The following is a 54,871-nucleotide window of genomic DNA, read 5'->3' on the forward strand; positions in this document are numbered from 1 at the left end:
GGTCCCTCGCTGCGCTCGGGATGACAGGATTTTCGTTGAACATGGCTGAGAAACGTCCCGCCAAGAAATCCTTCACGCCCGGCGCGCGCGGCCCTCTGAACGGGGTCCGCGTCGTCGACCTGTCGCGACTCGTCGCCGGCAACGTGCTGACCCTGCAGCTCGCCGACTTCGGCGCCGAGGTCATCAAGATCGAACCGCCGGAAGGCGACACGCTGCGCTCGTGGCGGGTCAAGGGTGTCGAGACGGCGTGGAAGGTCTACAGCCGCAACAAGAAGAGCGTCGCCCTCGACCTGCGCTCAGACGCCGGCCGCACGATCGTGCGCGAACTGACGAAGACCGCCGCCATCCTGGTCGAGAGCTTTCGGCCGGGCGTCATGGAAGACATGGGCCTGTCACCGGCCGAGCTGCATGCGATCAACCCGAAGCTGGTGATCCTGCGCATCTCCGGCTGGGGCCAGGACGGACGCTACCGCCACAAGCCGGGCTTCGGCACGCTGATCGAGGGCTATAGCGGCTTCGCCTCGATGAACGGCTTCGCCGATCGCGAGCCGGTCCTGCCGCCGATGTATCTCGCCGACTGCATGGCCGCCCTGAACGGCTACGGCGCCGTGATGGTGGCGTTGCGCGAGGTCGAGATCAACGGCGGCAAAGGCCAGGTGCTCGACCTGCCGCTGTTCGATCCGCTCTTCTCCATGCTGGGACCGCAGGCCGCCAACCACAGGCTGACCGGCGAGGTGAAAGTGCGCACCGGCAGCCGCTCGACCAATGCAGCGCCCCGCAACGTCTACCAGACGAAGGACGGTAGCTGGGTGTGCCTGTCGGCCTCGACGCAGGGCATGGCGATGCGCGTGCTCGCCAAGATCGGCCGGCCGGAGTTGGCGGACGACCCGCGCTTCTCGACCAACATCGAGCGCGTGCGCAATGGGGTCGAGCTCGACCGGATCATCGGCGAATTCATCGCCGCCCGCGATCTCGACGAGAACCTGCGCTATTTCGACGAGGCCGGCGTCACCATCGGCCCGGTCTACGACATCTCCCAGATCGTGCAGGACGACTATGTGCTGGAGCGCGAATCGCTGATCGAGATCGAGGATACGGACATGGGCGAACTGCCGACCCATCCGGTCGTGCCGCGCATGTCCGGCACGCCAGGCGCACTGAAGAGCGCCGCACCCAGGGTCGGCGAGCACAACGAGGCCCTGCTGAAGCCGATGCTGGGCGCGGAGGAGTACGACAAGCTCTGCGCGTCGGGCGCGATCTCTACGGGAAAGAAGAAGTGAACCGGCCCCTCCCGCCCGTTTGGCGCTCGATCCTCTACGTGCCGGGCAACGTCCCCAAGTTCATCGACAAGGCCCACGAGCGCGGCGCCGATTGCGTGCTGGTCGATCTCGAGGACAGCGTGCAGCCGGCGCAGAAGCCGGAAGCCCGCGCGATGCTGCCGGAGACCATGAAGAAGGTGGCGCGCGGGGGCGCCGACGTGGCGGTGCGCATCAACCGGCCGCTGCGGCTGGCGATCCCCGACATCGAGGCGGCGGTACGGCCCGGCCTCTCGGCCCTGTTCGTCACCAAGACCGAGGGCGTGCAGCATCTGCGCCTGCTCGACGAGGTGGTGAGCGAACTGGAGCGCGAGCGCGGCATGCCGGTGGGCAGCGTCGGCTTCGCCGCCATGATCGAGCATCCGCGCGCGCTCACGGAGTTGAACGACATCGCCGAGCGCGGTCCTCGCGTCATCGCCATGATGCTGGGCGGCGAGGATTTCGCACTGGAAACCGGCTCGGTGCCGGGCGACGAGACGCTCGAACTGCCCAAGCGCATGGTCGCTTTCGCGGCGCAAGCGCATGGCGTGCCGGTGCTCGGCATTCTGGGAACGGTCGCGGACTATTCCGACCCTGCCGCCTACAGGAAGAGCGCCGAACGGGCGCGCCGCTTCGGCTTCTCCGGCGGGACCTGCATCCATCCCGGGCTTGTTGCCAGCCTGAACGAAGCCTTCATGCCGACGGCCGAGGAAGTCGCCTACGCGCGGAAACTGATCGCGGCCGACGAAAAAGCCGCGGCTGAGGGCCGCGGCTCGTTCTCGGTGGATGGCAAGATGATCGACATCCCGGTGATCGTTCGCGCCCGCCGGCTCATCCAGCGGCACGAAGCGATCGAGCGCCGCCTCAAGAGATAACTTGCTGGGGGCGCGCCCCCAGCACTCAGTGCTTGTCGGCCCACACCATGCGCTTCACGGCGTACATCAGGCCCGCGAGAGCGATCAGGAACAGGATGACGCGAACGCCGGTGCGCTTGCGGTCTTCCATGTGCGGCTCGGAAGCCCAGGCCAGGAACTCGGTGACATCGGAGGCTTCCTGGTCGAGCGTGGCCTTGGTGCCGTCGGCATAGGTCACCTTGTCGTCGCTGAGCGGCGGCGCCATGGCGATCTTGTGGCCCGGGAAGTACTTGTTGAAGTTGTCGTCCTTCTTGACGTCGAACTCCTTGATCTGCTCGGGCGTCAGCTTGTCGTACGGCACGTAACCCGTGAGGATTCCGTAGATGTAGTCGGGACCGAACTCGCGCGCCTTGACGATGACGCTGAGGTCGGGCGGAGCCTTGCCGTTGTTGGCGGCGGCCGCGGCGGCCTCGTTGGGGAACGGCTTGCGGAAGCGATCGGACGGGCGGGCCGGCCGGTCGACCACCGCACCCTCGTCGTTGAGATCGGAGACGGAGATGTCCTTGATCAGGCCCTTGACCTGGTTCTCGGTCAGGCCGAGGTCGGTCAGGTTGCGATAGGACATCAGCGACAGCGAATGGCAGGCCGCGCAGACTTCCTGGTAAACCTGGAAGCCCCGCTGGGCCGCAGCGCGATCGTAGGTGCCGAACGGGCCCTGGAAGTGCCAGTGCTTGTGCGGCGGATGCTCGGTCCCGCCGGCCGCGATGGCGACGGTGCCGGTGGCGAAGGCCGCCAGCGCGATGGCGCCGGAGACCAGGAGATTGCGGGCGAAAGGCTTGCGCATGGCTCTTAGACCGCCTTCTTCTTGAGCACCGAGTCGGCGATGCTGGGAGGCAATGGCAACGGCCGTTCGATCTTGCCCAGGATCGGCAGCAGGACGAGGAAGTGCGCGAAGTAGTAGAGGGTCGCGAGCTGCGACAGCGGCACCCAGAAGCCTTCCGGCGGCTTGGAACCGCAGATGCCCAGGACGATCACGTCGACCACCAGGAACATCATGAACCACTTGTAGATCGGCCGGAACGTGCACGACCGGACGCGCGAGGTGTCGAGCCACGGCAGGATGAACAGCACCGCGATGGCGCCGAACATCGCCAGCACGCCGCCCAGCTTGTCGGGAATGGCGCGCAGGATCGCGTAGAACGGCAGGAAGTACCATTCCGGCACGATGTGCGCCGGCGTGACCAGCGGGTTGGCCGGAATGTAGTTGTCCGGGTGGCCCATGTAGTCCGGCGCGAAGAAGACGAACACGGAGAAGACGATCAGGAAGCACACGACGCCGAAGCCGTCCTTCATCGTGTAGTACGGATGGAACGGGACGGTGTCCTGCGGGCCCTTCGGGTCGATGCCGGTCGGGTTGTTCGAGCCATGGATGTGCAGCGCCACGACGTGCAGCGCCACGACAGCCACGATGATGAAGGGCAGCAGGTAGTGCAGCGCGAAGAAGCGGTTGAGCGTCGGATTGTCGACGGCGAAGCCGCCCCACAGCCAGGTGACGATCGATTCGCCGACGATCGGAATGGCCGAGAACAGGTTGGTGATGACGGTGGCGCCCCAGAAGCTCATCTGGCCCCACGGCAGCACGTAGCCCATGAAGGCCGTCGCCATCATCAGCAGGAAGATGACCACGCCCAGGATCCACAGCAGCTCACGCGGCGCCTTGTAGGAGCCGTAGTACATGCCGCGGAAGATATGGACGTAGACGGCGATGAAGAAGAACGACGCGCCGTTCATGTGCAGGTCGCGGATCAGCCAGCCCTGCGGCACGTCACGGTCGATGCGCTCGACGGCGTCGAAGGCCATCAGCACGTGCGGCGTGTAGTTGGTCGCGAGCACGATGCCGGTGGCGATCATGAGGACCAGCATCACCGTGGCGATCGCGCCGAAGTTCCAGAAATAGTTGAAATTCCGTGGCGTCGGGAACGTATGATATTCCTTCTCGATATACGAGAAGATCGGCAGGCGGTGATCGACCCAGGCGATCACCTTGTTATTGAAGACCGGCGGCGTGCCGTGTGACGAGGCCATTCTGGAACTCCAGCGAGATCTGAGGCGGACGACCTGGGTCGATCAGCCGATGCGAACGAGCGAGTCGGAAGTGAACAGGTAGTCCGGAATCACGAGATTCTTCGGCGCCGGTCCTTTGCGGATGCGGCCTGCCGTGTCGTAGCTCGAGCCGTGGCAGGGGCAGAACCAGCCGCCGAACTCGCCCTTGGGGTCGCCCGGCTTGTTGCCGAGCGGCACGCAGCCCAGATGGGTGCAGACGCCGATCATGATCAGCCACTCGGGGCGGACCTTCTTGGCGGTGTCGGTGACACGCGCATTGTCGGTCTGCGGATCGGGCAGCTGCGACATCGGCACCGCCTCCGCTTCCTTGATCTCGGCCTCGGTGCGGTGCCGGATGAATACCGGCTTGCCGCGCCACTTCACGGTCACCGCCTGGCCGACCGCGATCGGCGTGACGTTCACCTCGATGGTCGACAAAGCCAGCGTGTCCGCGGCGGGGTTGAGGTTATTGATGAAGGGCCACGCGACGGCCGCGGCGCCGACGGCGCCAAGAGCGCCCGTCGCAACCATCAGGAAGTCGCGCCGAGTCGGGTCGCCGTGTCCGTGTGCCGATGTGCTTGAAGCAGCCATGATTACTCTCTTCCGTCCCCCCGAGGAGATTGGCGGGTATATAGCCGGGAAAGCCCCTTTTGTTTCAAGGCTCTGTTGGTCGCAGGCGCGATGCGCGGCATTCTGTGACAGCGTGCCGCATAAAGAGCCTTCCGCGACGCGGACCGGAGTAGAAAGTTCATGCGCCTGGCACTGTTTCAGCCCGATATCCCTCAAAATCTTGGGGCTTTCATCCGCCTGTCGGCCGGGCTCGGCGTGCCGCTCGACGTCATCGAGCCCTGCGGTTTTCCGGTGGACGACAAGCGGATTCGCCGGGCGGCCATGGACTACTACGACCTGGCGGCCCTCGTCCGGCACGCTTCCTGGGCCGCTTTCTGCCGTGACCGGCCCCCCGGACGGCTGGTTCTGCTGACCACGGCGGGGGCGGAGCGTCTGCCGGAGGCCACCTTCCGGCCCGACGATATCCTTCTGATGGGCCGGGAGAGCGCCGGCGTGCCGGCGGAGGTCCATGCGGCGGCCGATCTGCGGGTCCGGATCCCGCTCCAGCCTGGGGCAAGGTCGCTCAATGTCGCCCTGGCCGCGGCGATGGTATTGAGCGAGGCCCTCCGCCAGACCTCGGGATTCGAAAAGCTCGCATGACCGCCAAGCCCGCCCGCACCGCCACCGGCCCCAACGGCCCCTCGCCCCTGCCCGACGAGGCGACCATCGCCCGCCGCAAGGAAGAGGCCGCCACTTGGTTCGCGGGTCTCCGCGACCGCATCTGCGCCGCCTTCGAAAGCCTCGAGGACGATCTGCAGGGCACCCACCGCGACCGCGCGCCCGGCCGCTTCGAGCGCAAGGATTGGGAACGCGACAGGGGAGAGAATGGCGAGGACCGCGGCGGCGGCACCATGTCGTTGATGCGCGGCCGCGTGTTCGAGAAGGTCGGGGTCAACATCTCGACCGTGTTCGGCGAGTTCAGCCCCGAGTTCCGCAGCCAGATCCCCGGCGCCCAGCAGGACCCGCGCTTCTTCGCGGCCGGCATCTCGCTGGTCGCGCACATGCAGTCGCCCAAGGTGCCGGCGGTGCACATGAACACGCGCTACATCGTCACGACGCGCAGCTGGTTCGGCGGCGGCGCCGACCTGACGCCGATGGTGCCGCACGAACCCGACACGCGCGACTTCCACGCCGCGTTCCGCGCGACCTGCGACGCGCACGATCCCGCCTACCATCCGAACTTCAAGGCCTGGTGCGACGAGTATTTCTTCCTGCCCCATCGGGGCGAGCCGCGCGGCATCGGCGGCATCTTCTACGACTATCTCGACAGCGGCGATCATGCGCGCGACTTCGCCTTCACGCGCGCCGTCGGCGAGACCTTCCTCGACGTCTACCCGAAACTGGTGCGGCGTCACATGGACGAGCCGTGGACCGAGGCTGAGCGCGCACACCAGCTCGCGCGCCGCGGCCGCTACGTCGAGTTCAACCTGCTGCACGATCGCGGCACCCGCTTCGGCCTGATGACCGGCGGCAATGTCGAGGCGATCCTGATGTCCCTGCCGCCCGAGGTGCGGTGGCCCTGACGGGCCGTCGAATTGGGGAGTCCCGCGAGTAAACGAAATATTCGAAATAAACGAAACAATCGAAGCGAGAGTCGCACCCCTGGATCTGGCCGCGGCGACCCTTGACGGGCCAAGGTTGCTCGCCAGTCCTTTTGAAAAACCTGCTCCGACAGCCTGCCGGAACAACACCGTCGTCTCGCCCGGATTACCGGCTCGGCCAGGTCCACATCGGCCGGTCCTCGTCCAGGGCAACGGTTTCGCCCAGCTCCTTCGCCAGGGTGATCCGTCGCCCGCCGGCCTTGGTGAGCGCGGAGACGAGGCGTTCGGCGTGGGAGACCACGATGATCTGCGATCGCTTGGCCGCATCGGCGATGAGCCGGGCGAGCGGCGCCAGCAGGTCGGGATGGAGACTGGTTTCGGGCTCGTTCAGGATCATGAGCGAGGGCGGCCGCGGCGACAGCAGGGCGGCGACCAGCAGCAGATAGCGCAACGTTCCATCCGACAGTTCGGTGGCCTTCAACGGCCGCAGCAGCCCCTGCTGGACCATCTCCACTTCGAAGTAGCCGTCACTCACTGCGACGTCGACCGAACCGCCGGGAAAGGCGTCGGCAACGGCCGCCTCGAGTTGCCCCTCGATGCCGATCTCCTGGATGGTGGCGATCGCCGCCGCCAGATCCGATCCGTCGCCCGCCAGCACGGGGGTGCGCGTGCCGACCTGGCGGCGGCGGGCCGGCGCGTCGCTGTCGGTGCGGAAGTGGTCGTAGAAGCGCCAGTCGCGCAATTGCTCGCGCATCGACAGCAGCTCGGCGCCATCCTCGGGATTGGCGCAATGGGTCAGCATGCTGTCGAACGGCTGCAGGCGCGTATAGGCCTGCCGGCGCTCGCCGTTGAGATCCCGCAGCGTGACCGACGGGCCATGGCGTTCGGCGAAGGCGTTGGCGCGCTGCAGGACCAGGCCGGTCCAGAGCGTCTCGGTCTTGATCACCGGATCGCGGCCGAACAGGCCGCCCGGGACCGGCAGGCCGAGGTCGATCGCATAGCCGTAGGACTCGGAGGCAAAACCCAGCTTCAGGCTGATCGTCGATTTACGCACCGTGCCCTGAACCGGCTGGTCGCCGCGCTTCATGCCGCGCGAGAACTGCTCGGGCCCCGCCCACAGCACGGAGGAGATACCGCCTTCGAGCGCCAGCGACTGGATGATCCGTCCCTGCGCGACATCGGCCAGCAGCCGCAGGGCGCGATAGAGGCTCGACTTGCCGCTGCCGTTGGCGCCCGTGACGACCGTCAGCGGCTCGATCTCCAGCCGGACGTCGCGCAGCGAGCGGTAACCGGAGATGCACAGCCGCGCGACGATACTCATCCTGGGCTCATCCCGGGCTCATCGATGCCGGGCCAGCGCCCAGCCGACCAGCAGCGGCGACGCGAACAACACGAGCAGCAGAAGCGGATAAGGGGCACCCCACCAGATGCCAAACCGGTCGAGGAAGGCTTCGGCACCCTCCTCATAGGCCAGACGGGCATAGAGGAAGTCGACCAGCGCCGTGGAGGTCGGCCACAGCAGCGCCGCCAGCAGGGCCGCTTCGAACCACTGGCTGCCCATGGTGCGCCGCGCATGGAAGATCGCCATCATCATGACGTAGGGCATCGGTACCAGCGCCTTGTACCATTCGACCGCGCGCACCGAGAGCGTGGCCGCGATCCAGGTGTCGCCCACGAAATCGTTCAGCACGACAAGGATCGCGATCGCCATCCAAAGTGAGAAGGTGACGCCGGGACGGATCATTGAGCCGTCCTCGCCAGCCGCTCGAGTTCGGCCAGGCAGGCGGTGCGATCGGCCGCGAAGTCGCCGTCGATCCACCAGCGTTCGACCGTCTCGATCAACGCACCGACCTTCGGCCCCGGCTTGAGGCCGAGCTTCAGCGCATCGCCGCCGCTCACCGGCAGCTCGGGCGGCGTCCAGGAGCGCGCCATGGCGAGCGCCGCGCGCCAGTCGCCCGGCGCATCGACCGCGAGCAGGAGACGGTCGGCGTAGAGATTGCCGCCCAGCGCATAGATCTGCGCGCGCCACGCCTTCGCGCCGCCGGCCACCTCGATGACGGGATCGGCCGCCAGCATGACCTCGAGCCGCAACGATTCCTGCGTCGAAAGTCTCAGGCGCTTGCCGATCACCATGGCATCGGCGCCCGCGGCGAGGATCGATGCCAGGCGACGTAGCGGGTCAGGCCGGTCTTCGCGTGCGATCAATGCCCGCAGCCGCGCCGTGCCGTCGCATTCGGGCAGCCAGTGATCGAGGATGGCGGCCTCGCGCATGGCGGCCACCGTATCGGCCGGCGCCGGCGCGGCGAGCAGGCGCAGAAGTTCCTTGCGCACCCTCTCGCCCGACAGGCCGCGCAGGCTGCCGGCATTGCGACGGCAGGCCTCGAAGCCGGCCGCATCGAACGGCGCTTTTCCAAACCACGTATGGAAGCGGAAGAAGCGCAGGATGCGCAGCCGATCCTCGGCGATGCGCAGGTCCGGGTCGCCGATGAAGCGCACGCGCGCTTCGGCAAGGTCGGTCCGGCCGTCGAACGGATCGTAGAGCGTACCGTCGAGGTCGGCGTAGAGCGCGTTGAAGGTGAAGTCGCGCCGGCTGGCATCCTCCAGCCAGTCGTCGGTGAAGGCCACGACCGCATGCCGGCCATCGGTCTCGACGTCGCGGCGCAGCGTGGTGAGTTCGTACGGCGCGCCGGCGATCACCGCCGTCACGGTGCCGTGCTTCAATCCGGTCGGCACGACCTTGATCCGGGCCGCCTTGAGGGCGAGCATCACGGTCTCCGGTGGCTTGTCGACCGCGAGATCGGGTTCGTTGGTGAGCGGTTCGCCGCGCACGGCATCGCGCACCCACCCGCCGACGAAGCGCGCGGCGATGCCCGAACCGGCTAGCGCGTCGAACAGCGTACGGACCGCCGTGTCGTCCGACCACGGCACCACGTCGAGACGACCAACGGGCTTCATGATGCGAAGAGGCCGCCGTATCCCTGATCCTGGGTGAAGAACATGACCAGGAAGCCCATGATCGCGCAGGCGAAACCGGCGATGCCGAGCCACGTCATCGGCATGTCCTGCCAGGACGGAAGCGTGCCGGCGATCTTGCGCTCCTCCTTGATCTTGACCGCCCACGCCCAGAGGAAGAACGCGCAGAAGGGCACGAGCACGAGGACGAGGATCAGGAGAACGACACGCATGAAAACTCCCGGTCTGCGTCAAGGGTTGGTGGTCAGGGTGAAGTAGAGGTTCTTCAGCATACCCGCCGTGGCGCCCCAGATGTAACGCTCGCCGTAAGGCATTGCATAGTAACGCCGCTCGCGGCCTTGCCAGACCCTGCTGTCGATACGGTGATTGCGCTCGTCGAGGAAGTGATCGAGCGGCACTTCGAAGACATCGGCGACCTCGCGCGGATCCGCACGCATCGTGAATCCGGGTGTGACGATGCCCACGATCGGCGTGATCTGATAGCCCGTGCCCGTCCTGTAGAGATCGAGCGGTCCCACGACGTCGATGAAGTCGCGGGTCAGGCCGACCTCCTCCTCCGTTTCGCGCAGCGCCGTCGCCGTGGCATCGATGTCCTCGGCCTGACGGCGACCGCCGGGAAAGGCGATCTGGCCCGCATGGCTCGGCATGTCCTCGGTCCGCTGGGTCAGCAGAACCGTGATTCCCGTCTCGCGCCGGATCAGCGGCATGAGCACGGAGGCAGGGCGCCACACTTCGGGCATCGCCCCGACACCGTTCAGTGAGAAGTCGCTGCCGATCGGCGGCGACGCCACGGGCAATCCGGATGCCAAACGCCTGCTGCGCTCCGCCACCCGCCGCACAATTTCGTCAACCCTCATGCCCTTGTTCCGGCCTCAATTCTGGGCTTCCCTCAATCATATTCCCTCGACGACAGGAGCGCCCTGGTGGCCCCCGATACATCGACTGCTACCGACGCCGACGCGCAGGCCGCCCTTGCCGACATCGAAAGGCTGGGCGGGCAACTTCGCGCCGCCCGCACCTCCATCGGCAAGGTCATATATGGCCAGCAGGACGTGATCGATCAAACGCTGGTTGCGCTTCTCTCGGGCGGCCATCTTCTGCTGATCGGCGTTCCGGGTCTCGCCAAGACCAAGCTGGTGGACACGCTGGGTGTCGTGCTTGGCATGGAAGCCAAGCGCATCCAGTTCACGCCCGACCTGATGCCGGCCGACATCCTGGGCTCGGAGATCCTCGAGGAAGGCGAAGGCGGCCGCCGCTCCTTCCGCTTCCTGCAGGGTCCGGTCTTCGCCCAGCTGCTGATGGCCGACGAAATCAACCGCGCCAGCCCGCGCACCCAGTCGGCGCTGCTGCAATCGATGCAGGAGCGGCACGTGACGGTGGCCGGCAAGCGCTACGACCTGCCGACGCCCTTCCATGTGCTGGCGACCCAGAACCCGCTGGAGCAGGAAGGCACCTATCCGCTTCCGGAAGCCCAGCTCGACCGCTTCCTGCTGCAGGTCGATGTCGGTTACCCCGATGAAGAGGCCGAGCGCCAGATCATGATCGGCACCACCGGCGCCGAGCAGGCTGTCGCCACGCAGGCCCTTTCGCCGGGCGACCTGATGGCCGCCCAGGCCCTGGTGCGTCGCCTGCCGATCGGCGAAAGCGTCGTCGATGCCATCCTGAAGCTGGTCCGTGCCGGCCGTCCCGAGCACACCGACCTCGATGTCGTTCGCCAGCGCGTTGCCTGGGGCCCCGGCCCGCGGGCCAGCCAGGCCTTCATGCTGGCCTGCCGTGCCCGCGCGATCATCCAGGGCCGGCTCGCGCCGTCGGTCGACGATGTCGTGGCGCTGGCCGGTCCGATCCTGCGCCACCGCATGGCCGTCAATTTCTCTGCCCGCGCCGAAGGCGTAACCGTCGAGTCCGTCATCGCCCAGATGTGCGCCCGCCTTGGGTAACCGTCTGGCCTAGGCATTGCACTGCGGGTGTTCATGGCTGCGCCTTCAACCCTTCATCGATCGCTCGAACTCGCCGGCACGCTGCCCGCCCTGATGGTGGCCGCCGATCGCGTGGCCGCGACCGTCATCCAGGGCGTGCACGGCCGTCGCCGCGTCGGCCAGGGCGATGCCTTCTGGCAGTACCGGCCCTATCGCGACGGCGACAGCGCGAGCCAGATCGACTGGCGCCAGAGCGCACGCAGCCGCAACCTCTTCGTCCGTGAGACCGAGTGGGAGGCCGCTGCCAGCATCTGGCTGTGGCGCGATGCCTCGCCCTCGATGCAATACGCCTCGCTCAAGAACACCGACACCAAGGCGCTGCGCGCCGAGCTGATCACGCTCGCGGTGGCCAGCCTGCTGGCCGACGCCGGCGAGCGCGTGGCCATCCTGGGCGGCGGCATGCGTCCCGCCTCCGGCCGCGTCGCCGTGCGTCGTGTCGCCGAGACCCTGCTGGACGAGAGCCGCGACAGCAGCCGCACGCCCGCCAGCCTGCCGCCGATGGTGCCGCTCCCGGCCCATGGCACGGTCGTTCTGGTGTCCGACTGGCTCGATCCGCTGGAGAAGATCGAGGAGATCATCCGCTACTATGCCAGCGTCGGCGTGCGCGGCCATCTCGTGCAGATCCTAGATCCCGCCGAGGAAGAGCTGCCGTTCGACGGCCATGTGAAGTTCGAGGGCCTCGAATCCGAGGGCCAGCACACGGTCCGTCGCGTCGAAGCGGTGCGCGCCGCCTATGGCGCCCGGCTCGCCGCCCAGAAGGAAGGCCTGCAGCGCCTGACGCGACCGGCCAACTGGACGGTGCATCTGCATCGCACCGATCGCTCGCCCCAGACCGTCCTCCTTTCGCTCTATCTCGCCATGGCCAATCTCGGCCGGCTGAACGCGGCCTGATGACATGCTGAGTCTCGGCGCGTTCGCCTTCGCTGCCCCCGGCATGCTGGCCCTGCTGGTGGCCCTGCCGGCGATCTATTTTCTGCTGCGGCTGATCCCGCCGCTGCCCAAGCTCGTGCGTTTCCCGGCGATCCGGCTGCTGGTCGGGCTGGAGCCGCCCGAGCAGACGCCGATGAAAATGCCGTGGTGGCTGCTGCTGCTGCGGCTCCTGCTGGCGACGGCGCTGATCCTGGCGGTCGCCCGGCCGCTGCTGAACCCGCAGGCCGATCTGCCGGGTCGCGGGCCGCTTCTGCTGGTGATCGACGATGGCTGGTCGAGCGCCCCGGGCTGGGCGACGCGGACCGCCCACGCCGAGCGCCTGATTCAGCGCGCCGAACGCGCCAATCGCCCGGTCGTGCTGGTCGGCACCGCGCCGGCGCCGCTCGATGCGCCCGCCGTGCGCCGCGGCGCCATGCGTCCCGACGAGGCGCGCACCCTGCTGCGCGCCTTCCGCCCCAAGCCCTGGCCGACCGACCGCGCCGCGGCCGCGACCGCCATCGACCAGATGCAGGTCGACGCCGGCACCTACGCGGTCTGGCTGAGCGACGGACTCGAGGACGAGGGCGCGACGCGCCTCGCGGAGCGCCTGCGCCGCTTCGACGGGCTGCAGGTCCTGCTGCCCGATCAGGCGACGACGCCGCTGCTCCTCCTGCCCCCGGCCGCCGAGGGTCGCGACCTCAAGGTGCGGGCGCTGCGCGCCGAGGCCGACGGGCCGCGCAAGGCCGCGGTCCAGGCTTCCGACGAACAGGGCCGGGTCGTGGCCCGCATCGATCTCGACTTCGCCGCGACCGCCACCCAGGGCGAAGGCATGCTCTCGATCCCGGCCGAGCTGCGCAACCGCATGGCCCGCCTCGACATCGAGGCCCAGGGCGGCGCCGGCAGCACGATCCTGCTCGACGAGCGCCATCGCCGCCGTCCGGTGGCGATCCTCGGCGAGCGCGCCACGGCGGGCAATCAGCCGCTGCTGCAGGAAATCTACTTCCTCGAACGCGCGCTCGATCCCTATGTGAGCCTGAGCATCGGCGATCGCGAATCGGTGCTGACGCGCAACACGGCGGTGCTGTTGATCCCCGATGGTTCCGCGCCGTCGGCCAACGACCGCGAGGAAATCGCCAAGTGGATCGAGCGCGGCGGCATTGCCGTGCGCTTTGCCGGCCCCAATCTCGCCGCCGGCGCCGACAATCTGGTGCCGACGAAGTTGCGCCTGGGCGATCGCGCCCTGGGCGGCATCATGAGCTGGGGCCAGCCCAGCGCACTCGCGGAGTTCCCGCCCAACAGCCCCTTCCTCGGCATCCCGGTTCCGAAGGACGTGCGCATCTCGCAGCAGGTGCTGGCGGAGCCCACGCCCGACCTCGCCGACAAGACCTGGGCGCGCCTGGCCGACGGCACGCCGCTGGTCACCGCCGAGAAGCGCGGCCAGGGCTATCTCGTGCTGATCCACACCACCGCCAACACCGGTTGGAGCAACCTGTCCCTGTCGGGCCTGTTCGTGAACATGCTGCAACGCCTGGTCACGCTCTCGCGCGGCGTCGCGGGCGACGGCGTCAACAAGGCTCTGAAGCCATGGCGCACGCTCGACGGCTTCGGCCGGCTGGGCGCGCCGCCCGCTGGCATCCAGATTCTGCCGGCCGATGCCGCCGAGACGTTCCAGCCCAAACCCTCTTCCCCGCCGGGCCTCTATGGCGACGAGAACGCCCAGGTGGCCTTCAACATCGGCGGCCGCATCGCCGCGCCCAAGCCACTCGTCCTGCCGAGCGGCGTGGCGACCGACCGGCTGTCCGAGGCCGGCGAGACCGACCTGTCCAAATGGTTCCTGCTGGCCGCGCTCGTGCTGCTGCTGGCCGATCTGCTGATCTCGCTGTGGCTGCGCGGCCTGCTGCCGAAGGCGATCCGGTTCGGACGCGCGGCACCTGCGGCGCTGTTCCTCGCCGCTCTCGTCTTCACGGGTTCGCCCGACGCCCAGGCGCAGCAGCCCCCGGCAGCGCCCCAGCGTCCCGGCGCGGTGGCAACGCCGCCGGCCAAGCCCGGCCCGCCGCCGCTCACCGACGAGCAGGCGCTGAAAGGCTCGCTCGACATCCGCCTCGCCTACATCATCACCGGCGACAAGGAAGTCGACGACATCAGCAAGGCCGGCCTGGAGGGTCTGAGCGAGATCCTGCGCAGCCGCACCTCGGTCGAGCCCGCCGATCCGGTCGGCCTCGACCTCGAACGCGACGAGCCGCGCCTCTATCCGCTGATCTACTGGCCCGTGACCTCGACGCAGCCGGCACTATCGCCGCGCGCCCAGGCGGCGCTCGACCGCTACCTGCGCACCGGCGGCATCATCTTCATCGACACGCGCGACCAGCAGATGAGCTTCGATCGTCCGGCCGGCGGCAACCCCGACCTCAAGCGCCTTCTCGCTGGCGTCGAGACGCCGCCGCTGGTCGCCATGCCGCCGAACCACGTGCTCAGCAAGGCGTTCTACCTGCTGTCGGACATGCCGGGCCGCTGGCAGGGCGGAAAGCTCTGGATCGAGTCGGGAAGCGGTCGCGTGAATGACGGCGTGACGACCATACTGATCGGCTCCAATGACTATGCCGGCGCCTGGGCCGCCGACCAGCGCGGTCGCGGCCTGCTGCCGGTGACGCCCGGCGGCGAGACGCAGCGCGAGATGTCCTATCGCTTCGGCGTCAACCTCGTGATGCATGCGCTGACCGGCAACTACAAGGACGACCAGGTTCACCTGCAGGACATCATGCAGAGGTTGAGGCGATGAACATGACATCGGCCGTCTCGGTCGCCTTCGATCCGCTGCTGCCCTGGACGGTGCTGGCCGTGCTGGGCGCAATCGGCCTCGTGCTGGTGCTGCTCGGCCTGCGCGCCGGCGCGCGCGGCACGATCTGGCGGCTGGGTTCGCTCGTCGTCGTGCTGGCGGCGCTGGCCAATCCCTCGCTGATCGAGGAGCAGCGCAAGCCCATCGCCGACGTGGCGCTGGTCGTCGTCGACGACAGCGATTCCATGGCGATCGGCGAACGGCGCCAGCAGGTGCAGACGGCGCGCGAGTCGCTGAAGCGCAAGCTCGGCCAGCAGGACGGGCTGGAAGTGCGCGAGGTGGTACTGCCGCCGTCGCACATCCAGCTCGGCAGCGAACGGCCCGGCGGCACGCGCCTGATCGACGCGATGCGCTCGGCGCTGATCGAGATTCCCCAGGAACGGCTGGCGGGCGTGGTGCTGCTGAGCGACGGCCAGGTCCATGACGTGCCGGCCGGCGTGCCGCCGGAGCTCGGCGGCGCGCCGGTTCATGCGCTGATCGCCGGCAAGAAGAACGAGCGCGACAGGCTGATCGTCCTCGAACAGTCACCGCGCTTCGGCGTGGTCGGCCGCGAGGTGACGACCAAGTTCCGGATCGAGGACCCCGCGGGCGGCACCGCGCCGGTCACGCTGTCGGTCGGCGGCGAGGTCGTGAAGCGTATCGATGTCCCGGTCGGCCGCTCGGTCGAACTTCCGATCACCGTCGGCAATCCCGGCGCCAACGTCGTCGAGCTGGAAGTCGGCCCGGGCCAGAGCGAACTCACCCTCGACAACAACCGTGCGCTCTTCACCATCAACGGCGTGCGCGACCGGCTGCGCGTGCTGCTGGTTTCGGGCGAGCCCTACCAGGGCGAGCGGGCCTGGCGAAACCTGCTGAAGAGCGACCCCGCGGTCGATCTCGTGCACTTCACCATCCTGCGCACGCCGCAGAAGGACGATTTCACGCCGGTGCGCGAACTCTCGCTGATCGTGTTCCCGATGCGCGAGCTGTTCGAACAGAAGCTGAAGGAATTCGACCTGATCATTTTCGACCGCTACGAGTCGGGGAACCTGATCACGCGCGACTATTTCCGCAACATCACCGAATACGTGAAGGGCGGCGGCGCGCTGCTCGTCTCGGTCGGCCCGGTGTTCGCGACCCAGCGCTCGCTCTATCGCACACCGCTCGGCGCCATCCTGCCCGGCGCGCCGACGGGCGACGTGGTCGAGACCGGCTTCAAGCCCAAGGTCACCGAGATCGGCCAGCGTCATCCGGTGACGGCGAACCTGCCGCAGGCCGGCGATCCCAACAAGGAACCGGAATGGGGCCGCTGGTTCCGCCTGGTCACCTCGCGCACCGAGCGCGGCAATGCCGTGCTGGCCGGCGCCGAGGAGAAGCCGCTGGTGATCCTCGACCGGGTCGGCGAGGGTCGCGTCGCACAGCTTCTGTCCGATCACCTGTGGCTGTGGAACCGCGGCATCGACGGTGGCGGTCCGCAGCCCGAGCTGGTCCGCCGGGTCGCGCACTGGCTGATGAAGGAGCCCGACCTCGAGGAAGAGGCGCTGCGCGCCACCGCCGTCGGCGGCCGCATCGAGATCTCGCGCCGCACGCTCGCTACCACGTTCCCGCAGGTCACGATGACCTCTCCGGGCGGCGCCACCCGCACGCTCGACCTGCGCCAGACGGCGCCGGGCCTCGGCGTCGCCGTGGTCGATGTCGACAAGCCCGGACTCTACCGCTTCGACGACGGCACGCTTCGCGCCGTCGCCGCCGTCGGCAGCCCCGATCCGCTGGAATTCTCCGATGTGCGCGCGACCGACGCGAAGCTGAAGCCGCTGGTCGAGGGTACCGGCGGCGGCCTGATGTGGCTCGCCGACCAGTCCGATCCCGAAATCCGCACCGTCCGCCCTGGCCGCGCCGCCGGCGGTTCGGACTGGATCGGACTGCGCCGCAACGAAGGCTACACCGTCGCCGGCATCAACCAGCTGCCGCTGCTACCCGGCATCCTGGTGGCACTGGCCTTCCTGATGGCCATCGCCAGCGCCTGGTGGCGCGAGGGTCGCTGATCAATAAGTCGCCCGGCCGCCCGAAATATCGAACACCGCGCCGGTCGAGAAGGAGCAGGCCGGGGAGGCCAGCCAGAAGGCCAGTTCGGCAACTTCTTCCGGTCGCACCATGCGCGCCATGGGCACGCTGGCCAGCAGCTTGGCGCGCCGCTCGTCGGTGAGTTCGCCGAAGATCGCCGTCTCGGAGGCCGAGGGCGTGATTGCGTTGACCAGCACGCCCGAGGTGGCGAGTTCCTTGCCCATCGACTTGGTGAGGGCGATGACGGCGGCCTTGGAGGCGACATAGGCTGCGACGTTGGGATTGCCGTCCTTGCCCGCGATCGAGGCGATGTTGATGATGCGGCCGCAGCCGCTCGCCACCATATCGGGCACCGCGGCCTGACAGCAGCGGAACGTGCCGTTGAGGTTGATGTCGAGCACCCGATGCCATTGCTCTTCGGGATACGAGGCGATGCCGGCCGAGGGGCCAAGGATGCCGGCGCTGTTGACCAGGATCGACGGCGCGCCGAGCGCTGCCTTCGTGGCCGACCAGGCCGCCCTCACCGCCGCCGTATCGGTGATGTCGACGGCAAAGGGCGTGGCGAGGGCGCCGATCTCACCGGCGGCGCGTTGCGCGCCGGCTAGATCGACGTCCCACAGCGCGACCCGGATGCCATCGCGCGCGAAGCGATGCGCGATGGCACGGCCGAGGCCGCTGGCCGCGCCGGTGACGACGGCGGCCTGCGTGACCGGGCTCATGGCTTGACGTTGGCCTGCTGCGCGATCTTGCGCAGCGTCGCGATGTCCTTGGCCGTCTGCGCCTTGAGATCGTCGGGGCTGATGGTCGAGGCGGTCATGCCGAATTCGGCCCAGCGCGCCTTGATGTCGGGCATCGCCAGGATCTTCAGCAGCTCGGCATGCAGGCGCTGCACGATCGGCTTGGGCGTGTTGATCGGCGCCATCAGGTCGTAGCGCCAGACGAAGTCGAAATCGACGCCCTGCTCGACGAAGCCCGGCACGTCGGGGAAGTTGATCGAGCGTCGCGTGCACGACACGACGACCTTGACCTTCCCTGACTTGACCATCGGCACCGCCGACTGAACGTCGGAGAAGCCGAGCTTGATGTGGCCCGCCGCCACGTCGTTGAGCACGGGCGCCGCGCCCTTGTAGGGCACGTGGGTCATGTTGATGCCAGTGCCGGCCCGGATGATCTCGGCGCAGAGATGCCCCGTGGAGCCGTTGCCCCAGGTCCCGTAGTTCACTTCGCCGGGCTTGGCCTTGGCCAGCGCGATCACGTCACGCAGGTCCTTCACCGGATAGTCAGGAGTGGCGATCATCACGACCGTGGCCGAGCCGATGTCGGCCAGATGCTCGAAATCCTTTACCGGATCGTACGGGAGGTCGGGCATCACCGCGGGATTGACGACGACCGTGCTGGCCGAGCCGAGGACCAGCGTATAGCCATCCGGCGGCGCCTTCTGGGCGGCTTCCATGGCGATGACGCCCGAAGCCCCCGGCTTGTTGTCGACGATCACGGTCTGCCCAAGCGCCGTGCCGAGTTTTTCTGCGAGGGCCCGCGCCACCAGATCGGTACCGCCGCCCGCGGCGAACGGCACGATCAGGCGGATCGGCTTGCTCGGCCACTTGGCGTCGCTGGTCTGCGCAACTGCGGGCGCCGTCACGCCCAGCGCCAAAGCCAGGGCGAACGCCCTCCGGAACATTCTCATTCTTTCCTCCACACAGGTTCTTGATTACGTCGACGTCGGCGGCCCACACGATTCACGCAGCACGAGATCGACCGGCAGCAGCGCGCGCGACTGGCCCTCCCCCGTGCCCCGCAAGCGTTGCAGCAACAGTTCGGCCGCCGCCCGGCCGACATCTTCCAGGCTCCAGCGCAACGCCGTGATCGCCGGCGTATGCACGGCGGCGAGATCGGTGTCGCCGACGGCAATCACCGAGAGGTCGCGGGGCACCGAGAGTCCGAGATCGCGCGCGGCGCGCAGCGCGCCGGCCAGGATGCGGGTGCCGAGCGCGATGATCGCGGTGGGACGCCGGTCGCGGCGCAGCAACTCGAGCGCGTCGCCCTGCGCGAAGTCCATCGACGATTCCTGCAGGCAGACCAGCGCTCCCGCGGGATCGATATCGGCCTCGGCAAACGCCGCCTTGAAGCCCGCGATGCGCTCGCGGCCCGGCCGCATGCGCGCGCCCGGCGTCAGCAGCGCGATGCGGCGATGGCCCAGCCCGATCAGGTAGCGCGTCGCGGTTCGCGCGCCTTCGCGATGGTCGACCAGCACCGCGGGCCAAGGCGCGTCGTCTTCCCCAGGCACGTCGCGGTCGAGGATGACGACTGGCGCGCCGCCGGTGGCGAGGTCGCGCCAGGCGCGGTCGTTCTCGTCGCTACCGGGCGCGACCAGCATGCCGTCGAGACGCCGGCTGCGGAAGGCCGCGACCATGGCCCGTTCGCGCGCCGGATCGTTGGCCGTGTTTCCCACGATCATCAGCAGGCCGGCCTCGCGCAGCCGGGCCTCGGCCGCCTGCACGATGCTGGCATAAAGCGGATTGGCGAGGTCGGAGACCAGGCAGCCGACCATCCCGGTCGTGCGCGTCCGCAGGCTGCGCGCCTGGAAATCCGGCTGGTAGCCGAGCTTCTCCGCCGCGGCGGCGACGTCGCGCGCCACCCTGGCGCTGACGTTCTTGCCGCCGTTCAGCGCCCGCGACACCGACCCGACCGACACGCCGGCCGCCCGGGCCACGTCTCGAATGGTCGTTCTGGAAACGATTTCTGCCATACGAGCGCATATAATTGACATCGATGTCGCTGCTTGCAAGGTTAAATTGGAAACGTTTCCATTGCGTGGAGTTTGCCGATCATGAGTGCGTCCGTCGTGGAGCGCGTGAATACGAACGAGACCGACGTCGAGTGCGATGTCGTCGTGGTGGGCGCCGGCTTCGGCGGCCTCTACGCGCTGCACAAGATGCGCGAGATCGGACTTTCGGTGCGCGGCCTCGAGGCAGCGCCGGATGTCGGCGGCACCTGGTACTGGAACCGCTACCCCGGCGCGCGCTGCGACGTGCCCAGCCTGTTCTATTCCTACAGCTGGTCGTCGGAGCTGCGCCGCGAATGGCGCTGGACCAATCGCTATGCCGGCCAGGAGGAGATCCTGAGCTACGCCCGGTTCGCCGCCGACCGGCTCGACCTGCGCAAGCTGATCCAGTTCGACACGAGGGTCGCCGGAGCGACCTTCGACGAGAAGACCGGGCACTGGATCGTCGAAACCGATCGCGGCGACCGGCTGCGCGCCCGCTTCGTCATCATGGCGACCGGCGGCCTGTCGGTGCCCAACACACCGGACATTCCCGGCGTCGCCGACTTCCAAGGCGCCATCTATCACACCGCGCGCTGGCCGCAGGAGCCGGTCGACTTCGCGGGCAAGAAGGTCGGCATCGTCGGCACCGGGTCGTCCGGCGTCCAGGCGATCCCGATGATCGCCCGGGAAGCGAAGCAGCTCGTCGTGTTCCAGCGCACGCCCAACTTCTCGGTGCCGGCGCGCAACCGCCCGCTGACCGACGAGGACCATGGGAGCTTCGACGACGGCCTGGAGACTTACCTCGCCAGTCTCGAGCAATCCGATTTCGGGCGCGTGCCGCCGACGGCCTTCACCGCCGAGGTGCCGCCGCGCGACGTGCAGTGGGCGCGTTACGAACAGCTCTGGCAGGAGGGCGGCAGCGGCGGCTTCCTGAAGGCCTTCCCCAACATCCTGGTCCATCCCGACGTCAATGACGTGTGTGCCGATTTCGTGCGCCAGAAGATCCGCGAGACGGTGAAGGATCCCAAGACCGCCGCAGCCCTGTCACCCTCGGGCTATCCGTTCGGCGTGAAGCGCCTGTGCGTCGATACCGACTATTTCGACACCTACAACCGGCCGAACGTCGAGCTGGTGAACCTGCGCGACGAACCGATCGAGAGGATCACGGCCCATACCGTCGACACGGCGTCGCGACGCTTCGAGCTCGACGCGCTGGTCTTCGCCACTGGCTTCGACGCGGTGACCGGGGCCCTGCTCGCCGTCGACATCCACGGCCGCGACGGCGCCACCCTCAAGAACGCCTGGTCGGAAGGGCCGCAGACCTATCTCGGCCTGACCGTGAAGGGCTTCCCCAACCTGTTCACCATCACCGGCCCGGGCAGCCCGTCGGTAATCGGCAACGTCATCACCAATTGCGAGTACCACGTCGAGTGGATCGCCGAGTGCCTCAACCACATGCGCCGGCACGATCTCGCGACGATCGAGCCCGACGGCGAGGCGCAGATCGCGTGGGGGCGGCACGTCGCCGAAGTCGCCGACCGCACGCTCTTCCCCAAGGCCAACTCCTGGTACCTGGGCGTCAACATTCCCGGCAAGCCGCGGGTCTTCATGCCGTATATCGGCGAGGGCTACCGCACGACCTGCAAGGAGATCGTGGCCGACGGCTACCGCGGCTTCCGCTTCGGCGGCACGACACGCGCGCTGGGAGAGGCCGCCGAATGAGCCGCCTGTTCGGACCGATCCGCCAGAACGGCTATGTCGTGCGCGACATCGAGGCGGCGATGAAGCACTGGATCGACGTGCTGCAGGTCGGGCCGTGGTTCTACATCGACCGTGTCCAGACCGACTGGTTCCGCCATCGCGGCCAGGACTCGACCGCCGAGCTGAGCATCGCACTGGCCAATTCCGGCGACCTGCAGATCGAACTGATCCAGCAACGCAACGATGCGCCGTCGATGTACAAGGAGTTCCTCGACTCGGGCCGCGAGGGCCTGCAGCACGTGGCCTTCTGGTCGACCGACTACCAGTCGCTGTACGACCGGGCGCTGGCGCTGGGGTACAAGCTCGGACACGAGGGCCAGATCGGCGGCGAGCGCGGGCGTTTCGCCTACTTCGACACCGGCGCCCCGGCCAATCCCCATGCCGGCACCGTCATCGAGATCTCCGACATCAGCGGCAACAAGGGCCGCTTCTTCGAGTACGTCCGCGAGCGCGCCCGCACCTGGGACGGTTCCGATCCCATCCGGCGTCTGGGCTGAGCTGCGCTCAGCCCACTTACCAACCAGAAACTTGATCCCCCTCCTTGTTGGGCCATTTTGGGAACAGCAAGGAGAACACCATGATCGAGCTCAGACCCTTCGATAAATTGGGCAAGTCGGACCACGGCTGGCTCAAGGCGAACTTCCATTTCAGCTTCGCCGACTACCGCAACCAGGACCGTGTCCACTGGGGAGCGCTGCGCGTCTGGAACAACGATCGCATCGCGCCGCAGTCGGGCTTCCCGCCGCACCCCCACCGCGACATGGAAATCGTGACCTACGTCATCAAGGGCGCGATCACGCACAAGGACCATCTCGGCAACGAGGGGCGGACCGAGGCGGGCCAGATTCAGGTGATGAGCGCGGGCAACGGCATCCAGCACGCGGAGTACAACATGGAGCAGGCCGAGACCGAGCTGTTCCAGATCTGGATCATTCCCAACAAGCAGGGCGTGCCGGCGCGTTGGGAGACCGTGCAGTTCCCCGCCGACGCGCGCGACGGCAGGCTGGTGCCGCTGGCCTCGGGCCGCGGCGACGACGGGGCGATCCCGCTCTATGCCGACGGCTCGCTGATGGCCGGCACGGTGAAGGCGGGCCAGTCGATCCGCCAGAAGCTGAACGGCAAGCCGACCTACCTCGTGCCGGCCAAGGGGAAGATCGAAGTCCGCAGCAGCGACGGCACGGTCGTGACGGCGAATGCCCGCGACGGCGTGGCCGTCGTCGACCAGGACGACATCGAGATCGTGGCGCTCGAGGATGCCGAGATTGTGCTGGTCGAAACGGACCGGCTGAACTGACCTCTCGTCAGATTGACGCTATGGACCGGGCGGGGTTTGATCCCGCCCGGTTTTCGTTTGGGAGGGACGCATGGCCTACAAGGGCTTCGATCTGACGGGCAAGGTGGCGCTGGTGACCGGCGGCAACGGCGGCATCGGCCTCGGCATGGCCGACGCGATGGCCCAGGCGGGCGCCGGCGTCTGCATCTGGGGTACGCGCAAGGAGAAGAACGACGCGGCCGTCGAGCAGCTCAAGAAGCATGGCGGCAAGGTCCACGCCCAGATCGTCGATGTCGGCGACGAGAAGCAGGTCGAATCTGCCTTCGCCGAGACGGTGAAGGTGATGGGCCATGTCGACAACTGCGTCGCCAACGCCGGCGTCTCGGGACGCGGCAAGGGCTCGATCCTCGAGATGGACTACGCGGAATGGCGCCGCGTGCTGCAGATCAACCTCGATGGTGTTTTCTTCACGTTCCGTGCAGCTGCCAGGCACATGGTCGAGCGCGGCCAGGGCGGTTCACTGGTGGCGATGGCCAGCACCGCGGCGATCGAAGGCGCGGCGCGTTCCAGCCACTACGGCGCCAGCAAGGGCGGCGTCACCGCCATGGTGCGCGCGCTGGCCGTCGAACTCGCGCGTTACAAGATCACGGTGAACTCGATCCTGCCCGGGTGGATCGAGACCGAGATGACGGCCAATGCGGTGGCCAACCCGAAGTTCGCCGGCAACGTCCTGCCGCGCATCCCGGCTCGCCGCTGGGGCAGCGGCGCCGACTTCGGCCCACTCGCCGTCTACCTGGCGAGCGGTGCGACCGGCTATACGACGGGGCGCGACTTCGTTATCGATGGCGGCTATACGTTGTTTTAGTCCGTCGCCACTGCAGCATCAGACTCTGGGGAATATTCATGATCAATCGCTTCGCAGCCAGCCTGGCCGTCCTTGTCGCTTTCGGCGCGCTGCCGGCGCTCGCGCAGCAGCCGCCGAAGGCGACCGCCGCCGCGGCGACGCCCAAGGCCGACGAGGACCGCTATGTCGGCTACTACTATCCGAAGCCGACCGCGGTCGAGAACTACGCCTCGCCGATGCAGACGATCGCCGGCGCCGAGCGCGCCCAGCGCGTGCAGTTCGCCACGGTCGTGTCGCAGGGCACGATCCAGTCGGCCTATCGCGTTCCCTACTCGGTCTTCGTGAAGGGCGAGAAGGCGGATAAGATGATCATCGTTGGCCTGCAGCCGGGCGAGATGAGCACGATCTACCGCGCGCGCGCGATCCTCGCGAACATGACGACCATGTCGCGCCTGTCGCCGTTCTTCCAGGAGCGCACGATCGCCGAGGATGCGAACTTCTTCGACCTGCTGAAGCTGCTCGGCTTCCAGCAGATCACGATCAGCGACGGCGACAAGTTCACCCACCAGGTGAATATCAAGTAAGCGCCTTCATAGGCGCTGGCGGGCGGCAGCGCTTGTAATCAAGCGCCAGAGCCCCGCATGGCCGGAATGGCGCACCTCGATCTTTTCTGCGCGGCGCGGCGCCCGCGCTTCGGTCGTTGTGCTCCCTGCAGCGCTATACGCCGCCGGCAGCTCCGCTTCGCGGAGCTGCCTAAATAGCGTTCATGCCGCCGTCGATCACCAGTTCGGCGCCGGTCATGAAGCGGGACTCATCCGAAATCAGGTAGAGCACGCCGTAGGCAATGTCCTCTGGCGTGCCGAAATGGCCGATCGGCACGCGCTGCCGCGTGCGCTCGCGCGCCTTCTCGCTGGGCAGGATGTGCTCGCCCATCGGCGTCATGATGATGCCGGGATGCACCGAGTTGCAGCGCACCTTGTAGCCCTTGCGCGCACAATCCATCGCCACCGTCTTGGTGAACTGCCGGACCGCGCCCTTGCTGGCGCCATAGGCCGAGAGATCGGGCGTGCCGAGCAACGCCGCCAGCGACGACATGTTCACGATCGAACCGCCGCCCGAGGAGCGCAGCGCCGGCACCCCGTACTTGCAGCCGAGGAACACGCCCTCGACGTTGATCGACAGGATACGTCGCCACTGGTCGAGGCTCTCGCCCTCAAAGGAAGAGGGAAACGGTCCGGCGATGCCGGCATTGTTGACCAGCCCGTTCAGCCGGCCTTCGCGCGCCAGGATGTCGTCGATGATGCGCTTCCAGTCCGCCTCTTTCGACGTGTCCTGCTCCTCGAAGCGGGCGCTGCCCCCTGAGTTCAGACTGGCAATCTGCTGAACCGTCTCGAGCCCACCGGCACGGTTGACGTCGGTCACGATCACCGTCGCACCCTCGGCCGCGAGCAGCTTCGCGGACGCGCGTCCGATCCCAGATCCGGCGCCCGTCACCAGCACGACCTTGTCCGCAACACGGCTCATGCAATCCCTCCCTGAACTTTCTTGTCGCGAAGCTAGAAGCGGCGCACGCTTGCGACAAGCAAGGAGGAACGCATGGCCCGCACGCTGGAATTCTACTTCGACTACGGCAGTCCCTACAGCTATCTGGCCGACACGCAGGTCGAGGCGATCGCGCAGCGCGCCGGCGCCACGCTGGTGCGCAAGCCGATGCTGCTGGGCGGCGTGTTCAAGGCCACCGGCAATCATTCACCGGCCGAGCTGCCACAGAAATCCACCTGGAGCGGCTTCGACATGCCGATGTGGGCGCGCCACTATGGCGTACCGTTCCAGCGCAATCCGTTCTTTCCGGTGAACACGCTGGCCTTGATGCGTGGTGCCGCGGCGGCGCAGATCGACGGATCGTTCGAGCGCTATCATCCGGCGGTCTTCAAGGCGATGTGGGTCGAGGGCCGCGACCTCAACGACATGAAGGAGGTGGCAGCCGTGTTGACCGCAGCCGGCCTCGATGCCGCGAAGTTCGGCGCCCGCATCCAGGACCAGGACGTGAAGGATCGCCTCAAGGCGACCACCGAGGAGGCAGTCGCGCGCGGCGTATTCGGCGCGCCCACCTGCTTCGTGGACAAGATGATGTTCTTCGGCAACGATCGCCTCCCCTTCGTCGAATTGGCCCTCAAGGAAGAACTTAAATGAAGAAGTTCGGTGTCCTCATCGCCGCCGGCATGTTGTTCGCGGCGGCGCCGTCCTTTGCGCAGACGGTCGGCACCTGCCCGCGCGGCGGCGGCGGCAACCAGCCGCAACCGGTCCGCGTCCTGTTTGCGCTGAACAGCTCGCAGGTGCCGCCCGCCGAGAAGCCGGCGATCGCCCAGGCGGTGAAGACCGCGAAGGAGCGCCAGGTCTCCGCCATCTGTCTGATCGGCCATACCGACAAGCTGGGCGACAAGGCCTACAATGAGAAGCTCGCGCGGGCGCGCGCCCAGGCGGTCGCCGCCGAGATGATCCGCGACGGCTATCCGGCGAAGAACATCACCATCGTCGCCGACCCGGAAGCCTTCGGAAACATGAGCTTCGGCAGCGACAATGCCTCGCAGATCGACCGCAAGGTGACGATCTTCTACGCGCGTTGAATCAAAGCCCGTCGTCTCGACCGTAGCGCGCCCCTCGGAAGCCCTCGGGGCAGGCTCCGGCGCGAAGTGGAGAGACCTACGGTCTTTGTTACGTCGACATCATCTCGATGTTACGTCGACATCATCTCGATCGCGACCTTGCCGACGACCTTGCGGTCCATCAGGACGCGGAAGGCATCGGCGGCCTGTTCCATCGGGAAGCGGTGCGAGACGTGCGGGCGCATCACGCCCAGTGCCGCGAGCCGCGGCAGTTCCTCGACATAGTCGCGGCCGAGTTCGGGCGAGAGGCGCAGGATCGTCTCACCGGCGCGCACGCCGAGCACCGACAGGCCCTTGATCAGGATGTGGTTGGACATCAGCTTGCTCGGCCCGCCCGAGGTGAATCCGACGACCAGCAGGCGCGCGCCATAGGCGGCCGCCCGCACCGACTTCTCCAGCACCTCGCCGCCCACCGGATCGTAGATCACGTCGCAGCCCTTGCCGTCCGTTATCTCCTTCACGGCCGCGACGAAGTCGCCGGTGCGATAGTTCACGACCTCGTCGGCGCCGTTTGCGCGCACGACCGAGAGTCTCTCATCGTCGCTGCCGGTAGCGATCACGCGCGCACCGATATGCTTGCCCAGCTGAACCGCCGCCAGGCCGACGCCGCCGGACGCGCCATGGACGAGCAGCACCTCGCCCTTCTTCAGCGCCGCGCGATGGACCAGCGAGTGATAGGCCGTCTGCGCCGCGACGCGAAAGCCCGAACCCTCGGCGAAGGACCAGCCCTCCGGCAGGCGCATGAGATTGCCGCTGGCCTTCAGCTTCACGTACTCGGCGAAGGCGCCGGGACGAACGCCGAAGATCACGCGCTCACCGGGCTTCCAGTTCGCGACATCCGCGCCGACGGCGTGGATCGTCCCCGCCCCTTCCATGCCGGGCACGAAGGGCAGCTGGGGCTTGTGCTGGTAGCCGCCGGCGACCATCAGCACGTCGGGGAAATTGACCGACGCGGCGCCCACCTTCACGACGATCTCGCCCGGCCCCGCGTCGGGGATCGGGCGTTCCTCGATATGCAGAACGGAAGGATCGCCCAGGCGATCACAGACTATGGCTCGCATGCGGGGCACCCGCATCGGCCTAGTCGAGCTCGAAGGCGTTCTTGTAGTCGAGCTTGAGGGCCGGATCCTGGTCTTCCTTGCGCAGGAAGCAGTTGCCGACCACCAGGACCTCGATCTCGCTGCCCATGAAGCAGCGCCACGCATCCTCGGGCGTGCAGACGATCGGCTCGCCGCGCACGTTGAACGAAGTGTTCACCACGACCGAGCTGCCCGTCTTGGCCTTGAAGGACGAGATCAGGTCGTAGAACGGCTTGTTGGTTTCCGCGTGGACGGTCTGGATGCGGCCCGAATAGTCGACGTGGGTCACGGCCGGGATGTCCGAACGCGGCACATTCAGCTTTTCGATACCGAACAGCTTCTCCTCGTCGGCGGTCATCTTGCGGCGCCGCTCCTCGACGACCGGCGCGACCATCAGCATGTAGGGGCTGTCGGTGTGGAACTCGAAATACTTGTCGACGTCTTCGCGCAGCACCGCCGGCGCGAAGGGGCGGAACGACTCGCGGTACTTGACCTTGAGGTTCAGCGTCTTCTGCATCGAGGGCGAGCGCGCGTCGCCCAGGATCGAGCGGGCGCCGAGCGAACGCGGACCGAACTCCATGCGGCCCTGCATCCAGCCAACCGCCTTGTCGTCGGCCAGCGCCTGTGCCGTCTGGTCGATCATCTCGTCCCGCGTCAGGCGCGAGAACTTGGCGCCGACGGCCGTCAGGCGCTCGGCGATCTCGTCGTCGGTGAAGTCCGGGCCGAGATAGGAACCGGCCATGCCGTCCATATGGCCGTTCAGCTTGCGCGGTTGGCCGAGGAAGCCGTGATAGGCGGCATAGGCCGCCCCGACCGCACCGCCGGCATCGCCGGCCGCCGGTTGCACCCAGATGCCATCGAAGATGTTCTCGCGCAGCAGCTTGCCGTTGGCGACGCAGTTCAGCGCGACGCCGCCCGCGAGGCAGATGTTCTTGACGCCGGTTTCCTTCTTCACCGACTTGCCGAGGCGAATCACGATCTCCTCGGTGACGGCCTGGATGGAGGCCGCAAGATCCATGTGGTGCTGCGTCAGCGTCTCTTCGGGGGTGCGACGCGCGCCGCCGAACAGCGCGCCGAACTTGTCGTTCGTCATGCGCAGGCCGGTGCAATAGTCGAAGTAGGTCTGGTCGAGGCGGAAGGTACCGTCTTCCTTGAGGTCGACAATCTTGTCGAGGATCAGGTTCTTGAACTTGGGCTCGCCATAGGGCGCGAGGCCCATGACCTTGTACTCGCCCGAGTTGACCTTGAAACCCGTGTAATAGGTGAAGGCCGAATAGAGCAGTCCGATCGAGTGCGGGAAGTGGATCTCGCGCAGCATCTCGAGCTTGTTGCCGCTTCCCATGGCGAGCGACGTCGTCGCCCATTCGCCGACGCCGTCCATGCAGAGCACGGCGGCCTCTTCATAAGGCGACGGGAAGAACGCCGAAGCGGCATGGCTCTGGTGATGCTCGCCGAACAGCAGGCGCTTCTGCCAGTCGAAGTCCGGCTCCCACTTCTTCATCTCGTCGCGCAGCAGCGTCTTCTGGAAGAGCTTTTCCTTCAGCCACAGCGGCATGGCCATACGGAAGGAATTGAAGCCACGCGGCGCGTAGGCGAGATAGGTCTCGAGCAGGCGCTCGAACTTCAGGAACGGCTTGTCATAGAAGGCAACGTAATCGACGTCCTGAAGCTTGATGCCGGCGCGGTCCAGACAGAACTGGACCGCATTCTGCGGGAAGCCCGCATCGTGCTTCTTGCGAGTGAAGCGCTCTTCCTGTGCGGCGCTCACCAGATGGCCGTCCTCGATCAGCGCGGCCGCGCTGTCGTGATAGAAGGCCGAGATGCCGAGCACCCGCATGGAAGGTCCTACCCTTTAGAAGAGCGTATAGATGAACGGCGCGATGGCCGAGCCCTTGGTGAGCACGATCAGGCCGCCGAAGATCACCATCATGATCATGATCGGCAGCAGCCAGAACTTCTTGCGCTCGCGCATGAAGGTCCAGAGTTCGACGATAATTGAGCCCATGGATCGGTCCTTTCGAAATCAGAACTGATTTTTCATCGATTGCGGCGGCGGCCCCGGAGGGCTGCGGTCGATCCAGTAGCTCTTGGCATCGCGGTCGAGCTTCAGCCGCAGGAAATCCTTCCCGAATGCCCGCATCACGAGGCCGATCGGCATGATCGTGACGAAGAACAGCAGGCCGAGGATCAGCGGGTTCATGACCTTGTAGAGGAGCAGCCCGAACTTCAACCAAAGCCGGTTGAGCGGGCCGAGGAGCTTCGGATAGACGAGCGCCACCAGCAGGAAGGCCGCCGCGAGCGGCAGCATCCACTTCCAGGCGGCGCCGTGCTCGAAGCCGTGGCGCCACAGGTTGATGGCGCTCAGGATTCCGAAGAATCCTGCGAAAACGAACCCAAAGCCACGATCCGAGCCCGCCTTTACGTGCTCTTCGCGCGAGAAGTCTTCATGAAGCTGGCTGGTCGCCATTTACCGAGTGTTCGTCAATTGAATGGGGCTCTTAACTCTCTGATCCCAAACGCCAAGTCAATTGGCGACCAGCAGGGGGTGGCTATTCCGCCGCAACCGAGGCGAAGCGATGGCCCAGGAGGGCCGTCAGCGTCATCCGCCACACAGCCGCGGCCCGGTCGAAGCTGAGCTTGTCCCGGCGGCGCAGGACGATCCAGGCGTCCAGCGAGAGCGCTGCCCCGATCGCATCCGCCAGATCCTCACGGGCCTGCTCGCCCAGATTGGCGAACTCCGGCGCGAATGCCTCGAAAGTAGCCTTACGCAACTCAAGCTTGAAGGCTTCACCGCGCTCGAGCAGGGCCGGATGGTCGACGAACTGGCCGGCGGCGACGCGCAGCGGCACGATCTTGTCGAACACTTCCGCGAAGCCCTGGACGACCGAGGCGATCCGCTCCGCCAGCGGACGGGAATCCGACGCCTGCTGCTGCGGCACGACGATGTCCTGGCCGATTGCGTCCATGACAGTTACGAAAAGCGACTCGACGTCGCCGAAATGCTGGAAAACCGAGCGGACCGACACGTCGGCCCGACGTGCGACCGCCACCACGGTGGGAGCGGTGCTGGTCTCGGCGATCATGATCTTGGCGGCTTCGATGATCTTGCGACGGGTCTCGGCGGCGCGACGATTGCGGCCATCGGGACGAGCCGTCCCAGTCGAGTCCGTTCCTGCTGCCACTACCGCCACTGCGTTGCCGCGCGGCATTACCGCTGCTTCGCTCATGTGCAAATTCCTAATCCGGAGTTCAGGCTTGGATGGTCAACGTCCGACCGGTCGCCTATGGAGGGCGTGAGATAAGGGCCGACTGCGGCAGCAACAAGGTAAAGACGGTCGCACCACCATGAATACGAGCCATGCAAAAACCCCGCTCGCGGTCCTCTGGGATTTCGGCGGCGTGATCCTTTCCAGCCCCTTCGATGCCTTCAACCGCTACGAGGCGGAGGCCGGTCTTCCCAAAGATTTCCTGCGAGGGCTGAACGCGCGCAATCCCGATGCAAATGCCTGGGCCAAAATGGAACGAAGCGAGGTTTCGCTGCAGGGCTTCGTCGACCTGTTTGAGGAGGAAGCGCGCCTCCAAGGCCATCGCGTCGAGGGCTGGAAGATTCTGCAGGCACTGAGCGGCGACATTCGGCCGCAGATGGTCGAGGCGCTGCGACGCTGCAAGGCGACGTTCCGGGTGGCCTGCATCACCAACAACATGAAGGCGGGCGAAGGGCCCGGCATGGCGCGTAGCCCGGATAAGGCCCGGGCGGTCGCGGAAATCCTGTCTCTTTTCGAGCATGTCGTCGAATCGAGCAAAGTCGGCCTGCGCAAGCCCGATCCGCGCATCTACCAGCACGCCTGCGATCTCCTGGGCGTGCCGCCCGAGCGTTGCATCTATCTCGACGACCTCGGCATCAACCTGAAGCCGGCCCGCGCGCTCGGCATGCGCACCATCAAGGTCGTCGATCCCGAGGTCGCGATCGACGAGCTGCAGGCGATGGTGGGGATTCCGCTGCGGGGCTGACGCCGTGAAGCGCACCGCCTCCCCGATCACGGCGAAATATCTGCAGAACGCCGCCGTGTTCTATCTCGAGCGGTATGCCAGTTCAGCCGAGGGGCTGCGACGCGTCCTGCGGCGACGGGTCTCCAAGGCCAGGCTCCTCGACGCGCCGGTGATGGACAATGTCGACGAGGCCATCGAGGCGGTCGTCCAGAAGTTCGTGACGGCCGGCCTGCTCGACGACAAGGCCTTCGCCCAGACCAAGGCGCGCGCGCTGCACCGCCGCGGCCTGTCGGGGCGCCTGACGCGCCAGCGTCTGCAGGTTGCGGGTGTTGGACGCGAGGATGTCGACAAGGCCATGGAAGCGCTCGACGACGAGCTCGGGACCGCCCCGGCCGAGCGCGAGCTGCAGGCTGCGCTGGCCTTCGCCCGGCGCCGACGGCTCGGCCCCTGGCGCATGAAAGACCGCGAGGCCAACAAACCGCGCGACCTCGCCTCGATGGCCCGCGCCGGCTTCGCCTACGAGCTCGCCCGCAAGGTCATCGAGGCGAGCGATCCCGAGTCTCTGGACGAAACCTGAACCGCTCGCCATGGTTCGACCAACGAGGACCGCATGACCGTCACGATCTGGCACAATCCGCGCTGCAGCAAGTCGCGACAGACTCTCGACCTGCTCAAAAGCAACGGCGTGGAGCCGGCCGTCCGCGAGTATCTCAAGGAGCCGCCGAGCAAGGCGGAAGTCGAGAAGCTCGTGGCGCTGGTCGGCGGCGATCCGCGCGCGCTGATCCGCGACGGCGAGGCGGAGTTCAAGGCACTGAAGCTCAAAAAGGCCGATCTCACCACGGCCCAGATCGTGGATGCGATCGCCGCCCACCCCGTGCTGCTGCAGCGTCCGATCGTCGTGAAAGGCAAGCACGCCGTGATCGGCCGCCCGCCCGAGGCAGTGCTGCCTCTGCTGAAATGACGCCATGACCGGACGGCTTCGCCTCTGGTCGGGCTACGTCCTCTTCCTCTACGTCGTCACCCATCTCCTCAATCATGCGCTCGGCCTCGTGTCGCTGCGCGTCCTCGAAGAAGGACGCCACTGGTTCACGCTCGTCTGGAGCAATCCCGCGGGCCAGATCCTGCTCTACGGGTCGCTGCTGGCGCACTTCCTGCTCGCACTGTGGTCGCTCTATCGGCGGCGCGCGCTGAAACTGTCGCGCTGGGAATGGACGCAATGGCTCCTGGGCGCCGCAATCATTCCCCTGGGGACGATCCATGTCGCCGGCACGCGCCTGGCGGCCGATCTCTACGACGTCCAGCCTGGATATCCGTGGGTGCTGGGCACGCTCGTCGCCGGTAGCTGGACCGGTGTCGTGAGGCAGTTCACCCTGCCGCTCGTCGTCTGGATGCATGGCTGCATCGGCCTGCACTTCGCGCTGCGCCTCAAGCCCTGGTATCGCGACTGGCTGCCGCTGCTCTACGCCGTGGCGCTTCTGATTCCCGCCGCCAGCCTTGCCGGCGCTGCGGTCGCGCTGCGCGACGTCGCGGAGCTGGCGCAGCGTCCCGGCTTCCTCGAAGCCCTGTTCGAGCGGGCGCACATTCCCACCCCCGGGCAGATCGCCCACCTCTACTCGATCGCAGCCGGACTCGAATACACGGCGCTCGCGCTGCTGGCGGTGGCGATCGCCGCCCGTCCCTTGCGCGATCTCTGGGAACGGCGCGCCGGTGTGGTGCGGCTCGACTACGGCGACCGTCGCAGCGTGACCCAGCCCACCGGCCTGTCGATCCTCGAGATGAGCCGTGTGGCCGGCATTCCTCACGCCTCGGTCTGCGGCGGTCGAGGCCGCTGTTCGACGTGCCGTGTCCGCATCAGCGGTGACGATCGTCACCGCTTGCCACCCGCGTCGCCCGAGGAAGCGAAGGTGCTAGCGCGTATCGGCGCCCCGGCCAACGTCCGCCTTGCCTGCCAGCTGCGCCCGCCGCCCGGGCACTATCGTGTGGCGCTGCTGTTGCCGGCCGCCGCCGGCCCGGTCGAAGCCTATCGACGGCAGCCCCTGGCCCATGGCGGCGAGCGCTACATCGCCGTGCTGTTCGCAGACATCCGTGGCTTCACCACCATTTCGGAAGGCAAGCTTCCCTACGACGTCGTCTTCCTGCTCAATCGTTACTTCCGCGCCACGGGACAGGCGGTCGAAGCCGCAGGCGGGCGTCTCGACAAGTTCATCGGCGACGGCGTCATGGCGATCTTCGGCCTCAACCAGGAACCCCGGGTCGCCTGCCGCCAGGCACTGGATGCGGCACGCCGCATGGCGCTGGCCCTCGCCGATCTCAACGAGGCGATGTCCGGCGATCTCGACCAGCCGCTCCGCATCGGCATCGGCCTCCATGCCGGCCCTGCCATAGTCGGCGAGATGGGCTACGCGCGCGCGGCCCAGATCACCGCAATCGGTGACACGGTGAACACGGCGAGCCGTCTCGAATCGCTGACCAAGGAGTTCGCCGTTGAGCTGGTCGTGTCGCAGGAGCTGCTCGACCGCGCCGGCATCGATCTCGGCGAAGCGCCTCGCCACGAGGTCGAGATTCGCGGCCGGCAGGGCCGGCTCTCCGTCCGCGCCATCGCCCGGGCGTCTGATCTCACGGCAATGTCATGAGATTTTCGTTGTCCGGCAGGTAGGCCCGTCCAAGATGCGGGACCTTCAGGAGGCCATCCCATGCGATCTCTTTTCCTCGCCGCGGCTCTTGCCGTGATGACCCTTGGCCCGTCCCTGCCCGTCCAGGCAGCCGGCGGGACCGCAGAGCCGGCCAAGCCGGTCGACGCCAACTACACGCGCGCCAAGGCGATGATCGAGGCAAGGGACTACAAGGGCGCGCTGCCGCTGCTGCAGCAGGTCGTCGCCAAGGATGCGAAGAATGCCGACGCCTACAACCTGATGGGCTTCGCCACGCGCAAGTCGGGCGATCCCAACGCTTCGCTGCAATACTATCAGCAGGCGCTTTCGATCGATCCCCGCCACATCGGCGCCTACGAATATCTCGGCGAGGCCTACCTGATGCTGGGCCGCCTGCCGGAAGCCGAACAGCAACTGGCGCGACTCGACTCGCTCTGCACCTTCGGCTGCGCCGAATACCGCCAGCTCAAGGCCGCCATCGCCGACTACAAGGCCGGTAAGCGTCCGGCGACGAACTAGCGGACGGACGGAGCCTCGGCGGAATTCGGAACGGCGGTAGGCCTCGATAGGCTTTTCCGCCGGCGGCTTCGCCCGCTATGCTGCGGCGGAATAAACGCCCGTTCACGCCGCCGCATCGGAGGGCTCCCGCGATGAGCACCGTCACCCCAGTTCCGCTCGTATTCGGCGATTACGCCCTCGAGGACCGCTACCGGCTCGGCAAGGGCCGTGTCTACATGACCGGCATCCAGGCGCTGGTCCGGCTTCCCATGATGCAACGCCAGCGCGATCTCGCGGCTGGCCTCAACACCGGCGGCTTCATCTCCGGCTATCGCGGCTCGCCGCTCGGCATGTACGACAACGCGCTGTGGGGCGCGAAGCGCTACCTGAAAGAGAACAACATCCACTTCCAGCCCGGCCTCAACGAGGATCTCGCGGCGACATCGGTGTGGGGCAGCCAGCAGACCAACCTGTTCCCCGGCGCCACCGTCGATGGCGTCTTCTCGATCTGGTACGGCAAGGGCCCCGGCGTCGACCGTTCGATGGACGTGCTGAAACATGGCAACGCGGCCGGCACCTCGCCGCATGGCGGCGTGATCGCGCTGGCCGGCGACGACCATGGCTGCCAGTCCTCGACCCTGCCGCACCAGAGCGAGCAGGTCTTTGCCGCGGCCATGATTCCGGTCGTCAATCCCGCGACCGTCCAGGAATATCTCGACTACGGCATCCTGGGCTTCGCGCTGTCGCGTTACTCGGGCTGCTGGGTCGGCTTCAAGGCGATCTCCGAGACGGTCGAGAGTGGCGCCTCGGTGTGGGTCGATCCCGAACGCATCCAGATCGTGATGCCGACCGACTTCCAGCTGCCGCCGGGCGGTCTGGGCATCCGCAATCCCGATCCGCCGCTGGAAGCCGAGAAGCGCCTGCACGGGCCGAAGATGGCGGCGGTTGCCGCCTTCGTGCGCGCCAACCGCTTCGACCGCACGGTGATCGAGCCGACCGAGGCCGGCACCAAGGCCCGCATCGGCATCATGACGACCGGCAAGGCCTATCTCGACACGCGTCAGGCGCTGGAGGATCTCGGCATCGACGATGCCCGCGCGCGGGCGCTGGGCATCCGCCTCTACAAGGTCGGCGTGACCTGGCCGCTGGAGGCCGAAGGCGCACGGCGCTTCGCCGAAGGCCTGCAGGAGGTCATCGTCGTCGAGGAGAAGCGCTCCAACCTCGAGGACCAGCTTCTGCGCATCCTCTATCACCTGCCGGCCGACCGCCGCCCGACGGTGATCGGCAAGGCCGACGAAAGCGGCCGCATCATCCTGCCCAGCGAAGGCGAACTCACGCCGACCGGCGTCGCCATGGTGATCGCCGGCCGCCTGATGAAGCATGAGGGCGAATCGCCCGAGCTGCGCCAGCGCCTCGCCCGCCTCGAAGGCAAGGAGAAGCTGCTGTCGGCGCCGCCGCCCAAGGTCGCGCGCACGCCGTTCTTCTGCTCGGGCTGCCCGCACAACACCTCGACCAAGGTGCCCGAGGGCAGCCGCGCCATGGCCGGCATCGGATGCCACGGCATGGCGATCTGGATGCCCGAGCGGCGCACCTCGCTGATCTCCCACATGGGCGGCGAGGGCGTGGGCTGGGTCGGCCAGGCGCCGTTCCATTCCGACAAGCACATCTTCCAGAACCTGGGCGACGGTACCTATTACCATTCGGGCCTGATGGCGATCCGCCAGTCGGCCGCCGCCGGCGTCAACATCACCTACAAGATCCTGTTCAACGACGCCGTCGCGATGACCGGCGGCCAGCCGCACGACGGGCCGCTCACGGTTCCCGAGATCACGCGGCAGGTCGAGGCCGAGGGGGCGAAGAAGGTCGTCGTCGTCACCGACGAGCCCGACAAGTATCCGATGAATGCCGGCTTCGCGCATGGCGTCACGATCCGCCACCGCGATGAACTCGACGCCGTGCAGCGCGAGCTGCGCGAAATCCCGGGCCTGACCGTCCTGGTCTACGACCAGACCTGCGCCGCCGAGAAGCGCCGCCGTCGCAAGCGCGGCACCTTCCCCGACCCCGACAAGCGCGTCTTCATCAACGACGCCGTCTGCGAAGGCTGCGGCGACTGTTCCGAGAAGAGCAACTGCGTGTCGGTGAAGCCGCTCGAGACCGAGCTCGGTCGCAAGCGCCAGATCGACCAGAGCAATTGCAACAAGGACTTTTCCTGCGTGAACGGCTTCTGCCCGAGCTTTGTGTCGGTGCATGGCGGCGTTCCCGCCAAGGCACGTCGCCGCAAGCTCGAGGTCGTGGCCGAGGATCCCTTCGCGTCGCTGCCCATGCCGACCCTGCGGCCTCTCAGCGAAGCTTACGGCATCCTGGTGACCGGCATCGGCGGCACCGGCGTCATCACCGTCGGTGCGTTGATCGGCATGGCGGCCCACCTCGAAGGCAAGGGCTGCACCGTCCTCGACTTCACCGGGCTGGCGCAGAAGAACGGCGCGGTCATGAGCCATGTGCGGCTGGCGCCCAAGCCCGAGGATCTCCATGCCGTGCGCATCGCCGCCGGCGGCGCCAACCTGGTGCTGGGCTGCGACATGGTCGTGGCCGCCTCGCCGGCCGCGCTGTCGCGCATTGAACAGGGCATCACCAAGGCCGTGATCAACGGCCACGTCCAGCCGGTCGCCGCCTTCGTCATGAACGGCGACATGGACCTCGGCGCCGAGTCCATGATGAAGGCGATCCGCGATGCCGCCGGCGACGAGGCCACCTCGTTCATCGACGGCACCGGTCTCGCCACCGCGATCCTGGGCGATTCGATCGCCACCAATCTCTTCATGCTGGGCCATGCCTGGCAGAAGGGCCTGGTGCCGCTGTCGTTCGAGGCGCTGATGCGCGCCATCGAGCTGAACGGCGTCGCCGTCGAGAGCAGCAAGCGTACCTTCGACTGGGGCCGCCTCGCCGCGCACAATCTCGCCACCGTGCAGGCGGCCGCCAAGCCGGCGATGAGGATCGAGAAGCCGGTCGCGCGCACGCTGCCGGAGATCGTGTCCAGGCGGGTCGAGCTGCTGACCTCCTATCAGGACAGGGCCTATGCCGAGCGCTATCGCGCACTGGTCGACAAGGTCGCCAAGGCCGAGAAGGCCAAGGCGCCGGGCCGCCGCGGCCTCGCCGAAGCGGTCGCCAAGTCGCTCTACAAGCTGATGGCCTACAAGGACGAATACGAAGTCGCCCGCCTCTACAGCGATGGCGAGTTCCACAAGAAGCTGCGCCAACAGTTCGAAGGCGACTACAGGGTCACCTTCCATCTCGCGCCGCCGCTGTTCGCCGATCGCGATCCGGTGACGGGCGAGCTGAAGAAGAGCGAATTCGGCGGCTGGGTGATGCCGGCGTTCCGCCTGCTGGCGTCGCTGAAGCGGCTGCGCGGCGGCCGGTTCGACATCTTCGGCTACAGCGAGGAGCGGCGCATGGAGCGGCGGCTGATCGGTGAGTACGAGGCCACGGTCGAGACGCTGCTGGCCACGCTGGGACAGGACAACCACGCGCTTGCCGTACAGATCGCGTCGGTGCCGGAAACGATGCGTGGCTTCGGCCACGTCAAGGAGAAGAACGTGAAGGCCGCGAAGGAGCGCGAGGCGTCGCTGCTCGCCGCCTACCGCAGCCCCGCCAGCCAGTCGATCGCCGCTGAATGAGGCGGCGCCGAGGAGCCACTCGGCGCGAGGGCGGGACGCCCGCACTCCCTATAAGGGGTTTGGGGAAGGAACGCGGACGTCCCGGGTACGCATGCCGGCCGCGAAGGGAGGCTGGCAGCCGGCATCTTCGGGCTATAGGCCGGTTCTCCTGGGGAAGGTAAGCGCAATCCGGGCGCGGGCATGCACACCTGACGGATCGCAATGCATAGAAGCGCCGGCGCCGCTCAGGCGCGTCCGGACTGGGGAGACAAGGAGGCGAGATCGAACTTGGCGCCGGGGCCGCCGCGGCCCAACCGGTCGAGCGCACGCTGCCACTTGGCGGCGAGATCGGCGTCGAACACCAGGTCGGCATCGCCGTCGACCACCAGCCAGGCATTGTCCTGCATCTCGCGGTCGAGTTGGCCGGGCGCCCAGCCGGAATGTCCCAGCGCGAGCCAGGCATTCTTCGGCCCGGTGCCGCCCGCCATGTCCTTCAGGATCTCGAGCGAAGCGGTGAGCGCCATGCCGCCGTCGATCAGCAGCGTCTCGTCGCGCTTGTAGTCGGCCGAATGCAGCACGAGGCCACGCGAGGTCTCGACCGGACCGCCAAACAGGACAGGCCCGTCGGCCACCCGCTTCGGCACCTCGATGCCGAGCTGCTTGTAGACCTGGCCGAGCGGCAGGTCGTCGACCTTGTTGTTCACGATGATACCGAGCGCACCATCGTCATCGTGCTTGCAGATGAAGACGACGCTCTTCTGGAAGCGCTCGTCCGGCATGGACGGCGCGGCGACCAGGAAGCGGCCAACCAATGTGGCGGCGGGAGAGCTGGGCCCGGGCATACGCAATGTTCTCCCATATCCATGGGGATTGTCCGGCCAAACTTCAAGCGGCCGGGGCCTCACCTTACCGACAACGGGCCTTCCATGGACAAAAACCCAACCCCGGCCTAGGGTCCGCCGGTTCGCAAAGGCCGCGGTTCGGCGGCGCATATTAAGGAGCTAATAATGGCGAAAGTCGGCGACAAGGTCCCCAGCGCCACGCTGCGCACCATGGGTCCCGAGGGCCCCAAGGCCGTGACCACCGAAGAGCTTTTCGCACCGGGCAAGAAGGTCGTCGCCTTCGCCCTGCCGGGCGCGTTCACCCCGACCTGCTCGGCCAAGCACGTGCCGGGCTTCGTCACGGAGTTCGACAAGCTGAAGGCCAAGGGCGTCGACACGATCGCCTGCATCTCGGTCAACGACGCCTTCGTGATGGGCGCCTGGGGCAAGGACCAGAAGGCCGAAGACAAGGTGATGATGCTGGGCGACGGCAACGGCGAGTTCACCCAGGCGATGGGCCTCACGATGGACGGCTCCAAGTTCGGCCTCGGCACGCGCAGCCAGCGCTACGCCATGGTGGTCGAGGACGGCACCATCAAGCACCTGTTCGTCGAGAAGCCGGGCGCCTTCGAGGTTTCCTCGGCCGAGTACGTGCTGAAGAATCTCTAGCGTCGGGCATCCCGTACGGCCAAGATCGACGGCGGAGCGCAGGCTCCGCCGTTTTCTTTGGGGGCTCATGAACCCGACAGACCCGCACCTCTTCGACGGCCTGTTCCAGGTCAACGGCGCCACGCGTCTTTACGGCACGATCGGCGATCCGATCCGCCAGCTGCGCATGACCGGGCTGATGTCCCAGGTCTTCGCCGCCACCGGAGTCAACGCCGTCTGGCTGCCCTTTGAGGGCGGTCCCGATCTGCTGCCGCTGATGCTCGACGGGCTCGCCAAGATGCGAAACCTCGGGGGCTTCACCGTCACCATCCCGCACAAGACCGCCATGCTCGACCTGGTGGGCCGCGCCACGCCCCGCGCGAAAGCGGCCGGCAGCGTCAACCTGGTGCGCCGGGACCCCGACGGCACGGTGGCGGGCGACAATGTCGACGGGCTGGGCTTCGTGCGCGGACTGGAAGCGCAGGGTCATCGCGTGAAGGGTGCCAGCGTCTGGCTGGTCGGGCTGGGCGGCGCCGGTGGCGCCATCGCGGCCGCGCTGTGCGAAGCCGGCGTCGGCCGCCTGCTGGTCACCGAGCTTCAGGAAGCGCGCGCCGGCAAGGCGATCGACCGGCTGCTGAGTCACTATCCCGACGTGCCGGTCGCCGAAGTCAGGACGCCGCCGAAAGGCATCCACATCGCGATCAACGCGACGGCGCTCGGCCTGCGTCCCGACGACCCGCAGGCCTTCGACCCAATGACGCTCGATGCCGACGTCGTCGTCGCCGACGTGATCATGAGCCCGATCGAAACGCCGCTGCTCACACGCGCCCGCACCCACGGGCGCCGCATCCACCACGGCCGTCACATGCTCGACCACCAGGTGCCGCTCTACCTCGACTGGTTCGGCATCGACACCAAGGGCATCGACATCATCCGCCTGGTGCGCTCGATCGGCTGAGGCGCTCCCATGAAGCGGCTGAAATCACCGTCCCAACCTCATGCTGAGCATGAGGTCGTGGGAGCTCGCCCCTCGTAAAGACCCTACAGCGTGACGCCGCCGTTCACATGCAGCGTCTGGCCGGTGATGTAGCTGGCGGCCGGCGAGCACAGGAAGGCGATCAGGGCCGCCACTTCCGCCGGCTTGCCATAGCGGCCCATCGGAATCGACTGGGCCACCTTCTCCATCCCGGCGCGCGGCACGGCGACATGGGCGTCGGGATCCTTTTCGATGAAGCCGGGCGCCACGCAGTTCACCGTCGCGCCCGAGCCCGCGATGTCGACGGCGAAGGCCTTCGAGAAAGCCTCCATGCCGGCCTTGGCCGCGGCCGACGCCGGGAAGGTGATGAGGCCGCGCGCGAAGGCATGCGCCACGAACGAGGAGACGCCCACCAGCCGCCCGGCCGCGCCGGCCTTCGCGAGCCACGGCTTGGCTGCCGTCGCCAGTTCGAAGAACGCTGCCGTCATCGCGGCCTGGCTGGCATCCCAGGCCGCGCGGTCGAGCTCGCCGACCTGGGCGCGATTGGCGAAGCCCGCATTGCTCACGATCACGTCGAGATGGCCGAACGCCTTCACGGTCTCCTCGACGAGGCGCGCCGCGGTGCCCGACTCGGCGAGATCGCCTTCGAGGATCAGGGTTTGCGCGCCCGCACCGGCCGCGAAGCCCGCGACCCGTTCGAGGCCGGCCCGGTTGCGCCGCGCATGCAGGGCGATCGCCGTATCGGGCGCGGCCAGGGCGCGGGCGGTTGCGGCGCCGATGCCCGAGGAGGCACCGGTGATGAGGATGACGCGGGACGGGGAAGCCATGGGACAGGAGTAGAATCCCGCACGCCTAGCGGCAAGCCTGCCGCACCGCCGGCGCCAGCAGGGCCGCGAAGCGACGCGCGCCGGCCGCCGAGAAATGTCCCTGGTCCACGAAGTCGGCCGGACCGAACGCCTCTTCCGGCAGCGCCACATAGGTGTCGCCCAGCGCCCTGGCCGTCCGCTCGAGCAGCGCGTTCGAGTCCTTCAGCAGCCGTGGCAGATCGCGGTCGCGCACCCGCGGCAGCCAGCCATAGAGGCCCTCGCCCTGCAGGCGCTCGGCATTGACGACCTGCCCGACCCAGATCGTCGGCGTGCCGCGCGCCCGGTTGAGCGCCGAGATCGAGCGGATGTTGCGCTCGAAGATCGCCGCGACCGCCGCATCGGGACCGGCGACCGGCGGCAGCGCATAGGGATCCTTGGCATAGCGCACCGTGTCGACTTCGGCGGAGACGAGACGCGTCAGCACGGTGAGCAGCGGCGAGATCGTGACGTTCGAGCCACCGACCCGCCGGACCTTCAGCGAATCGACCTGGCTCGGCATGTGGAAGTCGGCATAGCCGGCATCGAGGTTGGGGATGTGCGCGTTGCGCAGATCGTTCCAGCCCACGAAGTAGACCGCGCAGCGCGGCGCCTTGCCGAACCTGTCGGGATAGAAGGCTGTCTGCAGCACGTGCTCTGCCGTCGTGTAACCGGGGACGCCGTGATTGACGACGATCAGCCCGTCGCCGCGCAGCGCCTCGTCCAGCCGCTCGGGCCAGGTGTCGCCCTCGCCATTGCCGATATCGTAGGTCGCCGAGCCGCCGAAGGTCGCCACGACACCGCTGCCGGCCAGCCGCGCCGGATCGGGATCGCGGCCGCGCGTGCCCTGGGAGGAATGACGGATGGCGAGCCCCGTCGCGCTGGTGAAGGCAAGGCCGGGCGCCGGGACCGCCTGCAGCAGAGGATGCCACTGGAACCGCGCCGGCTCGGCAGTGGCCGGCGGCAGCAGCGAGGGCGAGCCGGGTGGCGCCAGCGCCCAGGAGCCGAGGCCCCAGGCAAACTCGACACAGGCCAGCACGAGCAGCGTGCCGGAGAGACGCGGCCAGCGCGCGACGACGAGGACGAGCGCGAGCAGCGCGGCGACGTAGAGGAAATACTCGGTCCGCGGCCCGGAGACGTGCAGCTCGCCCCGGCCGAACAGCCAGGCCGCGACGCCGGCCACGACGAGGAGGCCGAGAAGGCCGATGGAGCGAAGGAATTTCGACACGGGTCCGAACGGGTCTGAGGTCAGGCCCCTTTGTACGCGCCGACCGAGGCATCGAGGAACCGATTGTTGGGCATCCGGATCTTCGCCGCCGCCTCGTCGTCTTTGTCCTTCGGATCGATCGTCACGCCGAACAAGCGCAGGCGCGCGGCGGGCTGTCCGAGACGAAGAAACAGAGCACGACAGAGCGCCCCGCCACGTTGTCGAAGATGTAGCGCGGATTGCTCACCATCGCGGCCGTGAACCGCGGCGCGGGATCACCGCGCATCGGATTGACGAAGGTTCTCTGCATCGATGGGCGCCCTCACGGCGCCCGTCAGCACATAGGGTTCGCGGCGAGCTTCAAAAAACAGGAACGTTTACTTCTCACCCTTTTGCCAAGGCCAGCGTCCATTCACTTCCAGTTCGAGGGCGAAGCTCAGCAGGGTACGGATCGCGACGATCACCGCGAGGACGGCAAGATTGTGAAGGGTGGGTTCTATGGCGACGGTGCCGATGATGTCGGCAATGACCAGGAACTCCAGGCCGAGCAACATGGACCGTCCGAGGTCGGCTCGAAGCCCACGATAGGCATCGTGCAGGGTCGCACCGCGTCGCAGGCGGACCAGGCAGGCGAGGATTGCAATGAGTGCCCCGGCCAGAAGGATGAGCACGCCGATCAGTTCCACGATGTGGCCCGCGGTGGAGGCCAGTGCGTCGATCGCCATTTGCATCAGGCAGCCCCGCGCGTCGTCCTCGGAGAACGAGGAGCCAGCCGCCGGACAGGCTGGCGCCGTTCGAGCGTGCGGCGCGCTTCGTCGAACATGTCCGCCACCATATCCTCCCCGTGGCGCAGGGCATCTCGGGCGAGCGGGACGCCGATGCATCCGATTTGCTGGATCGTCCTGCCGCCTTGCATCAACCAGACTTCCAGCCGGTCGTCGCTGCGGATCAGCCCAGGATAGGCTTGCTGCGCGGACTGGCGACGTCTGGCCCGGCCTCTTTTCATCGCGCGATCCCTGTTGGCGGAAATCGAACCATAGCGGCGCGAAGCCGGCCTGCCTTGACTTATGTCAACCGTCGGCACCAAGCCGACCTACTCGTCCGACCGGCCCGATGATCCTCCGAGCCCCTGCAGGTCGCCCCTGTTCGCGCGCCGTCGATCTTCGAGCTCGGGGAATGTGCGCGCCACGGTCTGCTCGAGCAGCGCCAGTTCACTTTGCAGCGCTGGAATACGCGCCGCCGGCAACCGGTCGACGAGGTGTTCGAGCATCGCCCGCAGACGACGCACGACCTGGGTGCTGGTGGCGCCGTACTGGCGCACCTCGGTCACGGCGAGATCGACGATGTCGTCCCAGTCGGGTGTCGGAAAGACCAGCCGCAGCGTCCCGCGCGCGTCGTGAACCTTCGCATTGTCGAGATTCTTCTGGCCGGCGTAGCGCAGCAGCCGGTGGATCTGATCGATCGCCAACACCGCGGTGGTCGGATCGTTGACGGCCGGCGAAAGGGCACGCGACGCCACACGTCCACCATGATGCGGAAGGCGAACATCGGATCCTGCCGCATCGTCCGCTCCGGCCCCAAGGCGACCAGGGCATTGAGCGCCTCATCGCTCACCCGCGCGTCGGGCGGATAGAGGCGCGCCAGCGGATCGCCCGTCGAGACGAAGTCCCCGATCTGCGGGATCAGCTCGATCGTGCAGCCCGCGCTCGCCGCCAATGCCGCGAGCTCGCGGATACCGAAGGCCAGGAAGGTCCCCGACGGGCCCATGCGTTCGACGATACGGCTCTCGCACGCGACGCCCTCCGGAGCGCCCGCCTGGCTTTCCGCACGCCCGCCATCGAAGGCACCCTGGTAGACGCTGTCCATGGCCTCCTTGCCGTCGGCGAACACCTTCTGCAGCACCGTCACCGGCCGCAAGCCGAGGCCGACCTCCTCCACGAACCAGAAGAAGGTGGCGATGGCCAGGACGTTGCCCACGATGGCCAGAACGATGAGTCCACCGTGCCGGGTTTGGTCGGACGTATTGGCGAGCGCCACCATCGTGATGCCGAAGGCGAAGACGAAGACGCTGGCCGAGACCTTCATCTCCCAGCGGCTGAAGGTCATTCCGATGATGCGCGGGGTGATCTGGCCGCTGGCGAGCTGCACGGCCAGCAGCAGCGCCGAAACGGCGTAGACCATGAACGTCAGCATCGAGGAGGCGAAGGCCGCCATGGCAACCCGCATGCCCTCGACATCGCCATCGTCGAAGCGCGGCCAATGCGGATTCGGAAGCAGCTCGAGAACCAGCTTCCCGACCAGCCACGCGACCAGGAGCGCCAGCACGGGAAACAGCCAGAACGAGGCGCGCGCGAACTCGCCCAGACGATAGCGCAGGCGCCAGCTCATCGTGCCTCCTTCGAGAGGGCGCCACCCCTCGAGCGGCCGAGCCATCGTGACGCCAGCCAGGTCGCCGCGAGGGTCACGGGGACACCGAGTGCCACCATGACGGTCGTGCGGGGATCGGGATCGGCGACGAGCAAGGGCGCGAGGGCGGCGCCGAGATTGCGCGTGCAGGCTCCCAGGCAAACGACGCTGCGCCGTTCCGGCGGAAGACGGATCGCCAGCAGATAGCCGCCCGCCATGAGGCCGATCGCGTAGAGAATCTGACCGGCAATCGCGAAACTGCCGACCGCATCGGCAAAGCCCTGCGCATGTCGAAGGGCGATCGCAACCAGGAGCACGACCGTCGCCGCGCCCGCGACGGGCCGGGCGACGCCAAGCACCGTGTCCGCGGCCGGCGGATGCAGGGTGCGCAGCGCAATGCCAGCTCCCATCGGAAGAACCAGCAACACGAGCAGCGGCCGGGCGATCGCCCACGTCTCGACCGAGAGACCCGGCACGACCAGCGGAACGCCGAGCGGCATCAACAGGACCGTCCCGACGGCCGCCACCAGCATGAACGCCGCGGTATAGCTGGGATCGCCCCCGGCACGCCGGACCATCAGGGGCAGGAAGGGCGCGGCCGGCGCCAGCGACACGAGCAACAGGCCGACCGCATAAGGCTCCGCCATCGGCAGGACCCGGACGAGGACGATCGCCAGCACGGGGGCGAACAGCCAGTCCACGAGCATGACGGCCACGAGAAAGCGCGCGTCCCGCAGCGGCGCCAGCGCGGCGCGCCCGTCCGTCTCGAGGCCGATGGCCAGGAGGTTCCCGACCATGAACAGGATCACCGCCGGCCGGATGGCGAACTCCGCGAGGCCCTGGATGCCTTCCATGGCAGATCGTTGGCGCGAGAGGCCGATCCGCGCCTTGATCGTCGTCAAAGATCGCGATCAGCTCGCCCCCCTGCCCCCCACCGCTAGGCGTCGGGCGCGGCCTCGTCGAACAGCCGCAGAGCCAGGAGCGCATGCCCCTTGTGCCGCCGACCCGGACGGCACCTTCAATTCAATGGCTGAAGAGAATTGGCGCGCCCCGGAGAGGAGTCGCGCCCCAGGAGACGCGATCGAGCCGGAAGGCCTGAAAACGCTCCCATCAGCTAAGGCAAAACCCAGGAAATCAACCAGATCCTGAGGCGTATATCGGGAGGCGCACAATATGAAGTGCCAGGACACCCTGTTTCAGGAGGTGCGACCTCCGCTTCATTTATTTCGTTTGTTTCGTTTATTTCGTTTGTTCGACCAAAGCCTGACGCCTCCAATGGCCTGCCAGGCCTCTTGCCTGGTTGCCCATGTGAGTTGTCGCCTGCCGCGAGCGCCCTGGCTTAGCAGATCGTTTCTGAACGGGCCTGGACGCGAGCAAGTATCCACTCATGGACAAATCGTCGAGCCAACCAAGCATTCAGGATGACGTCAGACAGCGCCGAGGAGATCGTGGCCGTCGCCGCTGCGCACTCGAGCACACTGCGCAAGGTCGAAGCCAAGAATCGCAGTCCTTATGCCTGCCGAGAATCTGCGCTTCTACCTGGCGGGACGAGAGAAGGGCTACGGCTGGTATCACGCGGCTAGAAGCGCTCACTTTTCTGAGGAGAAATGGCGCGCCCGAAAGGATTTCGCCTCCCCGCCAATTTCCGAATGTGAACAGCAATTAAGTATCGAGGAAATCCCACTCGTCACCCAAGACCCACCGAAGCGCTGACAACTTGCCGTTCAGCATTCCCCACTCGAAGTCGGTCCATGGCCCCAAGTTCTGCAGGCCGCGCTTGTCGACGACGCGCTGAGCCGCCTGCTGAGCCATGCCCCAGACCTCTGCGCTCTGCGTACTCGGGTCGAACATGTCAGCCGGCTTTTTGGTCTCAACCAGCTTCACCTTCCCCTTAGTGATCTTCTTCTCATACACCTTGTGCCGGTTGTACCAAATCTGATCCCATAGAAGGTCCATGGCATCACTGATCTCGCTGAATGTTCTTGGTTCCGGCTGGCCAGTAGCCTGGTAGTTCGCCTCTTCGAGCTCCTCCGGGGCCACTGCCTCAAGCGCTTCCGGCAATTCGATGAAATAATGGGCCTGCGGGCTGACGAAGTAGCTCACTATGTCCGGATGCGGCGTCGTATTGCCATTCGGCGCGCTAAAGTCATGATAGTTCTTCGAGACAAACACGAACTGGTCATCAGGCGCTCCCGTGCGAACCAGTTCGCCGTACATCTCGATAATGACCGCATCGTTTATGCTGTTCTTATTCCCATGGCAGGGGGCTTGCCTTTCCATTGCACGGGTCGCTGCCTTGACCTTCACGTCTGTTGAGGGCTCAAGCTGCCTCCCCGATTCCAGCAGGTCTCGCACGCGCTGGACGTAGAATTTGGGCACCTCGCTCATGAGCGGATACTTCTGGCCTAGGTCGGTCAACATGTCCCGCACCCGCTCCTTTTCTTCGCTAGCACCCAGCAGCTCTACGATTGACTTGGCGTTCGCAAAGGCACTTGTTGCGCGCTGCACAGCGACGCGCTCGGTTCCCTCGCGCTTCGCCTCGTATTCCTTCCTCACAATTGAGGGCACGATCAGTTCCGCCTTCCCCTCCCGAACCAGCTGCTCCAGGACAAGAAGAAGGGGCTGTTCCTTGAAGTTTCCCGCAAGGTCTATCCAAATGTTTGTGTCGAGCATAATGCGAAGCATGGGCTGTCTTTACCACCAGAGCTGGCAGTGAGTGAATCGAGCCCTACCATCGAAAAGCCCCCGAAGGGCTTGTTCAGATGCAGATCACAGTCTTCAATTGGGGTCCGGCGCCATGTACTCGAACACGTGGCGGAGCTTGCCCATAGTAGTGTTCTTGTCTTTCACATTCAGGATATTTCGAAGCGCTAGTCGCCCCGTCCGTGGTGCCACGTTTAGATGCCGACTGGCTTCTAGTATTCCTCCGGAACGATCTGGACGCGAGGACGCCTCGCCCAAATGTGGCGTCTTCTGAAACACCGTTGAGCACGGCCCGCTGATAGCGGGCCCTAGTACCCGCATCATGTTGCTCTCTATCCCCAGCATTGGGTTACGCGCCCCGCCGCAAGGGTAAGAGAGGGACTAACGCCCAATCCCGCCCCGCAGAGATCTTAGATTAAGAGGCTGATTTTGCTGAGGAGAGAAATGGCGCGCCCGGAAGGAGTCGAACCTCCAGCCTTCTGATTCGTAGTCAGATGCTCTATCCAGTTGAGCTACGGGCGCACGGCCGAACCCCGAGAGGTCCGGCGAAGAGGGGCGCACCCTAGTGAAACTGCCCCGGCGATGCAAGCCGAGTCGCAGCCCTTTTTCGACTGCGACCGCGCGCCGCTCTCGGCCCGATTCGGAGGCCGAATTGGCCCAGAGGGTCGCCTGTCGGCCCGATCGCGCGATTTCACAGCTCGGCCGCGCACCTTCTGTCGCGCCACCACCGTCGCGGGCGTAGAGTGACGTCATGGTCCTGCGTTTCCTCGCCCTTCTCGGCGCACTCCTTGCCCTGGCGCTGCCGGCGCAGGCACAGGTCTCCGAGCCCGACCGGGGCGCCATCCGCGACGTGATCGAGCGCCAAATCGAGGCCTTTCGGCGGGACGACGGCGAGGCGGCCTTCGGCTACGCCTCGCCCGCCATCCAGGGCATGTTCGGCTCCCCCGACACGTTCATGGACATGGTGCGGCAGGGCTACCGGCCGGTCTATCGGCCGCGCGCCGTCGAGTTCCGCGAGATCGTCACCCTGGAGGGGATGGTGACGCAGAAGGTCCATGTGATCGGTCCCGACGGGCGGCCGGTCACCGCCTTCTATCCGATGTCGCGGCAGGCCGACGGCAGCTGGCGCATCGAAGGCTGCTATCTGCAGGCGTCCGAAGAGCCACAGGCCTGATCGTCCGCTCCCATGTCTCGCGTTTCGCCCAAGGTGCTGGCGCTGCTCGGCGCGCTCACCCTCGTCTGGGGGACCAACTGGCCGCTGTTCCGGATCGCGCTCGACGAGCTGCCGGTCCTGACGTTCCGCACCATCGTTCTGTCGACGGGCGCGATCGTGCTGACGGCGATCCTGCTGATCCGTCGCGAGAACTTCGCCGTTCCCAAGGGCAAATGGCCGGCGCTCATCCTCGCCTCGGCGATGAACATCGGCATCTGGAACATCGCGACGTCGCTGGCCGTGCTCTACGTCCCGTCCGGCCATGCCTCGGTGCTGGCCTACACGATGCCGCTCTGGGTGGCGCTGCTGGGCTTCCTCGTGTTCGGCCAGAAGCTGACGGGCCGCCTGCTGGCGGCGCTGGCGATCGGCGCCGCCGCGGTCGCGGCCCTGATGATCCCCAACTTCCAGAGCTACGCCACCGCGCCGCTCGGCCTGTTCTGGGGCCTGCTGGCCGGCTTCTGCTGGGCGATCGGCACCTTCGTGGTGAAGCGCACCAACTGGTCGGGCATGGGCCCCTCGCTCACCTTCTGGCAGATCGTGATCACCCTGCCGCCGGTCGCGTTGGGCGCGCTGATCTTCGACGGGCTGCCGACACACTGGCCGTCCACCAAGGTCCTGATCGCCACGATCTACACCGGCGCCATCCCGATGGCGCTGGGCACCATGGTCTGGTTCACCCTGGTGAAGCTGCTGCCGGCCCAGGTGGCGGCGCTCTCGTCCATTGCCATTCCCATCGTGGCGATCGTGAGCGGCATCCTGATCCTGCACGAGCCGCTTTCGCTGCTGCAGGCGGTCGCCATCGGCTCGACCGTGATCTCTCTCTGGCTCGCGCTGGTGCCCGGCCGGACGCGGTAGTTGCCGCCGTCGATCTCAATTCCCACATTGGGGCGGGTTTGGAGGCCCGGGTTCATGAAAAGAGGCGATCCCAGAGACTGGATGTGGTCGGAAGCGCTGCAGATGCTGGCGCAGGCCGAACGGCTGCATGGCCAGGTATTCCGGCCGCAGACGGCAGGCCGCCTGCGCGCCAACTGGGAGCCGCCGGTCGACGTGATCGAGACCGAGCGCGAGGTGCTGATCCTGGCCGCGCTGCCCGGCGTCGACGTGCAGAAGGTCGAGGCGGTGATCGAGAACGGCACGCTCGTTCTTTCCGGCGAGCGCACGGTTCCGGCCGAGCTGCGCACGGCCAAGATCCATCGCATGGAGCTGCCGCAGGGCCGCTTCGAGCGTCGGGTGGCGCTGCCGCCCGGTGTGTATGGCGAGGTGCGGCGCTTCGAGGCGAACGGTTGCCTCGTCGTGACCCTGACCAAGGCCGCGACGCGGAGGCAGCCATGAGCCCGCAGGATGACGTGATGCAGCCCGTGAATGCGAAAGCCGAGACCAAGCCCGACGCGAAGCCCCTGCCGTCCGACGCGCTGATCGTCGTGCCGGTGCGCGACCTCGTGCTCTTCCCGGAGATGGTGTTCCCGGTGAGCGTCGGCCGCCCCTCGTCGGTCGCCGCGATCCAGCAGGCCGTGCGCGAACAGCGCCAGATCCTGCTGGTGCTGCAGCGCGACCCCGCGAAGGAAGAGCTGGTGCCGGCCGATCTCCATCCGGTCGGCACGGTCGTGAACGTCCTGCGCTATGTGACGACGCCCGATGGCAACCATCACATCGTCTGCCAGGGCGTGCAGCGTTTCCGCATCACCGACTTCGTCGAGGGATATCCGTTCCTGCTGGCGCGCGGCCTGCATCTGGTCGAGCCGACCACCAGCGGACCGGAGATCGAAGCGCGCTTCCTCGTGCTGAAGCAGCAGATCCGCGACACGCTGGAACTGCTGCCGCAGGTCCCGCAGGAACTGCGGCAGACGGTCGAGAACACGACCTCCGCCGGCGCCCTCGCCGACCTCGCCGCCTCCTATCTCGATTCCAAGCCGAACGAGAAGCAGGAGATCCTGGAGGCACTCGACCTGGTGCCGCGCCTCGACAAGGTGACCCAGCTCCTGTCCAAGCGCCTGGAGGTGCTGCGCATCAGCAGCGAGATCGGCAGCAAGACCAAGAGTTCGCTCGACGCCCGCCAGCGCGAGATGGTGCTGCGCGAGCAGATGGCTGCCATCCAGCGCGAGCTGGGCGAGGACGATTCCAACAAGCAGGCGATCGCCGATCTCGACAAGGCCATCACCGACGCAAAGATGCCGCCCGAGGCCGAGACGGCCGCGCGCAAGGAATTGCGCCGCCTGCAGCGCACGCCCGAGGCGTCGGCCGAACACGGCATGATCCGCACCTATCTCGACACCTTGGTCGAGCTGCCCTGGGCGCTGCCCGAGACGCAGCCGATCGACATCGCCGAGGCGCGCAAGGTGCTCGACGCCGATCATTTCGGCCTGGAGAAGATCAAGAAGCGCATCGTCGAGTATCTCGCCGTGCGCAAGCTGGCGCCCGAAGGCAAGGCGCCGATCCTGTGCTTCGCCGGACCGCCGGGCGTCGGCAAGACCTCGCTCGGCCAGTCGATCGCCAGGGCCATGGGCCGCAAGTTCGCCCGTGTGAGCCTGGGCGGCGTCCATGACGAGGCCGAGATCCGCGGCCATCGTCGCACCTATATCGGCGCGCTGCCGGGCACCATCATCCAGGCGATCCGCAAGGCGGGGTCGCGCGACTGCGTGATGATGCTCGACGAGATCGACAAGATGGGCAGCGGCGTGCACGGCGATCCGTCGGCGGCGATGCTCGAGGTGCTCGACCCCGAGCAGAACGGCACGTTCCGCGACAACTATCTCGACGTGCCGTTCGACCTCAGCCGCGTCGTCTTCATCGCCACGGCCAACATGCTGGACACGATCCCCGGCCCGCTGCGCGACCGCATGGAGATCATCTCGCTCACCGGCTACACGGCGGGCGAGAAACTGCAGATCGCCAAGCGCTATCTCGTGCGCCGCCAGCTCGAAGCCAACGGGCTCACGGCCGAGCAGGCCGGAATCGACGACGAGGCGCTGAAACTCATCATCGAGGGCTATACGCGCGAGGCCGGCGTGCGCTGGCTCGAACGCGAGATCGGCCGCGCCCTGCGCCATGTCGCGGTGCAGGTGGCCGAAGGCTCGGCCACGAAGGTGCAGATCGGCAAGGCCGACATCGAGGCGCTGCTGGGACCGGTGCGCTTCGAGAACGACGTGGCGATGCGCACCAGCGTGCCCGGCGTGGCCACCGGCCTCGCCTGGACGCCGGTGGGCGGCGACATCCTGTTCATCGAGGCGACGCGCTCGCCCGGCAACGGACGGCTGATCCTCACCGGCCAGCTCGGCGACGTGATGAAAGAGAGCGCGCAGGCGGCGCTCAGCGTGCTCAAGAACAAGGCCAAATCGATCGGCCTCGATGCCGTCCTGTTCGAGAAGAACGACATCCATGTCCACGTGCCGGCCGGCGCCACGCCCAAGGACGGGCCGAGCGCCGGTGTTGCGATGTTCATGGCGCTGGCGTCGCTGATGACCGGCCGCACCATCCGCAGCGACACGGCGATGACGGGCGAGATCAGCCTGCGTGGCCTGGTGTTGCCGGTCGGCGGCATCAAGGAGAAGGTCGTGGCCGCGGCGGCGGCGGGCATCACCCGCGTGATGCTGCCGGCGCGCAACAAGCGCGACTACGACGACATCCCCGAGGAAGTCCGCAACACGCTCGAGTTCATCTGGCTCGAGAAGGTCGACGACGCGGTGGCGCAGGCGCTGACGCCGGATGCGCCGGACGAGAGCGAAGAGGGCTGATCTTCCTCCACTTCATGTTCCTCTCCCCCTATCGGAGGAGAGGAGCTCGATGGAGAATCAAGCAATCGGCAGCGACAGCGGCGAGATCTCTTCGCCGGGACGGTTCGCATAGTCGAGCTTGACCGAATCGCGCAGCATGCGGGCCTGCGCTTCGGCGAGCCGTTCCATGGCGGCCGCCGGATCGAGATGCACGGGGTCGCCGTCCTTCAGCACGACCTCACCGTCGACCAGCACGGTCCGCACCGCCCGGTCGGCGGCGTGGAACACGAAGGAGCGCAGCGGGTCGCGCGCCGGCTGCATCAGCGGATGGTTGAGGTCGACCAGCACGATGTCGGCCGCCATGCCCGGCGCCAGCGCACCGATATCGTCTCGTCCCAGCGCGGCCGCGCCGCCGAAGGTCGCGGCCTCGAAGGCGCCCGCCGTGTCGAGGCTGCGAATGTCCTCGCTCATCAGGCGGCCGGCGACGATGGCGAGCCGCATCTCCTCGATCAGATTGTGCGGCGCGCAGTCGGTGCCGAGACCGACATTGACGCCGCGCGCGCGATAGCGGCCGACATGGTCCATGGCGAGCCCGTAGCGCGCGAAGGGCTGCGGGCAGTGTGCCACCGACGCGCCCGCTTCGGCGATCAGGTCGAGATCCTTGCGCGTGTGCCAGCCGATCTGCGGATGATCGTCGAGCAGGATGCAGTGCGCCATGATCGTGTCGCCCTTCATCAGCCCCTGCTCGGCGGCCCACTGGATGGGCGTCTTGTTGTGGCGGCCGATCATCTCGCGCACTTCGACCACCGACTGGCCGACATGGGTCGAGAAACGGCGGCCGGTGTCGTCGGCGTGCTTGCGGCCGGCCGCGAACAGCTCCGGCGTCACCGTGTCGATCTGCGCCGGGAAGACCACGGCCCCCAGGCGCCCCGAATTGTGCGCCTCGGCCTCGTCCATCACTCGCCGGGCCTTCTCGAACTGCGCGACGCCGGCGGCCTCGTCCCATTTCCAGGTCACGGTCTGCGGCGCTGCCATGCCCCAGCGCGCCGAGGCGAAGGTCGGCGCCGCGTAGAAGCGCATGCCGCTCCGCGCCATCGTCTCGAGCCAGCCGTCGAACGGCGCCGTGACGTCGCACACGGTCGTCGTGCCGGCCCGCAGCATCTCCGAATAAGCCATCGTCGCCGCGCTCTGACGACCGTCGTCGCCCAGGCGAAACGCCTGCAGCCGCTCCATCAGGCCGGTCATCTGCTGCTCGGGCACGCCATGATCCTCGCGCACGCCGCGATAGCCGGGCTCGGTGGAGGGATGGGAATGGATGTTGATCAGGCCGGGCAGCGCCAGCAGGCCCTTTCCATCGAACACGACTTCGCCAGGTCCGGTCGGACGCGCGCCGGCCGGCGTGATCTCGACGATGCGTCCGTCCTTCAGGTGAAGGTCGACCTCGCGACGATAGATATGGCGCTTCTCGGCACCATCCCGGACCACGGCCCAGGAGACGTTCCGGATCGAATCGGGCCGCATCGACATGATTTCTGCTCCCTGCAAAGGCATGCCTGTTGCATAGGCAGCGCAACGGGACGATAGAATCGAGCCAACGAGAGAACAAGGAGGCAGATGATGCGGAAGATGAAATGGGCGGCCCTCGCCGCGGCGACGACGGCGCTGTTCTCGGCCACGGCCGAAGCGCAGACCCTGAAGGTCGTCATGCATTCGGACGTCAAGATCGTCGATCCGATCTGGACCACCGCCTACATCGTCCGCAATTACGGCTACATGGTCTACGACACGCTGCTGGCGGTCGACGAGAAACTCGACGTGAAGCCGCAGATGCTCGAGAGCTGGAAGGTGAGCGACGACAAACTCACCTATACGTTCACCCTGCGTGACGGGCTGAAATTCCACGATGGCGCGCCGGTGAAGGCCGAAGACTGCATTGCCTCGATCAAGCGCTGGGCATCGCGCGACGCGATGGGCCAGAAGCTGATCAGCTTCACCAAGGATCTCGCCGTCGTCGACGACAAGAC

55 protein-coding genes, 1 tRNA gene and 1 pseudogene (1 of these 57 cut by a window edge) are annotated in these 54,871 nt (G+C 67.1%); 28 read left to right on the forward strand and 29 right to left on the reverse strand.

Going from position 1 to position 54,871, the window contains the following annotated elements; translation table 11 throughout:
• Nucleotides 1-41: 41 nt before the first annotated feature.
• Nucleotides 42-1,280, forward strand: a complete 1,239-nt coding sequence (locus tag ACT6UX_RS08485; RefSeq protein ID WP_444774714.1) for a CaiB/BaiF CoA transferase family protein — start codon at nt 42-44, stop codon at nt 1,278-1,280.
• Nucleotides 1,277-2,170, forward strand: a complete 894-nt coding sequence (locus tag ACT6UX_RS08490; protein WP_444774715.1) for an HpcH/HpaI aldolase/citrate lyase family protein — start codon at nt 1,277-1,279, stop codon at nt 2,168-2,170. Before ACT6UX_RS08485 ends, ACT6UX_RS08490 begins: the two co-directional genes overlap by 4 nt.
• Nucleotides 2,171-2,195: 25 nt before the next feature.
• Here the strand turns inward: ACT6UX_RS08490 and ACT6UX_RS08495 are convergent, their stop codons facing one another.
• Genes ACT6UX_RS08495 through petA form a run of 3 tightly spaced genes read right to left on the reverse strand, consistent with a single transcriptional unit; the run spans nt 2,196 to nt 4,843 of the window.
• On the reverse strand, nt 2,196-2,993 hold the full coding sequence (locus ACT6UX_RS08495; protein WP_444774716.1) for a cytochrome c1: 798 nt from the start codon (nt 2,991-2,993) through the stop codon (nt 2,196-2,198).
• A gap of 5 nt (nt 2,994-2,998) precedes the next feature.
• Nucleotides 2,999-4,234, reverse strand: coding sequence for a cytochrome b (locus tag ACT6UX_RS08500; protein WP_444774717.1), 1,236 nt, complete (start codon nt 4,232-4,234; stop codon nt 2,999-3,001).
• A gap of 42 nt (nt 4,235-4,276) precedes the next feature.
• Nucleotides 4,277-4,843 carry a ubiquinol-cytochrome c reductase iron-sulfur subunit gene (petA, locus tag ACT6UX_RS08505; protein ID WP_444774718.1) on the reverse strand — a complete coding sequence of 189 codons (567 nt, stop codon included), beginning with the start codon at nt 4,841-4,843 and terminating at the stop codon, nt 4,277-4,279.
• A 159-nt stretch (nt 4,844-5,002) separates the two neighbouring features.
• Between petA and ACT6UX_RS08510 the strand changes: the two genes are divergently transcribed.
• Together ACT6UX_RS08510 and hemF are read left to right on the forward strand one after the other, a co-directional pair.
• A complete protein-coding gene (locus tag ACT6UX_RS08510) occupies nt 5,003-5,461 on the forward strand; it encodes a tRNA (cytidine(34)-2'-O)-methyltransferase (RefSeq protein WP_444774719.1) in 459 nt (152 codons plus the stop codon).
• Nucleotides 5,458-6,384 carry an oxygen-dependent coproporphyrinogen oxidase gene (hemF, locus tag ACT6UX_RS08515; protein ID WP_444774720.1) on the forward strand — a complete coding sequence of 309 codons (927 nt, stop codon included), beginning with the start codon at nt 5,458-5,460 and terminating at the stop codon, nt 6,382-6,384. Before ACT6UX_RS08510 ends, hemF begins: the two co-directional genes overlap by 4 nt.
• A gap of 184 nt (nt 6,385-6,568) precedes the next feature.
• Here the strand turns inward: hemF and ACT6UX_RS08520 are convergent, their stop codons facing one another.
• Genes ACT6UX_RS08520 through ACT6UX_RS08540 form a run of 5 tightly spaced genes read right to left on the reverse strand, consistent with a single transcriptional unit; the run spans nt 6,569 to nt 10,166 of the window.
• The gene (locus ACT6UX_RS08520) at nt 6,569-7,717 is read right to left on the reverse strand and encodes an AAA family ATPase (protein ID WP_444774959.1); all 1,149 of its coding nucleotides are present in this window, start codon (nt 7,715-7,717) and stop codon (nt 6,569-6,571) included.
• Between the two features lie 24 nt (nt 7,718-7,741).
• Complete coding sequence (locus ACT6UX_RS08525) at nt 7,742-8,146, reverse strand: hypothetical protein (protein WP_444774721.1); 405 nt, start codon at nt 8,144-8,146, stop codon at nt 7,742-7,744.
• Nucleotides 8,143-9,357: a CCA tRNA nucleotidyltransferase gene (locus tag ACT6UX_RS08530; protein WP_444774722.1), complete on the reverse strand. Its 1,215-nt coding sequence runs from the start codon at nt 9,355-9,357 to the stop codon at nt 8,143-8,145. Before ACT6UX_RS08530 ends, ACT6UX_RS08525 begins: the two co-directional genes overlap by 4 nt.
• Complete coding sequence (locus ACT6UX_RS08535; RefSeq protein ID WP_444774723.1) at nt 9,354-9,587, reverse strand: hypothetical protein; 234 nt, start codon at nt 9,585-9,587, stop codon at nt 9,354-9,356. The genes ACT6UX_RS08530 and ACT6UX_RS08535 overlap by 4 nt, the downstream gene beginning before the upstream one ends.
• An 18-nt stretch (nt 9,588-9,605) precedes the next feature.
• Complete coding sequence (locus ACT6UX_RS08540; protein ID WP_444774724.1) at nt 9,606-10,166, reverse strand: CoA pyrophosphatase; 561 nt, start codon at nt 10,164-10,166, stop codon at nt 9,606-9,608.
• Between the two features lie 132 nt (nt 10,167-10,298).
• Between ACT6UX_RS08540 and ACT6UX_RS08545 the strand changes: the two genes are divergently transcribed.
• From ACT6UX_RS08545 to ACT6UX_RS08560, 4 genes are read left to right on the forward strand one after another with little or no spacing between them, the layout of a single operon-like run.
• Nucleotides 10,299-11,312 (forward strand): AAA family ATPase, encoded by a 1,014-nt coding sequence (locus ACT6UX_RS08545; protein ID WP_422008622.1) that lies wholly within the window; start codon nt 10,299-10,301, stop codon nt 11,310-11,312.
• 33 nt (nt 11,313-11,345) lie between these two features.
• The gene (locus ACT6UX_RS08550) at nt 11,346-12,242 is read left to right on the forward strand and encodes a DUF58 domain-containing protein (protein ID WP_444774725.1); all 897 of its coding nucleotides are present in this window, start codon (nt 11,346-11,348) and stop codon (nt 12,240-12,242) included.
• A gap of 4 nt (nt 12,243-12,246) precedes the next feature.
• Complete coding sequence (locus ACT6UX_RS08555) at nt 12,247-15,039, forward strand: DUF4159 domain-containing protein (RefSeq protein WP_444774726.1); 2,793 nt, start codon at nt 12,247-12,249, stop codon at nt 15,037-15,039.
• A gap of 2 nt (nt 15,040-15,041) precedes the next feature.
• A complete protein-coding gene (locus tag ACT6UX_RS08560; RefSeq protein WP_444774727.1) occupies nt 15,042-17,120 on the forward strand; it encodes a hypothetical protein in 2,079 nt (692 codons plus the stop codon).
• Here ACT6UX_RS08560 and ACT6UX_RS08565 read toward each other — a convergent pair whose 3' ends face one another.
• From ACT6UX_RS08565 to ACT6UX_RS08575, 3 genes are read right to left on the reverse strand one after another with little or no spacing between them, the layout of a single operon-like run.
• A complete protein-coding gene (locus ACT6UX_RS08565; protein ID WP_444774728.1) occupies nt 17,121-17,858 on the reverse strand; it encodes an SDR family NAD(P)-dependent oxidoreductase in 738 nt (245 codons plus the stop codon). It lies immediately after the preceding gene.
• Nucleotides 17,855-18,826 carry a Bug family tripartite tricarboxylate transporter substrate binding protein gene (locus ACT6UX_RS08570; protein WP_444774729.1) on the reverse strand — a complete coding sequence of 324 codons (972 nt, stop codon included), beginning with the start codon at nt 18,824-18,826 and terminating at the stop codon, nt 17,855-17,857. The genes ACT6UX_RS08565 and ACT6UX_RS08570 overlap by 4 nt, the downstream gene beginning before the upstream one ends.
• Before the next feature lie 24 nt (nt 18,827-18,850).
• Nucleotides 18,851-19,909 carry a LacI family DNA-binding transcriptional regulator gene (locus tag ACT6UX_RS08575; RefSeq protein ID WP_444774730.1) on the reverse strand — a complete coding sequence of 353 codons (1,059 nt, stop codon included), beginning with the start codon at nt 19,907-19,909 and terminating at the stop codon, nt 18,851-18,853.
• A gap of 60 nt (nt 19,910-19,969) precedes the next feature.
• On the opposite strand from ACT6UX_RS08575, the gene ACT6UX_RS08580 reads away from it, so the two are divergent.
• The 5 genes from ACT6UX_RS08580 to ACT6UX_RS08600 all read left to right on the forward strand — a co-directional run bounded on the left by ACT6UX_RS08580 (nt 19,970) and on the right by ACT6UX_RS08600 (nt 24,368).
• Nucleotides 19,970-21,628, forward strand: coding sequence for a flavin-containing monooxygenase (locus ACT6UX_RS08580; RefSeq protein ID WP_444774731.1), 1,659 nt, complete (start codon nt 19,970-19,972; stop codon nt 21,626-21,628).
• Nucleotides 21,625-22,164 (forward strand): VOC family protein, encoded by a 540-nt coding sequence (locus tag ACT6UX_RS08585; RefSeq protein ID WP_444774732.1) that lies wholly within the window; start codon nt 21,625-21,627, stop codon nt 22,162-22,164. Before ACT6UX_RS08580 ends, ACT6UX_RS08585 begins: the two co-directional genes overlap by 4 nt.
• An 80-nt stretch (nt 22,165-22,244) precedes the next feature.
• On the forward strand, nt 22,245-22,961 hold the full coding sequence (locus ACT6UX_RS08590; RefSeq protein WP_444774733.1) for a pirin family protein: 717 nt from the start codon (nt 22,245-22,247) through the stop codon (nt 22,959-22,961).
• Between the two features lie 70 nt (nt 22,962-23,031).
• On the forward strand, nt 23,032-23,805 hold the full coding sequence (locus ACT6UX_RS08595; protein ID WP_444774734.1) for an SDR family NAD(P)-dependent oxidoreductase: 774 nt from the start codon (nt 23,032-23,034) through the stop codon (nt 23,803-23,805).
• A 38-nt stretch (nt 23,806-23,843) separates the two neighbouring features.
• On the forward strand, nt 23,844-24,368 hold the full coding sequence (locus ACT6UX_RS08600; protein ID WP_444774735.1) for a hypothetical protein: 525 nt from the start codon (nt 23,844-23,846) through the stop codon (nt 24,366-24,368).
• Nucleotides 24,369-24,537: 169 nt separating this feature from the next.
• Here ACT6UX_RS08600 and ACT6UX_RS08605 read toward each other — a convergent pair whose 3' ends face one another.
• Nucleotides 24,538-25,308, reverse strand: coding sequence for a glucose 1-dehydrogenase (locus tag ACT6UX_RS08605; RefSeq protein WP_444774736.1), 771 nt, complete (start codon nt 25,306-25,308; stop codon nt 24,538-24,540).
• Between the two features lie 72 nt (nt 25,309-25,380).
• Here ACT6UX_RS08605 and ACT6UX_RS08610 point away from each other — a divergent pair, with 72 nt between their 5' ends.
• On the forward strand, nt 25,381-25,977 hold the full coding sequence (locus ACT6UX_RS08610) for a 2-hydroxychromene-2-carboxylate isomerase (RefSeq protein WP_444774737.1): 597 nt from the start codon (nt 25,381-25,383) through the stop codon (nt 25,975-25,977).
• Nucleotides 25,974-26,411: an OmpA family protein gene (locus ACT6UX_RS08615; RefSeq protein ID WP_444774738.1), complete on the forward strand. Its 438-nt coding sequence runs from the start codon at nt 25,974-25,976 to the stop codon at nt 26,409-26,411. Before ACT6UX_RS08610 ends, ACT6UX_RS08615 begins: the two co-directional genes overlap by 4 nt.
• 110 nt (nt 26,412-26,521) lie before the next feature.
• Here the strand turns inward: ACT6UX_RS08615 and ACT6UX_RS08620 are convergent, their stop codons facing one another.
• The 5 genes from ACT6UX_RS08620 to ACT6UX_RS08640 all read right to left on the reverse strand — a co-directional run bounded on the left by ACT6UX_RS08620 (nt 26,522) and on the right by ACT6UX_RS08640 (nt 30,756).
• Nucleotides 26,522-27,511, reverse strand: a complete 990-nt coding sequence (locus ACT6UX_RS08620) for an NADPH:quinone oxidoreductase family protein (RefSeq protein WP_444774739.1) — start codon at nt 27,509-27,511, stop codon at nt 26,522-26,524.
• A gap of 19 nt (nt 27,512-27,530) precedes the next feature.
• Complete coding sequence (locus tag ACT6UX_RS08625; RefSeq protein WP_444774740.1) at nt 27,531-29,366, reverse strand: carbamoyltransferase family protein; 1,836 nt, start codon at nt 29,364-29,366, stop codon at nt 27,531-27,533.
• Nucleotides 29,367-29,381: 15 nt separating this feature from the next.
• Nucleotides 29,382-29,534, reverse strand: coding sequence for a DUF5989 family protein (locus ACT6UX_RS08630; RefSeq protein WP_444774741.1), 153 nt, complete (start codon nt 29,532-29,534; stop codon nt 29,382-29,384).
• An 18-nt stretch (nt 29,535-29,552) separates the two neighbouring features.
• The gene (locus ACT6UX_RS08635; RefSeq protein ID WP_444774742.1) at nt 29,553-29,996 is read right to left on the reverse strand and encodes an SxtJ family membrane protein; all 444 of its coding nucleotides are present in this window, start codon (nt 29,994-29,996) and stop codon (nt 29,553-29,555) included.
• 82 nt (nt 29,997-30,078) lie between these two features.
• Complete coding sequence (locus ACT6UX_RS08640) at nt 30,079-30,756, reverse strand: TetR/AcrR family transcriptional regulator (RefSeq protein ID WP_444774743.1); 678 nt, start codon at nt 30,754-30,756, stop codon at nt 30,079-30,081.
• A gap of 118 nt (nt 30,757-30,874) precedes the next feature.
• On the opposite strand from ACT6UX_RS08640, the gene ACT6UX_RS08645 reads away from it, so the two are divergent.
• From ACT6UX_RS08645 to ACT6UX_RS08670, 6 genes are all read left to right on the forward strand, one after another.
• Complete coding sequence (locus tag ACT6UX_RS08645) at nt 30,875-31,540, forward strand: HAD-IA family hydrolase (protein WP_444774744.1); 666 nt, start codon at nt 30,875-30,877, stop codon at nt 31,538-31,540.
• Nucleotides 31,541-31,544: 4 nt separating this feature from the next.
• The gene (locus ACT6UX_RS08650; protein WP_444774745.1) at nt 31,545-32,096 is read left to right on the forward strand and encodes a regulatory protein RecX; all 552 of its coding nucleotides are present in this window, start codon (nt 31,545-31,547) and stop codon (nt 32,094-32,096) included.
• Nucleotides 32,097-32,129: 33 nt separating this feature from the next.
• Nucleotides 32,130-32,480, forward strand: a complete 351-nt coding sequence (gene arsC / locus ACT6UX_RS08655; RefSeq protein ID WP_444774746.1) for an arsenate reductase (glutaredoxin) — start codon at nt 32,130-32,132, stop codon at nt 32,478-32,480.
• A gap of 4 nt (nt 32,481-32,484) precedes the next feature.
• Nucleotides 32,485-34,152 (forward strand): adenylate/guanylate cyclase domain-containing protein, encoded by a 1,668-nt coding sequence (locus ACT6UX_RS08660; RefSeq protein WP_444774747.1) that lies wholly within the window; start codon nt 32,485-32,487, stop codon nt 34,150-34,152.
• Between the two features lie 60 nt (nt 34,153-34,212).
• On the forward strand, nt 34,213-34,689 hold the full coding sequence (locus tag ACT6UX_RS08665; protein WP_444774748.1) for a tetratricopeptide repeat protein: 477 nt from the start codon (nt 34,213-34,215) through the stop codon (nt 34,687-34,689).
• Between the two features lie 131 nt (nt 34,690-34,820).
• Nucleotides 34,821-38,342, forward strand: coding sequence for an indolepyruvate ferredoxin oxidoreductase family protein (locus ACT6UX_RS08670; RefSeq protein ID WP_444774749.1), 3,522 nt, complete (start codon nt 34,821-34,823; stop codon nt 38,340-38,342).
• A 224-nt stretch (nt 38,343-38,566) separates the two neighbouring features.
• On the opposite strand, the gene ACT6UX_RS08675 is transcribed toward ACT6UX_RS08670, so the two are convergent.
• Nucleotides 38,567-39,163 carry a YqgE/AlgH family protein gene (locus tag ACT6UX_RS08675; RefSeq protein ID WP_444774750.1) on the reverse strand — a complete coding sequence of 199 codons (597 nt, stop codon included), beginning with the start codon at nt 39,161-39,163 and terminating at the stop codon, nt 38,567-38,569.
• Between the two features lie 165 nt (nt 39,164-39,328).
• Between ACT6UX_RS08675 and ACT6UX_RS08680 the strand changes: the two genes are divergently transcribed.
• Nucleotides 39,329-39,811, forward strand: a complete 483-nt coding sequence (locus ACT6UX_RS08680; protein WP_444774751.1) for a peroxiredoxin — start codon at nt 39,329-39,331, stop codon at nt 39,809-39,811.
• A gap of 67 nt (nt 39,812-39,878) precedes the next feature.
• On the forward strand, nt 39,879-40,748 hold the full coding sequence (locus tag ACT6UX_RS08685; RefSeq protein WP_444774752.1) for a shikimate dehydrogenase family protein: 870 nt from the start codon (nt 39,879-39,881) through the stop codon (nt 40,746-40,748).
• A gap of 83 nt (nt 40,749-40,831) precedes the next feature.
• Here the strand turns inward: ACT6UX_RS08685 and ACT6UX_RS08690 are convergent, their stop codons facing one another.
• From ACT6UX_RS08690 to ACT6UX_RS08735, 10 genes and pseudogenes are all read right to left on the reverse strand, one after another.
• Nucleotides 40,832-41,593, reverse strand: a complete 762-nt coding sequence (locus tag ACT6UX_RS08690; RefSeq protein WP_444774753.1) for an SDR family NAD(P)-dependent oxidoreductase — start codon at nt 41,591-41,593, stop codon at nt 40,832-40,834.
• Between the two features lie 25 nt (nt 41,594-41,618).
• Nucleotides 41,619-42,836, reverse strand: a complete 1,218-nt coding sequence (locus ACT6UX_RS08695) for an SGNH/GDSL hydrolase family protein (RefSeq protein WP_444774754.1) — start codon at nt 42,834-42,836, stop codon at nt 41,619-41,621.
• A 121-nt stretch (nt 42,837-42,957) separates the two neighbouring features.
• Nucleotides 42,958-43,125: a hypothetical protein gene (locus ACT6UX_RS08700; RefSeq protein ID WP_444774755.1), complete on the reverse strand. Its 168-nt coding sequence runs from the start codon at nt 43,123-43,125 to the stop codon at nt 42,958-42,960.
• A gap of 67 nt (nt 43,126-43,192) precedes the next feature.
• Nucleotides 43,193-43,540, reverse strand: a complete 348-nt coding sequence (locus ACT6UX_RS08705; protein WP_444774756.1) for a DUF1622 domain-containing protein — start codon at nt 43,538-43,540, stop codon at nt 43,193-43,195.
• Nucleotides 43,541-43,545: 5 nt separating this feature from the next.
• On the reverse strand, nt 43,546-43,902 hold the full coding sequence (locus ACT6UX_RS08710) for a hypothetical protein (RefSeq protein ID WP_444774757.1): 357 nt from the start codon (nt 43,900-43,902) through the stop codon (nt 43,546-43,548).
• A 6-nt stretch (nt 43,903-43,908) separates the two neighbouring features.
• Nucleotides 43,909-44,334 carry a DUF2254 family protein gene (locus ACT6UX_RS08715; protein WP_444774758.1) on the reverse strand — a complete coding sequence of 142 codons (426 nt, stop codon included), beginning with the start codon at nt 44,332-44,334 and terminating at the stop codon, nt 43,909-43,911.
• A gap of 11 nt (nt 44,335-44,345) precedes the next feature.
• Nucleotides 44,346-45,248, reverse strand: a pseudogene (locus ACT6UX_RS08720) (DUF2254 family protein); the annotation flags it as partial.
• Entirely contained in the window at nt 45,200-46,123 is a 924-nt protein-coding gene (locus ACT6UX_RS08725) for a bile acid:sodium symporter family protein (RefSeq protein ID WP_444774759.1), read from the reverse strand. The pseudogene ACT6UX_RS08720 and the gene ACT6UX_RS08725, both read right to left, overlap by 49 nt.
• 760 nt (nt 46,124-46,883) lie before the next feature.
• Nucleotides 46,884-47,906: a PIN domain-containing protein gene (locus ACT6UX_RS08730; protein WP_444774760.1), complete on the reverse strand. Its 1,023-nt coding sequence runs from the start codon at nt 47,904-47,906 to the stop codon at nt 46,884-46,886.
• Nucleotides 47,907-48,369: 463 nt separating this feature from the next.
• Nucleotides 48,370-48,446, reverse strand: a tRNA-Arg gene (locus tag ACT6UX_RS08735).
• Nucleotides 48,447-48,675: 229 nt separating this feature from the next.
• Here ACT6UX_RS08735 and ACT6UX_RS08740 point away from each other — a divergent pair.
• Genes ACT6UX_RS08740 through lon form a run of 4 tightly spaced genes read left to right on the forward strand, consistent with a single transcriptional unit; the run spans nt 48,676 to nt 52,868 of the window.
• On the forward strand, nt 48,676-49,098 hold the full coding sequence (locus tag ACT6UX_RS08740) for a DUF4864 domain-containing protein (RefSeq protein ID WP_444774761.1): 423 nt from the start codon (nt 48,676-48,678) through the stop codon (nt 49,096-49,098).
• 12 nt (nt 49,099-49,110) lie between these two features.
• Nucleotides 49,111-49,992 carry a DMT family transporter gene (locus tag ACT6UX_RS08745; protein WP_444774762.1) on the forward strand — a complete coding sequence of 294 codons (882 nt, stop codon included), beginning with the start codon at nt 49,111-49,113 and terminating at the stop codon, nt 49,990-49,992.
• A gap of 54 nt (nt 49,993-50,046) precedes the next feature.
• On the forward strand, nt 50,047-50,469 hold the full coding sequence (locus ACT6UX_RS08750; RefSeq protein ID WP_444774763.1) for an Hsp20/alpha crystallin family protein: 423 nt from the start codon (nt 50,047-50,049) through the stop codon (nt 50,467-50,469).
• Between the two features lie 17 nt (nt 50,470-50,486).
• Nucleotides 50,487-52,868 (forward strand): endopeptidase La, encoded by a 2,382-nt coding sequence (gene lon / locus ACT6UX_RS08755; protein WP_444774960.1) that lies wholly within the window; start codon nt 50,487-50,489, stop codon nt 52,866-52,868.
• 57 nt (nt 52,869-52,925) lie between these two features.
• On the opposite strand, the gene ACT6UX_RS08760 is transcribed toward lon, so the two are convergent.
• The gene (locus tag ACT6UX_RS08760; RefSeq protein ID WP_444774764.1) at nt 52,926-54,374 is read right to left on the reverse strand and encodes an amidohydrolase family protein; all 1,449 of its coding nucleotides are present in this window, start codon (nt 54,372-54,374) and stop codon (nt 52,926-52,928) included.
• A gap of 90 nt (nt 54,375-54,464) precedes the next feature.
• Between ACT6UX_RS08760 and ACT6UX_RS08765 the strand changes: the two genes are divergently transcribed.
• On the forward strand, nt 54,465-54,871 hold the 5' portion of the coding sequence (locus ACT6UX_RS08765) for an ABC transporter substrate-binding protein (RefSeq protein WP_444774765.1). Its footprint extends 1,159 nt past the window's final position; only the first 407 of its 1,566 coding nucleotides appear in the window; its start codon is at nt 54,465-54,467; its stop codon lies beyond the right edge, outside the window.

The sequence above is a fragment of the Reyranella sp. genome, from assembly GCF_052439685.1.
Taxonomy (GTDB): domain Bacteria; phylum Pseudomonadota; class Alphaproteobacteria; order Reyranellales; family Reyranellaceae; genus Reyranella.

What these genes read in the sequence shown, in the direction of transcription:
- ACT6UX_RS08670 (WP_444774749.1), top strand. Translation starts at nt 34,821, where the DNA reads ATGAGCACCGTCACCCCAGTTCCGCTCGTATTCGGCGATTACGCCCTC.
- ACT6UX_RS08635 (WP_444774742.1), bottom strand. Translation starts at nt 29,996, where the DNA reads ATGGCGACCAGCCAGCTTCATGAAGACTTCTCGCGCGAAGAGCACGTA.
- ACT6UX_RS08585 (WP_444774732.1), top strand. Translation starts at nt 21,625, where the DNA reads ATGAGCCGCCTGTTCGGACCGATCCGCCAGAACGGCTATGTCGTGCGC.
- ACT6UX_RS08690 (WP_444774753.1), bottom strand. Translation starts at nt 41,593, where the DNA reads ATGGCTTCCCCGTCCCGCGTCATCCTCATCACCGGTGCCTCCTCGGGC.
- ACT6UX_RS08740 (WP_444774761.1), top strand. Translation starts at nt 48,676, where the DNA reads ATGGTCCTGCGTTTCCTCGCCCTTCTCGGCGCACTCCTTGCCCTGGCG.
- ACT6UX_RS08605 (WP_444774736.1), bottom strand. Translation starts at nt 25,308, where the DNA reads ATGAGCCGTGTTGCGGACAAGGTCGTGCTGGTGACGGGCGCCGGATCT.
- ACT6UX_RS08535 (WP_444774723.1), bottom strand. Translation starts at nt 9,587, where the DNA reads ATGCGTGTCGTTCTCCTGATCCTCGTCCTCGTGCTCGTGCCCTTCTGC.
- ACT6UX_RS08580 (WP_444774731.1), top strand. Translation starts at nt 19,970, where the DNA reads ATGAGTGCGTCCGTCGTGGAGCGCGTGAATACGAACGAGACCGACGTC.
- ACT6UX_RS08730 (WP_444774760.1), bottom strand. Translation starts at nt 47,906, where the DNA reads ATGCTTCGCATTATGCTCGACACAAACATTTGGATAGACCTTGCGGGA.
- ACT6UX_RS08590 (WP_444774733.1), top strand. Translation starts at nt 22,245, where the DNA reads ATGATCGAGCTCAGACCCTTCGATAAATTGGGCAAGTCGGACCACGGC.
- ACT6UX_RS08680 (WP_444774751.1), top strand. Translation starts at nt 39,329, where the DNA reads ATGGCGAAAGTCGGCGACAAGGTCCCCAGCGCCACGCTGCGCACCATG.
- ACT6UX_RS08660 (WP_444774747.1), top strand. Translation starts at nt 32,485, where the DNA reads ATGACCGGACGGCTTCGCCTCTGGTCGGGCTACGTCCTCTTCCTCTAC.
- ACT6UX_RS08665 (WP_444774748.1), top strand. Translation starts at nt 34,213, where the DNA reads ATGCGATCTCTTTTCCTCGCCGCGGCTCTTGCCGTGATGACCCTTGGC.
- ACT6UX_RS08625 (WP_444774740.1), bottom strand. Translation starts at nt 29,366, where the DNA reads ATGCGGGTGCTCGGCATCTCGGCCTTCTATCACGACAGCGCGGCCGCG.
- ACT6UX_RS08485 (WP_444774714.1), top strand. Translation starts at nt 42, where the DNA reads ATGGCTGAGAAACGTCCCGCCAAGAAATCCTTCACGCCCGGCGCGCGC.
- ACT6UX_RS08525 (WP_444774721.1), bottom strand. Translation starts at nt 8,146, where the DNA reads ATGATCCGTCCCGGCGTCACCTTCTCACTTTGGATGGCGATCGCGATC.
- ACT6UX_RS08510 (WP_444774719.1), top strand. Translation starts at nt 5,003, where the DNA reads ATGCGCCTGGCACTGTTTCAGCCCGATATCCCTCAAAATCTTGGGGCT.
- ACT6UX_RS08560 (WP_444774727.1), top strand. Translation starts at nt 15,042, where the DNA reads ATGACATCGGCCGTCTCGGTCGCCTTCGATCCGCTGCTGCCCTGGACG.
- ACT6UX_RS08495 (WP_444774716.1), bottom strand. Translation starts at nt 2,993, where the DNA reads ATGCGCAAGCCTTTCGCCCGCAATCTCCTGGTCTCCGGCGCCATCGCG.
- ACT6UX_RS08760 (WP_444774764.1), bottom strand. Translation starts at nt 54,374, where the DNA reads ATGTCGATGCGGCCCGATTCGATCCGGAACGTCTCCTGGGCCGTGGTC.
- ACT6UX_RS08745 (WP_444774762.1), top strand. Translation starts at nt 49,111, where the DNA reads ATGTCTCGCGTTTCGCCCAAGGTGCTGGCGCTGCTCGGCGCGCTCACC.
- ACT6UX_RS08645 (WP_444774744.1), top strand. Translation starts at nt 30,875, where the DNA reads ATGAATACGAGCCATGCAAAAACCCCGCTCGCGGTCCTCTGGGATTTC.
- ACT6UX_RS08550 (WP_444774725.1), top strand. Translation starts at nt 11,346, where the DNA reads ATGGCTGCGCCTTCAACCCTTCATCGATCGCTCGAACTCGCCGGCACG.
- ACT6UX_RS08700 (WP_444774755.1), bottom strand. Translation starts at nt 43,125, where the DNA reads ATGCAGAGAACCTTCGTCAATCCGATGCGCGGTGATCCCGCGCCGCGG.
- ACT6UX_RS08675 (WP_444774750.1), bottom strand. Translation starts at nt 39,163, where the DNA reads ATGCCCGGGCCCAGCTCTCCCGCCGCCACATTGGTTGGCCGCTTCCTG.
- ACT6UX_RS08595 (WP_444774734.1), top strand. Translation starts at nt 23,032, where the DNA reads ATGGCCTACAAGGGCTTCGATCTGACGGGCAAGGTGGCGCTGGTGACC.
- ACT6UX_RS08610 (WP_444774737.1), top strand. Translation starts at nt 25,381, where the DNA reads ATGGCCCGCACGCTGGAATTCTACTTCGACTACGGCAGTCCCTACAGC.
- ACT6UX_RS08640 (WP_444774743.1), bottom strand. Translation starts at nt 30,756, where the DNA reads ATGAGCGAAGCAGCGGTAATGCCGCGCGGCAACGCAGTGGCGGTAGTG.
- ACT6UX_RS08570 (WP_444774729.1), bottom strand. Translation starts at nt 18,826, where the DNA reads ATGAGAATGTTCCGGAGGGCGTTCGCCCTGGCTTTGGCGCTGGGCGTG.
- ACT6UX_RS08615 (WP_444774738.1), top strand. Translation starts at nt 25,974, where the DNA reads ATGAAGAAGTTCGGTGTCCTCATCGCCGCCGGCATGTTGTTCGCGGCG.
- ACT6UX_RS08500 (WP_444774717.1), bottom strand. Translation starts at nt 4,234, where the DNA reads ATGGCCTCGTCACACGGCACGCCGCCGGTCTTCAATAACAAGGTGATC.
- ACT6UX_RS08565 (WP_444774728.1), bottom strand. Translation starts at nt 17,858, where the DNA reads ATGAGCCCGGTCACGCAGGCCGCCGTCGTCACCGGCGCGGCCAGCGGC.
- ACT6UX_RS08685 (WP_444774752.1), top strand. Translation starts at nt 39,879, where the DNA reads ATGAACCCGACAGACCCGCACCTCTTCGACGGCCTGTTCCAGGTCAAC.
- ACT6UX_RS08750 (WP_444774763.1), top strand. Translation starts at nt 50,047, where the DNA reads ATGAAAAGAGGCGATCCCAGAGACTGGATGTGGTCGGAAGCGCTGCAG.
- ACT6UX_RS08530 (WP_444774722.1), bottom strand. Translation starts at nt 9,357, where the DNA reads ATGAAGCCCGTTGGTCGTCTCGACGTGGTGCCGTGGTCGGACGACACG.
- ACT6UX_RS08705 (WP_444774756.1), bottom strand. Translation starts at nt 43,540, where the DNA reads ATGGCGATCGACGCACTGGCCTCCACCGCGGGCCACATCGTGGAACTG.
- lon (WP_444774960.1), top strand. Translation starts at nt 50,487, where the DNA reads ATGCAGCCCGTGAATGCGAAAGCCGAGACCAAGCCCGACGCGAAGCCC.
- ACT6UX_RS08620 (WP_444774739.1), bottom strand. Translation starts at nt 27,511, where the DNA reads ATGCGAGCCATAGTCTGTGATCGCCTGGGCGATCCTTCCGTTCTGCAT.
- ACT6UX_RS08600 (WP_444774735.1), top strand. Translation starts at nt 23,844, where the DNA reads ATGATCAATCGCTTCGCAGCCAGCCTGGCCGTCCTTGTCGCTTTCGGC.
- petA (WP_444774718.1), bottom strand. Translation starts at nt 4,843, where the DNA reads ATGGCTGCTTCAAGCACATCGGCACACGGACACGGCGACCCGACTCGG.
- ACT6UX_RS08555 (WP_444774726.1), top strand. Translation starts at nt 12,247, where the DNA reads ATGCTGAGTCTCGGCGCGTTCGCCTTCGCTGCCCCCGGCATGCTGGCC.
- arsC (WP_444774746.1), top strand. Translation starts at nt 32,130, where the DNA reads ATGACCGTCACGATCTGGCACAATCCGCGCTGCAGCAAGTCGCGACAG.
- ACT6UX_RS08575 (WP_444774730.1), bottom strand. Translation starts at nt 19,909, where the DNA reads ATGTCAATTATATGCGCTCGTATGGCAGAAATCGTTTCCAGAACGACC.
- ACT6UX_RS08630 (WP_444774741.1), bottom strand. Translation starts at nt 29,534, where the DNA reads ATGGGCTCAATTATCGTCGAACTCTGGACCTTCATGCGCGAGCGCAAG.
- hemF (WP_444774720.1), top strand. Translation starts at nt 5,458, where the DNA reads ATGACCGCCAAGCCCGCCCGCACCGCCACCGGCCCCAACGGCCCCTCG.